General features: G+C 38.3%; 35 protein-coding genes and 1 pseudogene. 27 read left to right on the top strand and 9 right to left on the bottom strand.

Translation table 11 applies throughout. The features are described 5' to 3' along the window. Positions 1-441: transposase (locus FN831_RS26515; RefSeq protein ID WP_142526666.1), on the top strand; the 441-nt coding region annotated here is incomplete at its 5' end. 91 nt (positions 442-532) lie between these two features. On the opposite strand, the pseudogene FN831_RS26510 reads toward FN831_RS26515, so the two are convergent. Next, positions 533-1,003, bottom strand: a pseudogene (locus FN831_RS26510) (transposase); the annotation flags it as partial. A gap of 319 nt (positions 1,004-1,322) precedes the next feature. Here FN831_RS26510 and FN831_RS26505 point away from each other — a divergent pair. Together FN831_RS26505 and FN831_RS28210 are read left to right on the top strand one after the other, a co-directional pair. Beyond that, positions 1,323-2,342, top strand: a complete 1,020-nt coding sequence (locus FN831_RS26505; RefSeq protein ID WP_142531236.1) for an NADP-dependent oxidoreductase — start codon at positions 1,323-1,325, stop codon at positions 2,340-2,342. A gap of 839 nt (positions 2,343-3,181) precedes the next feature. Further along, positions 3,182-3,616, top strand: a complete 435-nt coding sequence (locus FN831_RS28210) for an IS66 family transposase (RefSeq protein ID WP_317132118.1) — start codon at positions 3,182-3,184, stop codon at positions 3,614-3,616. A 241-nt stretch (positions 3,617-3,857) separates the two neighbouring features. On the opposite strand, the gene FN831_RS26495 is transcribed toward FN831_RS28210, so the two are convergent. Further along, a complete protein-coding gene (locus FN831_RS26495; RefSeq protein WP_142531234.1) occupies positions 3,858-4,337 on the bottom strand; it encodes a hypothetical protein in 480 nt (159 codons plus the stop codon). Positions 4,338-5,108: 771 nt separating this feature from the next. Here FN831_RS26495 and FN831_RS26490 point away from each other — a divergent pair. The 6 genes from FN831_RS26490 (at position 5,109) to FN831_RS26465 (ending at position 10,659) form a co-directional block, all read left to right on the top strand. Further along, positions 5,109-6,014 carry an NmrA family NAD(P)-binding protein gene (locus tag FN831_RS26490; protein WP_142531233.1) on the top strand — a complete coding sequence of 302 codons (906 nt, stop codon included), beginning with the start codon at positions 5,109-5,111 and terminating at the stop codon, positions 6,012-6,014. 10 nt (positions 6,015-6,024) lie between these two features. Continuing rightward, positions 6,025-6,762: an SDR family oxidoreductase gene (locus FN831_RS26485; protein WP_142531232.1), complete on the top strand. Its 738-nt coding sequence runs from the start codon at positions 6,025-6,027 to the stop codon at positions 6,760-6,762. Positions 6,763-6,791: 29 nt separating this feature from the next. Further along, positions 6,792-7,703, top strand: coding sequence for a helix-turn-helix domain-containing protein (locus tag FN831_RS26480; RefSeq protein WP_142531231.1), 912 nt, complete (start codon positions 6,792-6,794; stop codon positions 7,701-7,703). 131 nt (positions 7,704-7,834) lie between these two features. Then, positions 7,835-8,170: a transposase gene (locus FN831_RS26475; protein WP_185960619.1), complete on the top strand. Its 336-nt coding sequence runs from the start codon at positions 7,835-7,837 to the stop codon at positions 8,168-8,170. 189 nt (positions 8,171-8,359) lie between these two features. Beyond that, the gene (locus tag FN831_RS26470; RefSeq protein ID WP_142531229.1) at positions 8,360-9,727 is read left to right on the top strand and encodes an IS110 family RNA-guided transposase; all 1,368 of its coding nucleotides are present in this window, start codon (positions 8,360-8,362) and stop codon (positions 9,725-9,727) included. Next, positions 9,658-10,659, top strand: a complete 1,002-nt coding sequence (locus FN831_RS26465) for an IS3 family transposase (protein WP_142531228.1) — start codon at positions 9,658-9,660, stop codon at positions 10,657-10,659. Before FN831_RS26470 ends, FN831_RS26465 begins: the two co-directional genes overlap by 70 nt. Positions 10,660-11,069: 410 nt before the next feature. On the opposite strand, the gene FN831_RS26460 is transcribed toward FN831_RS26465, so the two are convergent. After that, the gene (locus FN831_RS26460) at positions 11,070-11,702 is read right to left on the bottom strand and encodes an NAD(P)-dependent oxidoreductase (protein ID WP_142531227.1); all 633 of its coding nucleotides are present in this window, start codon (positions 11,700-11,702) and stop codon (positions 11,070-11,072) included. Positions 11,703-11,801: 99 nt separating this feature from the next. Between FN831_RS26460 and FN831_RS26455 the strand changes: the two genes are divergently transcribed. After that, a complete protein-coding gene (locus FN831_RS26455) occupies positions 11,802-12,164 on the top strand; it encodes a MerR family transcriptional regulator (RefSeq protein ID WP_142531226.1) in 363 nt (120 codons plus the stop codon). A 146-nt stretch (positions 12,165-12,310) separates the two neighbouring features. On the opposite strand, the gene FN831_RS26450 is transcribed toward FN831_RS26455, so the two are convergent. Next, on the bottom strand, positions 12,311-13,231 hold the full coding sequence (locus FN831_RS26450; RefSeq protein ID WP_142531225.1) for a helix-turn-helix domain-containing protein: 921 nt from the start codon (positions 13,229-13,231) through the stop codon (positions 12,311-12,313). A gap of 64 nt (positions 13,232-13,295) precedes the next feature. Then, entirely contained in the window at positions 13,296-14,072 is a 777-nt protein-coding gene (locus FN831_RS26445; protein WP_142531224.1) for an SDR family NAD(P)-dependent oxidoreductase, read from the bottom strand. A 245-nt stretch (positions 14,073-14,317) separates the two neighbouring features. Between FN831_RS26445 and FN831_RS26440 the strand changes: the two genes are divergently transcribed. The 3 genes from FN831_RS26440 (at position 14,318) to FN831_RS26430 (ending at position 19,169) form a co-directional block, all read left to right on the top strand. Next, positions 14,318-15,334, top strand: a complete 1,017-nt coding sequence (locus tag FN831_RS26440) for a transposase (protein WP_142531223.1) — start codon at positions 14,318-14,320, stop codon at positions 15,332-15,334. Positions 15,335-15,600: 266 nt separating this feature from the next. Beyond that, entirely contained in the window at positions 15,601-16,716 is a 1,116-nt protein-coding gene (locus FN831_RS26435; RefSeq protein ID WP_185960618.1) for a TlpA disulfide reductase family protein, read from the top strand. 26 nt (positions 16,717-16,742) lie between these two features. After that, positions 16,743-19,169 (top strand): hypothetical protein, encoded by a 2,427-nt coding sequence (locus tag FN831_RS26430; RefSeq protein WP_142531221.1) that lies wholly within the window; start codon positions 16,743-16,745, stop codon positions 19,167-19,169. A gap of 219 nt (positions 19,170-19,388) precedes the next feature. Here the strand turns inward: FN831_RS26430 and FN831_RS26425 are convergent, their stop codons facing one another. The 3 genes from FN831_RS26425 to FN831_RS26415 form a co-directional block, all read right to left on the bottom strand. Further along, positions 19,389-20,594, bottom strand: a complete 1,206-nt coding sequence (locus FN831_RS26425; RefSeq protein WP_185960617.1) for an alpha/beta hydrolase-fold protein — start codon at positions 20,592-20,594, stop codon at positions 19,389-19,391. 280 nt (positions 20,595-20,874) lie between these two features. Further along, a complete protein-coding gene (locus FN831_RS26420; protein WP_246101775.1) occupies positions 20,875-21,168 on the bottom strand; it encodes a TonB-dependent receptor in 294 nt (97 codons plus the stop codon). Positions 21,169-21,558: 390 nt separating this feature from the next. Beyond that, positions 21,559-22,764, bottom strand: a complete 1,206-nt coding sequence (locus FN831_RS26415; RefSeq protein WP_142531219.1) for a tetratricopeptide repeat protein — start codon at positions 22,762-22,764, stop codon at positions 21,559-21,561. Positions 22,765-23,071: 307 nt separating this feature from the next. Here FN831_RS26415 and FN831_RS27840 point away from each other — a divergent pair, with 307 nt between their 5' ends. The 12 genes from FN831_RS27840 (at position 23,072) to FN831_RS26360 (ending at position 37,695) form a co-directional block, all read left to right on the top strand. Next, positions 23,072-23,233 carry a hypothetical protein gene (locus FN831_RS27840; RefSeq protein WP_185960616.1) on the top strand — a complete coding sequence of 54 codons (162 nt, stop codon included), beginning with the start codon at positions 23,072-23,074 and terminating at the stop codon, positions 23,231-23,233. Between the two features lie 74 nt (positions 23,234-23,307). Continuing rightward, complete coding sequence (gene gwsG, locus FN831_RS26410; protein ID WP_142531218.1) at positions 23,308-24,285, top strand: grasp-with-spasm system ATP-grasp peptide maturase; 978 nt, start codon at positions 23,308-23,310, stop codon at positions 24,283-24,285. 185 nt (positions 24,286-24,470) lie between these two features. Further along, positions 24,471-25,487, top strand: a complete 1,017-nt coding sequence (gene gwsS, locus FN831_RS26405; RefSeq protein WP_142531217.1) for a grasp-with-spasm system SPASM domain peptide maturase — start codon at positions 24,471-24,473, stop codon at positions 25,485-25,487. A gap of 17 nt (positions 25,488-25,504) precedes the next feature. Further along, complete coding sequence (locus tag FN831_RS26400; protein WP_142531216.1) at positions 25,505-27,694, top strand: peptidase domain-containing ABC transporter; 2,190 nt, start codon at positions 25,505-25,507, stop codon at positions 27,692-27,694. A gap of 4 nt (positions 27,695-27,698) precedes the next feature. Beyond that, on the top strand, positions 27,699-28,994 hold the full coding sequence (locus tag FN831_RS26395) for an HlyD family secretion protein (RefSeq protein WP_142531215.1): 1,296 nt from the start codon (positions 27,699-27,701) through the stop codon (positions 28,992-28,994). A 40-nt stretch (positions 28,995-29,034) separates the two neighbouring features. Continuing rightward, positions 29,035-30,264, top strand: a complete 1,230-nt coding sequence (locus FN831_RS26390; protein WP_142531214.1) for a hypothetical protein — start codon at positions 29,035-29,037, stop codon at positions 30,262-30,264. A gap of 109 nt (positions 30,265-30,373) precedes the next feature. Then, a protein-coding gene (locus FN831_RS26385) for an IS3 family transposase (protein WP_142531213.1) occupies positions 30,374-31,470 on the top strand; the annotation gives its coding sequence in 2 pieces (ribosomal slippage) (positions 30,374-30,635 and positions 30,635-31,470; 1,098 coding nt in all). 81 nt (positions 31,471-31,551) lie between these two features. After that, complete coding sequence (locus FN831_RS26380; RefSeq protein WP_142531212.1) at positions 31,552-32,718, top strand: retropepsin-like aspartic protease; 1,167 nt, start codon at positions 31,552-31,554, stop codon at positions 32,716-32,718. 20 nt (positions 32,719-32,738) lie between these two features. Then, complete coding sequence (locus tag FN831_RS26375) at positions 32,739-34,538, top strand: S41 family peptidase (RefSeq protein ID WP_185960615.1); 1,800 nt, start codon at positions 32,739-32,741, stop codon at positions 34,536-34,538. A 261-nt stretch (positions 34,539-34,799) separates the two neighbouring features. Continuing rightward, the gene (locus FN831_RS26370; protein WP_142531210.1) at positions 34,800-35,420 is read left to right on the top strand and encodes a Vat family streptogramin A O-acetyltransferase; all 621 of its coding nucleotides are present in this window, start codon (positions 34,800-34,802) and stop codon (positions 35,418-35,420) included. 150 nt (positions 35,421-35,570) lie between these two features. Continuing rightward, positions 35,571-36,134: a Crp/Fnr family transcriptional regulator gene (locus FN831_RS26365; protein WP_142531209.1), complete on the top strand. Its 564-nt coding sequence runs from the start codon at positions 35,571-35,573 to the stop codon at positions 36,132-36,134. A gap of 67 nt (positions 36,135-36,201) precedes the next feature. After that, positions 36,202-37,695 (top strand): nitrilase-related carbon-nitrogen hydrolase, encoded by a 1,494-nt coding sequence (locus FN831_RS26360; protein WP_142531208.1) that lies wholly within the window; start codon positions 36,202-36,204, stop codon positions 37,693-37,695. Positions 37,696-38,634: 939 nt separating this feature from the next. On the opposite strand, the gene FN831_RS26355 is transcribed toward FN831_RS26360, so the two are convergent. Next, positions 38,635-41,691, bottom strand: coding sequence for a DEAD/DEAH box helicase (locus FN831_RS26355; RefSeq protein WP_142531207.1), 3,057 nt, complete (start codon positions 41,689-41,691; stop codon positions 38,635-38,637). A gap of 66 nt (positions 41,692-41,757) precedes the next feature. Between FN831_RS26355 and FN831_RS26350 the strand changes: the two genes are divergently transcribed. Next, positions 41,758-42,111, top strand: coding sequence for a hypothetical protein (locus tag FN831_RS26350; RefSeq protein WP_142531206.1), 354 nt, complete (start codon positions 41,758-41,760; stop codon positions 42,109-42,111). A 255-nt stretch (positions 42,112-42,366) separates the two neighbouring features. Continuing rightward, positions 42,367-42,921, top strand: coding sequence for a hypothetical protein (locus FN831_RS26345; RefSeq protein WP_142531205.1), 555 nt, complete (start codon positions 42,367-42,369; stop codon positions 42,919-42,921). The last annotated feature ends 42 nt before the right edge of the window (positions 42,922-42,963 follow it).

Here is a 42,963-nt window from a genome sequence, read left to right as displayed (position 1 = left end):
TATGTACCCGAGAAAGATAAAAAGGCCGTTGTTGAAGATCTCAAGCCAGTTTATAAGGCGAACAATCAAGAACAAGGCTATGAAAAACTATTGGAATTTGAAGATAAATGGGGTAAAAAATATCCGCTTTCGGTAAAAAGTTGGCTGGATAACTGGGTGAACCTTTCTACCTATTTTGAATATTCAGCAGAGATCAGAAAAGTGATTTACACTACTAATGCAATTGAAGGGATGCACCGGCAAATCAGAAAAGTGACCAAAACAAAAGGTGCTTTTACTTCTGATCAGGCACTACTAAAACTAGTATATCTAGCCTTCAGAGAGCTATCTAAGAAGTGGACGATGCCAATGCACAACTGGGGTTTGACAATGTCCCAATTGTATATTAAATTTGGGGAACGGCTTAAAGCCTTCGGCGACTTCTTCCTAGGTGGAGGCTGACCGCCTCCACCTAGGAAGAAGTGGTGTTGACACAGTTCGCTTTACACTCCCGGAATACAAATGGATAAACGCTTTCCAGAGGTCGGGTTCACCATTCATTCATAGCTGGAATGATTCTGTCTGTGATGTTAGATATCTCTGTCGCGGAAATTTCCATTGCATACATTTCTTTCACGTAATCACAAATATTCCTGGTACTCATCCCTCGTGCATACATCGCGATTACATTTTCCTCCAATTCATTGGTAATAATCAACTGACGTTTAGCGACAATCTTGGGTTCGAAAGTGCCATTGCGGTCACGAGTGCTTTCTAACTCAAATTCTCCAGATTGCAAGCTGCGAACATTTTTCTTAGTCTTACCAATACGTCGATTGGGATCGTTGGTGCTTTTGCTCTCCTGGAGATGATTGTCAAGCTCGCCCTCGAGCATTGACTCCAATAAATGCTTTAACATCGGGGCAAATACACCATCGGTACCACCCATCTTTTTGCCGTTGTAAAGGCCTTCCATTGCTTCCTCTTTGAAGCGCTCAAAATCAAATGGTTCTTTATTTTTCATTGTTTCCTAAGTATCACTAAATTACTTATTTTAACTCTAACTCGCTAGAGTTGACAGTTCACTTTACAGTCTCACATCGCAAACAAATTCTAGAATCATAAATTTTCGTGTTACAATTATAATTTCTCAAAACTCTTTTCAACTACATAAACACAAATTACTATCTATTAGATAACCTTCATTTTTGTCATATTAATGAATTACGGTGTTACCTCGGAGTTACTGAATAACCTCAAATAAACAGTAACTTTTAGACCTCAGTATAAATAGTAAACAATTATTTCCGAAGTTTGCACTGTAATAATTAATACTTAAAAAAATGAGCAATACAAAAAACAGGCAAATTGTTTTAAAACAGCGTCCAACTGGAAATGCCAAATTAGATGATTTTCAGTTTATTGAAAATGAAATACCTATACCCAAAGACGGTGAAGTACTTTTCCAAAACACCATGATCTCCGTTGAACCCTATCAACGAAATCTTATGGGGAATGGATCTTCCGAGTGGCCGACAATGGATATAGGAGAAACCATGCAAGGCCCCACCATTGCTAAAGTCATCAAGAGTAACCATGATGATTTTCAAGTTGGTGATTACGTACAAACTTGGTCCGGATGGCAGGATTACGCCCTATCCAACGGTTCGGATATCCGTAAACTTGATCCCGAAATTGCACCACTTTCTACAGCTCTTGGTCCACTAGGGCTAAATGGTTTTGCTGCGTGGTACGGTATGACAAAACTTCATGACTTTAAACCAGGCGGTACCTTAGTGGTTACGGGTGCTGCAGGTTCTGTAGGATCTCTAGTAGCCCAATTAGGCAAATTGAGAGGTTATCGTGTGGTTGGGGTAGCGGGTAGCGAGGATAAGGTCACATTCTTAAAAGAAGCATTAGGATTAGACGCTGCGATAGACTATAAAGCGAAAGATTTGGATGATCAAATCAGAAAGGCTCTACCTCATGGTATCGATTCTTTTTATGAAAATGTCGGCGGTCCCATCTTCCCAAGATTGATGGAATACTTCAACAAAGATGCGAAGATGACCATATCCGGAACAATAGCGGATTATAGCAATACTGAATTACCTCAAGGCACCAACTATCTTCCACGATTGATTACCATTATACATTACAGGTTTCTCAGTATCAAAGCTTTTGCTACGCCATTTGTAATGGATACCATAGATGAGTTCCTCGAGGAGGTAACTCCTTTGATTCAACATGACATAATTAAATACAGTGAGGAGTTCATCGATGGTTTTGGTAAACTTCCGGAAACTTTCCTTAGATTATTTGATGGTAGCCACAGTGGTAAAAAGCTTATTGTCAAATCTTAAAATGATTAATATCCAAACAGTTGTATTCTTTAAGGATAGCCCGTCTACATGCTAATCCTTAAAGAAAAGCACTTAAAATCATCAAAGAACTATGCAAATTGAGCAAAATAAACAGGTTGTCAAGAAATTTTGGAGCCTTTTCAAATACGCTGATGTCGACACCATCTTATCCATGATGAGCTATGATGCGGTTTGGATTGTGAAGGGTGATGAACAAATCCATTCGTCTGTCGGTCAAAAAAGCAAAGCTATACCGAACTCGCCTTGCTAAAGAACTTTTAGGATGAACATCATAAAGATTAGTGACTCCTCCCCAACATTTATTTGGCAGAGCGAACAAAAAATGAATTTAAAGCATAAAAATTAGAAAAATGAACGATTTAAAAAATAAACGCTTATTAATTACCGGAGCCTCACCTGGTATTGGTAGGGCTATCGGTCTTCATTTTGCAGAAAATGTCTTATACTAATACAGTTGGTATTATACGTATAATACCTTGTAAAACTTTACTCTATAAAGAGCACAAAGAACTGATCATGCAATTCTTTGCCGAAAATGATATGTTTACAGTTCTCGATAGTTTTTTATCCCGTGTTCCATCCACATATACAGTAATGGCGCTGGAGCAGACGACTTATACGTTCCTCCATTTTAGTGATTTGGAAGAACTTTGTCAGAGACACCATTGCATAGAAACTTTTTTCAGAAAAGTTTCTCTTGCTACAATATAAATGATGAAACGAATTAGAGAAATGCTGGGAGGTAACGCTTCTGAACAATATACAGACTTTTTAAACGACTACATCAACATTCTTCAAAGAATTAGCCTGGGGGATATATTGAGCGCGAGATCCAGGATAAAACTACCCAGGAGGGCAAAGAAACCAGACAAGAACTTTCTAAACCTATATGGATAAACTTTGGGCAATGGCTTGAAGAAAATGCCGGCTTACTGAACGAAAAAAGTGCTATTCATAAAGCCTTTGCCTATACTATGAAACGGTATAAACGGCTATCAGTGTATTTGGAAAACGGCGCCTTAAAAATTGATAACAAGCCAATTGAGGGCAGTATAAGAGGAATTGCCCTTGGAAGAAAGAACTTTCTGTTCTGCGGTTCCCATGATGGGGCACAAAGAAGTGCCATGCTATATTCTTTCATGGGAACATGCAAATTGCATGGCATTAATCCAATGGTCTGGATGGTAGATGTGTTGAAAAAAATCAATAAACATCCAGTGGAAAAAATAGACGATCTTTTACCACACCGATGAAAAAAGCTACAGGAAACCAAATCTGTGCTGTAGTGTTAGCTTACGTACAATCTACTGGCAAATAGCAGAAGTTTTACTAGTAAACATGGACCACATTTTAGCAACCATCGAATATGTTCGTAAAAATAGATAGAAGTCACTTAAATCTGATAAGCTATTTAAATTGATGATCCTCGACTGAGATAAATCAACTTTTTGATACTTTTTCAGGTTTAGAATTTGATTATTGTTGATGATGCTTTCACTTTCTGGAGGAGCCGGGCGGGGCGTCTTTAAACTGCAGCGAATGCACGGTTTTGAAAAAGCGCTGTTTGGCACTTTTAGCAGGTCGTAACGGTCGAAGGGTAAACTCGACTTCGAAGATGTGATCCGATAAGAGGATGTCCGCGCCATCCCAAATCAGCTGGGGATAGGCGCGCAGCCTTTCCTGTTCATCATTGATCTTTTCAAAGGCCGGAGTAGTATAGACAATGCACATGACCTGTCTGGCGTGCAGGGCATCGACCAGTGCTTTTCCTTTAGGCTGGCTCAGGTAGGCGAGGATGTTTTTCCAGGGCACACCGGTGGCTTCATAACCGCGCATCGCCTGTTCGGTTTTGATAAAAGCTTCGAACATGAGCTTTGGATTGCGCTCGTAATAAAATTTGGCTTCCTCGGGTGCATAGGAAGAGATCAGAATATGGTCCTCTGCTTTCAGTTTTTCGATGGTTTTGAGAAGCATGGGTGGATATTCCAGACGGCTTGACCAGGCGATTCCGTAGGATGGAGACCACCGATTTGTGTAATCAGTATAGAGAAATTCAAATTTATAATCAATGAATTATGATGGTCAAAGTGTTCCGGAACTGATTGTCTGCAATTCCGGAACGAGGTGATCCATCGCTGCGGAATGTCCAATTCATACTTTAAATTCATATTAGATAAACTGCAAAATACCGCGGACTAGTCTAAATTTAACGAGACGTAGTGGCCTCCTCCCAGTTATTCAGACTGTCAAAGGGTGAAGTTTTCTGTGTTTTTGACCTCCTCCCTGTTATTCAGTCTGTCAAAAGTAGAGTTTTGGGTGTTTGATACCCACCTACTTCACTCCTTTTTGAATTTCTTTTCGCTAGTTTCTGCAAAGAGAAAAACCTGGCTAATACCATATCTTTACCATTCTTAAATTTTATCATTTACTCATTATCAAAAACTGAATATTGCATTTGATTAATGGAATGGGTTTATGAGAATCTTGGGAAAAAGCGAAGTTAAGGCAGGATCAAACTAGGCGACTTTTGGCCAATTTAATATTTCTGGTCCGACATCAGTGAAGCTTATTAAATAATGAGGGTTTTCTGTAAAACTTACTCGGATTCGGTCGCCCGAGAAATGAAGAAAGTGAGATTTAAATAATTGATCAATAAGCACCTTGATTTCAGTTACTAAAATCTGGAATCTGGTTACTTGTGCTCAATTGTCGTGCTGCACCTTTGTAATAAATAAAAAAGGAAGCATGAACATCGTTATTACAGGTTCGATAGGACATATTGGAAAACCGCTCACACAAGAGCTAATTGAGAAAGGGCATACAGTAACAGTAATCAGCAGTAAAGCCGAAAGAAAAGTAGAAATAGAGCAACTTGGAGCACAGGCGGCAATAGGCACTTTTCAGGATGTTGATTTTTTAACACAGACTTTTAATGGTGCAGATATCGTTTATCTCATGGAAGCGTGGGAAGGCATTGGCAGCATCTTCGATAAAGAATTTGATTTTGTAGCAGCCTTTAACAAGATCGGCAATAATTATAAAACAGCGGTGGAACGGTCCGGCGTTAAACGTATTGTGCATTTGAGCAGTATCGGTGCGCATACCAACAAAGGTACAGGTAGCCTCTATTTGCATAACAGCATTGAAAACATTCTAAAACAGCTGCCTGACGAAGTCGCCATTAAATTTATAAGGCCTCCTAGCTTTTTCACAAACACATTCAGGTTGCTTCCGGCTATCAAAGCTAAAGGAGCAATTTTCAATACTTACGGTGGCGATAAAAAAGAGCCTTGGGTATCACCCTTGGACATCGCAGCTTTTATTTCCGAAGAAATGGAGAAGCCATTCAGTGGAAAAACGCCATACTATGTTGCAAGTGAAGAATTATCACCCAATGAAGTTGCGCGTATCATTGGGGAGGCGATTGGGAAGCCGGATTTAGAGTGGATTGTGGCTCCAGAGGAACAAATGCTCAATCAAATGTTGGAGGCCGGAATAAATGAATTTATTGCCAATGGCTTTATTACTATGCAGGCAGCTCAAGGCAGCGGAAGTTTATATGAGGACTTCAATCTAAACAGACCAAAATTTGGTAAAAGCAGATTAAAGGATCTCACCAATGAAATTGCGGAAATGTATCAAAAATTATAAATACAAGAAAATGAAAAAAGTTCTGATTACCGGTGCCAATAAGAGCATTGGATTTGAAACATCACGCCAGTTACTGCAAAATGGTTATTTTGTTTATCTCGGAGCGCGTGACCTGGAAAAAGGTACCGCTGCAGCTGAAAAACTTAAAGCGGAAGGTCTTACCAACGTGGAAGCTATACAGCTGGATGTTAGCAATAGTGAATCGGTTTTGGCGGCACGTAAACTGATAGGTGAAAAAACCGAAGTACTTGATGCGCTGATTAATAATGCAGGTATCAACGGCGGTTTTCCTCAGTCAGCACTCGAAGCAAGTATTGACCAGTTTAAACAAGTATTTGAAACTAATTTATATGGTGTTGTGAGGGTAACCCAGGCTTTCATTGACCTGCTGAAAAAGTCTCCTGCGCCCCGAATTGTTAATGTATCATCAAGTGGCTCTTCCCTGACTTTGCATAGTGATCCCAGTTGGAAATATTACACTCACAAGGCGGCCTTGTATCCTTCGTCAAAAGCTGCTTTAAACATGTATACAATTGATCTGGCTTATGAGCTAAGAGATACGCAGTTTAAAGTTAATGCGGTTTGTCCTGGTTTTGTTGCTACAGATTTTAATGGTCATCGGGGAACCGGTACAGTTCAGGAAGCCGGTTCAAGGATTTCCAAATATGTTGAAATCGGTGAAGAAGGTCCAACAGGCAAATTTATCGCTGAAGAGTATAATTCAGAGACAGGCGAAACTCCCTGGTAGTATAATTTTTAGCTTTATATTTGTTTGGTATGAAAGAAGTTAATTCTATGTATAAGTTTGATTCATTAACCGAATTTCACCGGGTGTTTGGGCTGGCTAAGCCCTTACACCCGTTGATCAGCTTTATTGATATTGCTGATATGAAATACAATGTAGGTGAGTTGCCCGCGTTAATTGTTATGGATTTTTACAAGATCGCTTATAAGCCGGGGCTCTGCGGTAATGCAAAATACGGGCAGAATTATTATGATTTTGGTGAAGGTGGTTTGGTATTTACATCGCCTAATCAAGTATTTGAATCACCAAATAGCACGTCCAAATCAGGCTGTTTGCTGCTTGTCCATCCCGATTTTTTGTTGTCTTATGTACTTGCAAAAAACATCAGTCATTATGGTTTTTTCTCTTACGCAGTAAATGAGGCCCTGCATCTGTCGGATCCGGAACGAACCACGATCATGTCTGTCTTTAAAATTATAAGTGAGGAACTGAGTAGCAGAATTGATGATTTCAGCCAGGATGTAATTGTCTCACAAGTTGAGCTGTTACTTAATTATTGTAATCGTTTTTATAAACGTCAGTTTATTACACGTAAAGCAGCCCATGTTGATGTACTTCAGAAACTGGAAAGCATACTTAACGATTATTTTAAAAATGAACAGTCATTAAAGCAGGGGTTACCAACAGTACAATTCCTTTCAGAACAATTGAATATTTCCGCAAGCTATTTGGGCGATATGATGCGATCATTAACAGGGCAAAACGCACAGCAGCATATCCATCATAAGCTAATCGAAAAAGCTAAAGAAATTCTGTCCACCTCAAATTTAACGATAGCAGAGGTTGCCTACCAGCTAGGATTCGAACACCCACAATCCTTCAGTCGCTTGTTCAAATCAAAAACTAACCTGTCTCCATTAGAGTTCAGGCATTTGTTTAATTGACAGGCCACAGATTAAATGCAATAATTTTGAAGTTGGTTATATTATCAATAACGATGGAATACTTATAGTGTCTGGAGTTGCTACCTTGAGTAGACATGAAGTTAAGTGAATTTGATAACTTAAGAGAAATTATGTCACGAGAAAGAAAAGCTTATCCGAAAGAGTTCAAGGTGATGAGCGTTGAACTGAGTAACACCCGCACAGACCTGAGTGCGCTGGCCAAAGAACTGGACATCAGTCCTGCATTGTTGTACCGCTGGCGGATGGAGTCTTCTATCAAACAAGGAAGTAGTTTTCCCGGAAATGGAAAGGTCATACTCAGCGCAGCTGAGCAGGAGCTGGCTTTAGTGAAGAAAGAACTGCGTGAAACGCAGATGGAGCGCGATATTCTAAAATCGTTCTACAGCGTCAGTACCTGTGGAATTGCCAATACAACCAAACCGGCAAAAATCCGTAAATTGAACTGACTTTCAGCGAGCCCCCCGCCTTTAATGGTACTTTACGAGTCCTTCCTAAAATCTGGGCCGGATGCTTTATGTGCACCATTCGGTGGACATTTGATGAATAAACTGGTGATCTCGGAAGAGAATCCCGTACAGAAAACTTTTAACTATCGATAGCATTCCCTGAGGTCATTAATTATTAATCCATGAATTATGGGAAAGCACGACAATTCATTTAAGGTTATCCATCCGAATGCAGCAGGCATTGATGTTGGATCCCGTAGCCACATGGTTGCGGTCAATCAATCAAGGGAAGATGTCCGGGAGTTTGGCATCTATACGAAAGATCATGAGGAGCTCATCACCTATTTGTACGCAGAGGGCATTATGACCATTGCGATGGAGAGTACCGGTAGCTACTGGCAGACATTATTCTCCTCCCTCCAGGCGGCAGGGTTTGAAGTCGTATTGGTTCCGGGAAGCCAGACCAAAAATGTTAAGGGACGTAAGACCGATGTGCTGGACTGTATGTGGATACAGAAGCTGCATTCGCTTGGATTACTTTCAGGTAGTTTACAGTTAACCGACACATTTCAGCAGTTGCGCACCTATTATTATCACCGTTCACATCTTGTGGAGCAATCTGCACGTTATACAAGCAAGATGCAAAAGGCCTTACGTCTGATGAATATCAAGCTGGATGTTGCGATAAATGATATCACTGGTCAATCAGGGATGGCGGTCATCGAGGCTATTATTTCAGGGGTACGTGACCCAGAAAGCCTCTCAGCCCTGGTTAGTAGCCGGGTGAAGAAGTCACGTGAGGAAATTACCAACTCACTTCACGGCTGGTGGAGGGACGAGCTGCTGTTTGAACTTGGGGCATGCCTGGAGTTTTACAGACTATACGAACATAAGATCAAGGAGTGTGATCAGGTAATACAGGAGCTGCTTATCAAGTTCGCGCCCGAAAGGGAAATAACGGAGGCTGAGCATAAAAACCTGAGAGCTAATAAGAAAAGGCGGGATAAACATGCACCATCATTTGACCTATCCCATCTGTCCTTCAGTTATTTCAACACTGACCTCTTTGCTATAAATGGGATAAGCTATAATGCGGTCCTCTGTCTTTTAACCAACATGGGGCACGACTTACATAAGTTCCCATCCGCCAAGAGCTTTGCATCCTGGTTAGGTCTTGTGCCCAATAATAAGATAAGTGGGGGGCGTATCATTAGCAATCGGACAGCTTCCGGAAAGAACTACATTGCAAAGGCACTTCGCCATGCAGCAAACTCAATAGGTAATCAAAAGGACCACGAACTGACTCCGTTTTTCAAGCGGATTGCATTTAGGAAAGGCCGCATAGCAGCCATTATAGCAACTGCAAGAAAATTAGCCGTTATCATATGGAACATGATCATCAAACAGGAGCCCTATAAAAGAGAGATGGTTGAGGTCACCAGCGCCCGGCAGAAATCACTTAAGATTAGGCAGATAGAGAAGAAAATATCTGCATTGGGACTAAGCAAGGAGGAACTAGGGAAAATGTTCACAAAGAGCTCTTTATCTGCTATATAGATATTGGTTGTACAGAAAAAGGCTATCAGCATTTTCTCCAGGGGCGACAACAAATATTCGGGTTCATAAAGGATCACAGCAGGATATTTTTAGTTGGGAAGATGTGTTCAGTATTTAGGGTGAGCAGGGCTGGGTTTTACAAATGGACAGTCAGCAGTCCGTCAAACAGAAGTATTGAAAACCAGATGCTTGAAGCCGAGGTATTACAAGCTTTTGAGAACAGCAAAAAGATATATGGCAGTCCCAGAATAACCCTGGAGCTCCGTAAAAAGGCGATTAAAGTATCCAGACCAAGAGTTGCCAGAATCATGAGAAAAGCAAAACTGAGAAGTATAGTGAAGAAACAGTTTAAAGTTACTACAGACTCCAGCCATAAATTTCCTGTACCGGAAAATGTACTGGAGCGTGATTTTAAGCCGGGGATATTGGGTGCTGTCTGGGTATCCGACATTACTTACATCAGAACCAGGCAAGGCTGGCTGTACCTGACAACGGTGATTGATCTGGGTGATAGAAAAATCATCGGCTGGGCACTAAGCACAACGATGAAAGCGATTGAAACAGTGATCCCCGCCTTCAAAATGGCGCAATCAAGACGACCGGTTATCCGGCAGCTCATTTTTCATTCTGACCGTGGGGTTCAATATGCCTGCAATGAATTCCGGTGGTTACTGGAAAAAACTCCATTGATCATCAGAAGCATGAGCAGAAAAGGTAATTGCTGGGATAACGCAGTGGCAGAGAGCTTCTTTAAGACGCTTAAAGCTAAATGTGTCTACCAGCATAAGTTCACCGACAAAGAGCAGGCAGCGCGCATCGTATTCGAGTACATTGAGACCTGGTATAACCATAAAAGGCTACATTCTGCACTGGGTTACTTATCCCCAGAGGAGTTTGGAAGAAATTTAAACAAACAAAATATTGCAGCTTAACCGAATGTCCACTTTATTGTTGCAATTCCAGTCTATAGTTTTGTCAGCAAGGTAAACGACAAGATCCCGCTAGACAACAAATGCAAAATATACTTAAAGTTCACAATGGAAGCGGTATATACTTAATAGAATAAAATGCTATCAAAAACTCATTTTCATTATCTACCAAAAACGGTGGAATAATAAGACACTTGTTTAACTACTACCAAATAAGGAGGGAATAATGAGAATATATAGCCGTTGTGTCCATAAGTTTATACTAATTTACTTATTCTTACTCTTGATTATCAAGAGTTGACACAGTTCGATTTACAGTCTCACCAACAGTTGACCGGCTTTATTCCATGCGTTCTCTTATTTAATCAAATGTACGACAGTTCAGTTTACAGTATCAAAGCTCGTTTATATGATTATTTTTTACCCACGTTTATAATCTGTTTCGCCCAACCTTTTTCGTCAATGGCATCAAGTAAGCATTGGGCACAGTCAGCAAAGGGCATCAAGCCGAAGTAAATCTCAGTCTTAATGCCTGCTTTGTATTTCCCGGTAGGCTGAGAATGATTTAATCCTGGAGCTCTTACAATTGTCCAATCTAGGTTACTATTTTGAATAGCAGATTCAGCAATATTTTTGTCATTGTAAGATTGATGATAAATCATCCGAAAGATAGGCGTAATTAGCCTCGTGACAATTGCCATTTCGCTATAATCTGCTTGTACAAACCCGCTCATAAATATAAATCTTTTTATGGCATTTTTTTCACAGGCTTTTACAATATTTGTTGTGCCCGTGGACATCAAAGTTCCAACTTTTCTATGATCAGACGGTCCAAAGCAACTAATTACTGCATCAATATTTTCAAATGCTTTCACTAGGCCGACTAAATCAGTCACATCGCCAGTTATAATAGACACTCCATTTTGAGATTTCATTTTTGAAGGATATCTTACTATCACAGTTACTTTATAATCGGCTTCTATGGCTAAACGAACTAATTCTTTTCCGGTCGAGCCTGTCGCCCCTACTATCGCAATATGCTTCATATTCTTTTTTGTTAATGCAAAATTATACTTTAAAGCTGTAACTTTAAAGTATAGAGTATAGTCTATACTATCATTATTTTCAGTAAATTATATAAGAGAATGTTAATCAAAGAGTTGTCAAATAGAACCGGAATCTCAATACATACATTGAGGTTTTATGAAAATTATAGTTTGTTTAGAGGAGTCTCAGATGAGAACATAAAAACAAATAATTATAAGGATTATGATGAAAGTGTTGTAGAAAAAATAAAAATGATTAAAGGCGCAAAGGAAGTAGGATTTACCTTATCTGAAATTAAAGCGTTGCTAGATAGTTGGTATAACGAGCACTTCTCTATAGATAAAAAAGTTGAAGTTGTGAACAATAAAGTAAGTGAAATTGATAGTAAAATTCTCAAGCTAAAACAGGTTAAAAACTTACTATTAAACGCGATTAAGGTTATCGAGAGTGAAGATTGTTAGGGTCATTGCATCACTAATTAAATTGCTAGACCGTCGCCATTTGACCGAACTCCCCTGAATTATCTCATTAACGGTGAATTCTACGGCGCGTCCAAATAATCAGGGGTTTTTGATAGAACATTCGGACTTTAAGGAGCAGTTTGTCTTTAGTTAAAAGAGCGTCTGAAAGCTAAAGGCGAATAATTAGTCCTCGCTTTGAATAAAGTACTAAACGATTGTGGATGTTCAAACCCCAATTCGTACGCAATTTCGCTAATTGTCAAACTGGTAGTTGAAAGCTTTTCCTTAGCCTTTTCTATAAGTTTATAGTGTATGTGCTGCTGTGCGTTCTTCCCGGTCAGGACACGCAGCATATCACTTAGGTAACTTGGTGATACGTTCAATTTTTCTGCAAGATATTGAACTGTGGGTATCCCACGGCTCAAAGACATGTTGCTATTGAAATGATCTCCCAGTATTTCCTCCATTTTTTGCAACAGATCGTGGCTAGCGGCTTTTCGGGTAAGGAACTGTCGCTTGTAGAAACGGTTAGCGTAATTTAGCAGCAATTCAATTTGGGAGATAACCACATCCTGGCTAAAGTCATCTATCCGGCTGTTCAACTCCTCCTCGATGATACCCGCGACGGTAAGAATGGTACCCTTCTCCTGATCCGAAAGATGGAGTACCTCTGTAAGGGCATACGAAAAAAAGCCGTATTGCCCGATCTTGTTTGCTAGGGGATAGTTCAATAAAAAATCCGGATGGATGAATAGATCGAATCCGGTGTAATCCAATGGTTTTTCAATGGTTCCGGCAACCTGATTGGGAGAGACAAAAAACAAACCGCTTTCATCAAAATCATAATAATGCTGACCATATTTATAATTTCCATGAAAGTTTGGTTTGTAGGAGATCTTATAAAATGGGGAGGTGAATTGATTTGGAAAACTGTCGGCCGGTATAATTTTGCCATCTAAATTATTAATCAGACTAAGTAGTGGATGCACAGGCTTTGGTAAGCCTGCAACCCGGTGAAATTCGGATAACGATTCAAATTTGTAGGTAACGTTTACTTCCTTCTTCATCTTAATACGAATATAAGCTATTAATAATTCTACTGGTTAAATTACAGTAATTCACCTGTTGCCGTTACCAGGGAATGATTGCGTTTTCCCAACGCGTAAAAGTTCCTGTCGGACCGTCCGGACCAAGCAAGGCTACACGTACGATTTCTCTGCAGCCATCCTGGACTGATTCAGTGCCCTGATGATTGGTTAGGTGTGTCTTTGTATATTCAGGCGATACCAGGTTTACCTTAATGCCGTCGCCTTCGTGCTCAATCATCATCGATAAGGTAATGCTATTAAGGGCACTCTTCGAGCCTGCATAGGCTGGATTGTACATATTTCGGAAAGGAAAAGAAGGATCCGAGTTCAGCGAAAGTGAACCAACAGCACTTGTCACATTCACAATTCGGGCGTCCAATGAATGCCGCAAAAGTGGCACCATCGCCTGGTAGACAGAGAGTACCCCAAACACGTTAGTCTCCCAAATTCCACGTACTTCATTTATAGATACGGTGCTTGCACTATACATTGCCGCATAGTCTTCCGCTGCTACATCGTTATTTTCTGCTCGAGAGATAGCAGCATTGTTAATTAGTAGATCGAGACGTCCAAATTCAGAACGAATACGATCTGCGGCGACCGTAATTGAAACTCGATCGGTCACGTCTAAGTGAATTGGGACAGCGCCCTGACCGATCTCTTGGGCTGCAGACTGACCCTTTTCAAAGTTTCTAGATCCAATTAATACAGTAACGCCATTGGCTACTAATTCCTTTGCAACCTGTAAACCTATCCCTTGATTGGCTCCTGTAACTAAGGCAATTCGTTTGTACGGGCTATTTTCATGCTGAAGTATCATGATTTTTATATTTTGATTAAAAACAATTCAAAGGTCAGCAAATACCTGCTGACAATTATAAGCTAACTGAGGTTTTTTGTATGCAAATTGAGGATGGCGGCAGGCCTTTACTTGAACTTTTTATTCTAACGATAGCGAGGGTTTAAGAATCCTGTTCTATCAAAAAACGGTGGTGGCTGTTGCAGAACTCCAATAAATTATAGTTTTTGCTTTTATAAAAGTGGGGAAATGCGTAAATTAAAGGCATGCAAGGCAGAAAGGACTATACCGAAAAGCTGTTCACCAGCTTTCAGCTATCAAGCCGGGTTCCCAAGGAAAACCTGTACCGCAGACTCCGCGAAACGCTTGATCTGAGCTTTTTATACAAAGACACAAAAGAACTTTACGGCAAGACCGGCAATCCATCGATCGATCCGGTAGTTTTTTTTAAGCTCCTATTAACTGGTTACCTGGAGAATATAACCTCTGACCGCAAACTTGTAGAGCATTGCTCTATGCGGATGGACGTATTGTACTTTCTTGGTTTTGATATTGATGAAGAGTTACCATGGCATTCAACTATCAGTAGAACAAGGCAGCTTTATCCGTCCTCCCTGTTTGAAACATTGTTCAACAAAGTATTTACCCTATGTGTAAACGGTGGTATGGTATCTGGCCACACGCAGGCAGTGGATTCTGCACCGATCAAAGCTAATGCATCTATGGAAAGTGTCGTGCTGAAAGTGCCGGCGACATCCATAGACAATCACTTGAAAAAAGTAGAGGATGAGAACCAGGAAGGTAAAAACAAGAACGATCCACCTAATTTAGTGCAAATTACTGCACCGGAGCATCAGTTAAGGCGAGTAAAAAAGCATCATCAAAAGTTACTTGATAATCCAGTTGGGGCACCAGGGGCATCACATGAAAAAGCACAACTACTTAGTAACAAAACACATTACAACCCGCATGATCCGGATGCCCGCATATCAGTAAAGCCAGGCAAAGCAAGAAAGCTAAATTACCACTGCAGCATGGCCGTGGATACAGCCGAAGGCGTTATTAGTCATATTCAGGCTGATTTTGCCGATGGTAGGGACAGTCAATACCTACCCACAGTGGCTATGCAGGTACAAAACCGATTAAAGAAAAACGAACTTGCACTGACGGACCTGCTAGCAGATGCAGGTTACTCTAATGGCTTTAACTACAAGTTTCTTGAACAAAGAAATGTTCAGGGATGGATTGGATATTCCGTACTTCTTGACCAGGCGATTCCGTAGGATGTAGACCACCGATTTGTGTAGTCAGCATATGGAAATTCAAATTTATAACCAATGAGTTATGATGGTCAAAGTGTTCCGGAACTGATTGTCTGAAATTCTGGAACGAGGTGATCAATCGCCGCGGAATTTCCACAAATGTCTTTGCTATCATTTGAACAGCTATAAAAAACTCATTACTTAGGCATTTATAGCAATAATAGTGTTAAATTTATGGTAATTGGCTCTAATTGATGATGATGAAAACACTCTCCTTTATACTGCTTATGTTAGTAATTCCATTTCTTTCTAAATCTCAGGATAGTTTCAAGATTGTAGGAGATATTAGTGGTTTAGGAAGCGGAAAACTGATTTATTTAATTTACGATTCAGGCGACAAACAGATAACAGATTCAACAATTATTCAAGAAGGCCGTTTTAGTTTTAAAGGCAGCATTGATTTTCCCGTATACGCGTCTCTTTTCTTGAATAAAAATCCATATGTAGCCAGGCCTTCTAAAAGTGAAGTCACAGATTCCTTTAAATTTTACTTGGAAAATAGCCCTATGGACATGTTAGCAACAGATTCATTAAAGAACATTGTCATCACAGGTTCTCTGGGCAATAAGCAAAACGTAGAACTACGGTCAATGTTCAAAGCCAATGATGTAAAATTTGCTTTGTTAAATAAAGCATTTAATGAATTGCCCGAAACAAGCAAAAAGGACAGCTTAACGTTGGCTCAACTTCGCAAGCGCGAGGAAGACATCTTAAATGAGTCCTACGATATTTATCTAGATTTTGCTAACATCCATCCAGACTCTTATTTGAGCGTACTTGTTTTGTCTTATGTTGCTTCGCAACCTGGAAAAGTTAAACAGGTTAAAACGGTTTATGATAAGCTTTCTTCATACCTTAAAAAAAGTCCATTGGGAAGCGGCATTCCGACCATTTTAGCCTCTCATCAAGTGATTAATGTTGGGAAACCTGCTCCAAACTTTGAACTTAAAAATGCAGGGGGTTCTCCTGTTCGGCTTTCAGACTTCAGAAATCAATTTGTATTACTTGATTTCTGGGCTAGTTGGTGTGGGCCTTGTAGAGCTGAAAACCCTAATTTGGTTAAGGCCTATGGAAAATACAAGGGTAAAGGATTTCAAATAGTTGGAGTTTCCTTAGATTTCCCCGGCCAAAGAACGGCATGGTTAAAAGCAATCGAGACAGATAAATTGAGCTGGCCTCAGATTTCCGATTTGAAAGGCTGGGATAATGCCGTTGCGAAGATATATGGCATTCGATTCATTCCCGCTAACGTTCTAATTGATCCAACAGGTAAAATTATTGCTGTGAATTTGAAGGGGGATGAATTGAAAACAAAATTGGAGGAACTACTCAAAGTCAATTAACCTGCAAACTAAAGCAAAACCCCATTATGTCAAAAGGAATTGTTATTATGCTCTTTCTATGCAGTATTATCAAGATTCAGGCACAATCATTAAACAATGCACTCCTCGAACAAAAGTTCAGGCAATATACTAAGGCCAACCCATCCACATCTTTATTTTTACATATCGATAAAGGCATATACACAAATAATGAAAGTATATGGTTTAGTGCTTATTTGTTAGGTTATCCGACTGAATTCAAGAGTCATACACTTCTGAATGTATTATTATTCAGTAACGAATCACGCAAAATAGCCATTCAGCACAAGTTAAAAATAGTTGATGGCCTGAGCGCTGGAAGCATCTCATTACCAGATACCATTCCACCGGGCGATTACCAATTGGTGGCGTACACAAATGTATTGGACGAACATGGCTCACCAGTGGTGATGTATTCTACCCCTGTAGTTGTAAAAAGTATTACGGAGCAGAGCTTTAGCAGCAATGTACAGCTGCTTGATACCGTTGTTACCAATGGCGCTGTCAGGGCAAGAATTGTCTTGAAAGGCATAACAGCTAAACCCAAATTGTGGCCCACTGTCAGTTATTCCGTAAACAATAATTTTGCAGATTCGATTTTGTTGAAGAAAGATACACTGACGATTACAATTCCTGAAAAAGACACGAGGGGCCAAAATCCTCGGTTATTGGTAGCGATACGTTACAATAAACAGTTACAACACCTGAGTATTGCCCTGCCTGAAATCGAACAAAATCGGATCAAGGTGAAATTCTTCCCTGAAGGCGGGAGTTTTCCGGCAAACTTAACTTCCACAATAGCCTGGGAAGCTAAAACGGATAAAGGTTTGACTCTTGCCATGACGGGGATCCTTTTGAAAGACAAGCAACCCATCGATACGCTAAAAACAAATGCTTATGGCGTCGGGAACTTCAAGCTTAGGCGCGATGGTAAAAGTGATTATGCACTAAAAATTGTGAAGGGAACCAATCTCAGCAAGGATACCGTTTTTAGCGTGCCCAGGTTTGCTAACAGCTCCGTAACACTGCATCTTGAGCAGGCAGTTGTTAAGGACACGCTTCAAGCCACCTTGTTTGCAAAGGAAAGCATACCAGTGAACCTACTACTGCATAATGATCATGGCGAATATGTAATGTTCCACACCCAGGCGTATGTTCCAAAAAGAATTTTGAAATTACCCTTGAATATGCTGCCAAAGGGTCTTACCTCAATTGCCATCATAGACAACAATGGTAAGCCTTTGGCCGAAAGATTATTTTTCGCACACTATGATGAGCAATTGAAATTGACGACTGTAATGGAGAAATCAATCTATAAAACCCGAGATTCGATAAAAATTAAAATAAAACTGGCTGATAAAAATGGTAAACCGCTAGTAGGCTTCTTTTCTGCAGCTGCTGTACAGGAAAATCGGCTCAATAGCAGTTTTGAAGACATAGAAAGTTATCATTATCTGAGCAAGGGTCTGGGACTCTTACCTAAAGATCCATTGGGGAACAACTTTCGAAATCAGGAATATATCGAGGACATATTGCTCATTAGAAGCTGGCGAAAATACACTTTACAGCATATTTTAAATGGTTATCCTCAGGATACACTTTCAACCAATAACATTCCAATTATTACAGGGATTGTAACAAGAAATAACAGGCCTTTAAAATCGGCGGTTACGCTTGCGGTCTTTGGAGGAATAAACTCTTCAATGATAACTACTCAAAACGATGGCAAATTCATTGTGACACCCGAACAGCTGCTCAAAAAACCGGAACAAAAGATCATTTTAAAAGTAGTTGGAGAAAAGAGTGGTTATAAAACCGAGATAAAAGACCCTTATGCAATTATTAGCAACACAATAGCACAACGATCCAACACAGACATTTCCGGCGCCCTGGCAAAACACTCAAACGTTGCTGACCAGAGTTTAAAGGGATTAACCAATAGCATCGGCTTGCAGACGGTCGAAATTAGAGGTAACCGACGCAATAATTCTGTTAGTGGCTTTAAAGGTGAACCTGGGACTAATGCCTGTGGTGATTATGTCGACGAATTTAACTATTTAAATTACCCATATGCCATGCGTAAGTTTAAGCCCGTCGTTGGTAAACAATATTTAATAAGAACAGACCTGGACGTCGAACGTAACATGTTTAAAGTAGATGCCGTGTATTATCATGGTTGTACCACTGAAGAAAATGCTTTGGGCTCAGCCGTTGAAGGTATATATAGCGGTCAGGAATATACTAGAAATTTGGAATTTGAAGGTAATCTTTATCAATCAACCCTGTATTGGCAATCGAGATTAGAAACTAACAAAGCAGGAGAAGCTGAGCTTGTATTTAAAGCAGGTGACCTGACAGGCAACTTCCGGCTCGTAATCCAGGGCGTTAGTGGTGATGATGTGTTTTTTGCGACAAGCACCTTTATTGTTAAGTAAATGAAGCTGCCTCATAAATTCCCTTACGCCAAGAAATCAATCTCTATAATGGAAAGTGAATATTCCACTAAACGGTGGAATAGTGACATATTAGGTTCCTAAATACCAAAAATGGAGGTAAAAATGAGAATTATCAAACAGCTATCAGGCCTAGTTGCAAGTCAGCTACTTCTTAAGGCCGAATGGCTTTAAGACCAACCGTGAATTATTTACATGTAGCTAATTTTTAATTGATTTTAATTTACTTTCAAAATAGGATAATTGTTCATTATATATTTTGGGTGCCAAATATGCTTTCTGCTCCTTTAGAAGATTTATTCCCTTAGTGTAGTAAGTCAATGCTAGACCTTTATTTCCTGTGTTTTCCTGCACTTCGCCCATACTGTCATAAAGATTAAGATTGCTTGGATAGATAGAAAGTGCCCATTCAAATATTTGAATCGCTTCTTTATTTTTGCCGGAATAGTAGCAATTATATCCCATCGTATTAAGATCATCCACAAATGGCAGTTTTAAGCTACTCCAGGTAGAAGCAGACTCGTAATAGTCTTTTACACTTTCAATAAAAGATTTAGATTTATAGAATAATTCTATTTGGCTTTGGGACAAAGTAAGTTGGCTATTTAATTCGTACAACCCTTTAAATATTCCCTCCATAGCTGTTGTTCCATGGTTATTATTGTCAAGATTTTTAAATTTCCACCTTAATCCGTGAAAGTTTCTTTTGTTAAGCAAGCTGTCAAACTTAGTAGTTGCAGATTTAAATTTTTCTTCAGTATAATCCCTATTTCCATGTGCTAAGTAAAGAAATTTGTGATTAAATATATCTTTGTCATTGCAACTGTCTAACTTATGAACAATCTGTTCATTATCATATTGGAAATTCGGACTGATGGCTATGACAGCATTAAATAATTCAGGGTGCTTAAGCAAGCTGTAACTAACAAACGTTGCGCCTAGTGAGTGGCCAACTCCTATATTGTAAGATATAGAACGATATTTGCTTTCAATTACAGGTAACACCTCATTTTTCATATGCATCGCTAGTTGATCCGCGCCACCGCTCTTCAGAAACGATTTAAGTCCCTCCTTAGTTTGAGCCTTCGGTGTGAATTCATATTGCCTATTGTCAGATGAAATACCTACCAATATTAATTGCTGCATATATCCCTGTTCCGCAAGATAGTTTGCTGTTGTCTTATAAAAATTAAAAAATCCATCAGATTGAGCATCGAACAAATAGGCAACAATATACTTCTTCTCTAAATTAGGGTAATCATTATAACCGACTGGTAATGCCACCTTTATTTTTCTGACTGCATTGAAAACTTTAGAGTTAATACTTAACGTGTCAAAAGATTGCGCATTAACCGAAAAAGAACTATAAATTAAAAATAAAAAAAGATAAAATCCTGATTTGTTCATTTCATGCATTGGTTTAAATGTAAGTGAATGACATTAGTTGAAAGATGAGTTGCCTATATAAATAAGACTTTGAACAATTGCTTTTGTTACTACATTAAATCTAAATAGGATCATAAATCTGATCGCTATTTGCATTTATATCTTTTAAGCATTTAGTGATTATAGCCTTATCAAATAACGTGGAATAATAAGAAACGATCTCTCGTATCATCTATATGAGAGTTAATAATCTCACATAAAATATAAACTTCAAGAAAAGCTAGAGCATTCCCTGGTCGCTCTAAAATCTAGCGATCAGGGTAGTTCCATACATTCTTGGGCTTCCTAAAAGAAAGGATCCAAATGAGCCGTAAGCAATATATTTTTTATCAGCTATATTTCGTGCCCAGAAATTCAATTCGAAGCTCTTACTGGTTACACCAGCTTTAGCATTAAATAAACTATAAGATGGCTGACTAAGGCCATTTACAAAGTCAAAATAATATTTGTCCAGGTAGCGGTACTCGCCTCTTGCAAAAAGGGCTAATTTCTGCTTACTTCCCGTTAAATCATAAGTATACTGAGCAGCAAGCATTGAGGTAATTGGAGGTGTATTGATGCGAACGCAATTGCTCTATGGCTTTTTGCTTCATTTGCTCATATTCGAGCTGCTCATCTTTTTTCATATTATAAACTGTGTCTCTAAGTTATTAAATAACTATCTGACACAATTTATTTTACACTCTCTATATTTTCCAAACCCAGAGATCAGTCGCGCAATAAAACTGTTATAATTGTCAGAAAAGCCACCAGTACTCCCGTAGAACAAGTCTTAAGAAAAACGCATTTCAACTCTTCAACATTGCCGGTTAACATTGCTGAACAGCGTTGATGGACTACAAGAAACATCTGCAGGACCTGAAAACAAAAATGGCATACAATCATGTGTCCCTTCTGGTGTGTTTTGTCCAGCCCAACTGCTTTTTTACCTTTGCCCCCGTTCAATCAATGCAATTCTTGACTTTACATAGGTAATCACTTCCTTGTGTTTGAATTGATCTGGATTCGTCTTTAAATAAAGCCTGTAGTATTTCAGAGCTAATTGTTTTTTGATGCTTTTGAAATCATTTAAGAGTGCTAAATTGTAATAGACACCTCCATCGTTTTTAAATTCAAGGCTTTTAATATAAGACTTTTTTGCCTGTTCAATCATTGAATCGCTCTCATAGATTTCCCCTAAGGTTTTGTAGTATTTTGAAGTGTAAGGAGAAATTCCAGCCTCAATGGCAAGTAGCATATTTTTAGCGGCGTTGTCATAATGTTTTAATTCTTTATAACATAAGGATGAATAATACAATGTAACTTCATTTTGCTGTTGCAACTTCTTAAGGTTTTCGAATATATCAACAGCTTTCTGAAAATCTTTCTTCAAGTAGTAAGCTTTGCCGATATTGTTTAGTACATAGCTGGAGCTGTCCCCCATACTTAGCAGTAGATTGCCAGTTTCTATTGATTCATCAATTTTTGACAAAGCAATACAAATTGGCATTTTTGCTTTTAACAAAATTATATTAGATGTGTCAGCTTTTAAAGCTTCGTCGATAACTTGGTAAGCAGAATCATTTTTATTAATTAAGTTTAAACTATAAGATAAATCGAATGCAACATCTGCATTCCTTGGTTGAATCGAGTTTGCCTTTTTGAGATACTGGATTTTTTCAATACTTGTTGGCGACAAGATTATTGAAGCTAGCTGCTTATAAACATTAAAATTTGTACTATCTATTTTAGAAATTTTGATATAGTATATTTTGGCCTGTGCGTCATTTCCCCGGCGATGACAGATATTTGCCAGGTTGAATAAAACAAATATATTTTGTGGTTGCAGACTGTTAATTTTAGAATAGAATGTTTCAGCAGCGGTCAGATTACCAGCCATCATATTTGAATATGCCAGTTGTAGGATTTCCTTCTCAACTACTGTACTGTCCGTGTAAATAGATCGAAGATAATCTGTTGCTTCTGCAAATCTTTGAGATTGGTATAGATCAATTAATTTTTCCCCATCCATCTTTGTTGAATCCTGGGCGCAAGACATAAGAGGAAATAGTGAGATCGCTAAGAGAAATACAAGTACAATTCTTTTGTAAATAAGTATCATATGTAGGATATTTGAATTGTTTTTTTGCATAAAAAATTGTTATGAAAGATTAAAAATAACAGGGTAATTCTGTCAATAATGCAACTAATATAGAGTTTGAGGCTATAATTAGCAAATCTGTTTCTTATTTAATAAACATTTGTGAGGTGATAAGAATTTTTAACATCATAAATGTTACATTATAATTTCCTCTTTTAATTATTTGTATCTATATTGCCAATGAGATCTATTTTAAAATTAAAATAATGTCACTTTAGTGCACTGGAGTTTCAGCTATTTTTTTTCCTAATCTAAAGATCTCAGCTATAATTGTTATTAACCTTTAAAGACCACGATCATGAAAAATCAAATTGAAAAATTCAATGCTGAAGCCCTCAGCCCAATGAACCACGAAGAAATGAAAAACGTTTTAGGTGGAACTAAAATTGCTCAAGAATACCCTACAGTAAATAAAGATCGTACCACTGGTGAGATCACTGTAGTTGGCGATACGGACTAATTAATTAAACTGGCTAATATGGATTCCATATTAGCCAGTTTAATTATGGTTTTCAAGTCTAACCTTCTCCGCTTATGATTCTTATTTTAACAACTCATGGAGATCATTCTACCGATCAAACGATAGATTGGTTAACTCACTATAAAGCGAAATACCAGAGAATAAATATTAATGATTTATTGGTGGACCAAACTATTTCCTATAAGATTGACTCGACCCAAGACGAGTTTACGATCAACAACAAAAGCTCTAAAGATTTCACGGTAATTTGGTTTAGAAAGTCTGGAGTATTTCGAAGTTCATATTTAATGTTGAAGTCAAAGAGTATTTTGAAAGATCAATTATCAAGTTTTCTTTCTTTTGAATATGCAGCATTTGTACAATCTTTAAAAATTTCATTTAAGAACGTCACGTGGTTATGTGATATTGAGTCGGTTGAAGCATTGGATAAAACGAAACAACTGATTTTGGCCTCAAAAGCGGGTTTGGATATTCCAAAGTCTTTAATTACAAATGATAAAAACTGTGCTGCCGAATTTGTAAAAAAATTGAATGGGAAGTCAATCATTAAACCACTTGCAGAATCTGAGATTTTTAATGCGGGAGATGCAAAATACAGTATATCACCAAAATTACTGACTCAGATTTTCTTTAAAGCTCTCAAGACTAAAAAATTTCTACCTTCTTTGATTCAAGAATATTTGGATAAAGACATAGAATTAAGGATCTTTTTTTTAGATGGGGACTGCTATGCGATGGCGATCTTTTCTCAATTAGATAACCAAACAAAGATCGACTATAGGAATTATAACTTTGACAAACCAAACAGGTATGTGCCATATGCCCTTCCTACAACTGTAATAGAAAATCTTAAGTGTTTTATGAGGGATGTTGGTTTGAATACGGGCTCTATCGATATGATAAAAACGAAATGTGGCCGTATGGTCTTTTTAGAAGTTAATCCCAAAGGCCAATACGATATGCTGTCAAATCCTTGCAACTACTTTCTGGAAGAGAAAATTGCGAAATCTCTCATCAACAAATTAAATTAATATGTCAATTTTGAATTTTGTACAAAAGCGTTTAATAAAGTTTCTACCCCTAAATGTAATTTCCGCAGATCAGACAGAGTCAAAACGCTTAGCAAAAATCCCAGTGAGCTATCAGAGCCATTATTATGAAAACGATGCCAGTTTAATAATTAATTTCGCTAAGCCTGTCTCAATGAATATCAATTATGGCAAATAGCTACATCAATCTATTTGCCTGCTGTTTAATTGTAAAAGGTAATCGAAGATCCACATTGGTAGATATCCAACGAGGAACATTCATTTTTCTGCCGCTGAACATTTCAGATTTACTACTAACAAGCAGATCAATTACTATTGGTCAAATTTTTTCTTCATACAGTGTAGAAGATGCTGATGAGATTAGTAAATACTTTGATTACTTAATTGAGAATGAATACGCATTTTACACGATGAATCCGGAATCTTTCCCACTCTTATCCTTAGATTGGAAGACTCCGCATCATATAACAAATGCTATAATTGATTATGACAGCGGCTCCAGGTACAATATTGTAGATGCAATCTCCCAACTAGAACATTTAGGGTGCGCAGTTGTGCAGATTCGCTTTTACAGTCGCGTTGGTCTCGAATTTCTTCTTCAGACTCTTAACGGTATTTCAAAAGGCAGCGGAAGAATTCGCAGTCTTGAGTTGATTCTTTGCTTTAACGAGGAGATATCTAAGGAACAATATCGCAAACTAATAAAAAAGTTCCCTAGAGTAATCAAAATCACGGTTCATAACTCTCCCTTTCAATATAAATATCAGTTCCCTGATAGTATAAATGAAATTGAATATATCAACCAGCATATTAAGGATGAGACACATTGTGGGTTTGTAAGTCCAGAATATTTTAGAGCTAATAAATATTTTTTTACAGAATCACAAACGTTTAACTCTTGTCTCAACAGAAAAATTTCAATAGATAAGTTCGGTGAAATAAAAAATTGTCCTGCTATGCAAATAGGCTATGGTAATATTGCAACCATGAGTCTTATGGAAGTAAGCCAGCAATCTCATTTTCAAGACGTGTGGAATATTAATAAAGATAAAATTGATATATGCAGTGATTGTGAATTTCGTTATCTGTGTACAGATTGCAGAGCTTTCACGCAAGATCCGCATAATCGATATAGTAAACCTCTCAAGTGCAAATATGACCCGTATACTATGGTTTGGTCCTGAATCTCAAATAAATTAACGTGAAAAAATTTCCCATATATAAACAACTCGACCGAATGGACTGCGGGCCAACATGTCTACGTATGGTCGCGAAATTTTATGGTAAAAATATAAGCTTACAGAAGTTAAGAGCATTAACTAGCATAAATAGGGACGGGGTATCATTACTTGGAATAAGTGAAGCAGCAGAAAAGATAGGACTTAGAACTCGTGCTTCCAAAATCAAATATGCTACTTTACTACAGATTGATTTGCCATGTATCATTCATTGGGATCAAAACCATTTTGTAATCTTGCATAGAATAAAAGGCAACAAGCACTATATTGCAGATCCCGCTCGAGGGTCAATAGTCTATAGTAAAGCAGAATTTCTCATGCACTGGTCTGGACATGAAAAACAAAGTTACAATGAAGGAATTGTAATGCTATTATCTCCTTCGCCGCTGTTCTTTGAGGTGGAAGAGGATAAAGTCAATGAACTGAGTCTAACTTCATTACTTTTGGAATACACTGCAAGATATAAAAAACTTTTCTGGCAATTGTTATTAGGTTTGTTGGTAGGCAGCGTGATTCAATTGATCATACCTTTTCTCACCCAGTCTGTAGTTGATATAGGAATAAATTCGAGAAATCTCAATTTCGTTTATGTAATTCTTATAGCACAAACTGCACTCTTGCTAGGTAGGATGAGTGTAGAATTCATAAGGTCGTGGATATTATTACATATCAGTACGAGGATAAGTATATCTATTTTAACTGACTTCCTAATTAAGCTAATGAAGCTTCCCATGAGTTTTTTCGATACGAAAATGACTGGAGATATCATGCAAAGAATAAAGGATCAAAAGAGAATTGAAGATTTTCTGACCAGTTCGACCTTAAATACAATATTTTCATTATTTAACCTAATTGTATTTTCTATACTCCTCGGTTATTATAATTCATTGATCTTTGTGATTTTTTTGATTAGTACCATTCTATACACAGTGTGGGTAGTCTGGTTCCTCAAAAAGCGTAGAGACTTGGATTATAAAAGATTTGAAATGAATTCAAGAGAACAGGCCAATCTCATCGAATTAGTGGAAGGAATGCAGGAAATAAAACTCAATAACTGTGAAAAACAAAAACGTTGGAAGTGGGAAGGTATTCAAGCAAGCATTTTTGATTTCAATCTCAAAAGCCTTGCTATTGGACAAGTTCAACAAGCTGGAGCATTTTTTATAAACGAAGGCAAAAATATTGTTATCACATTTATAGTTGCAAAAACTGTCATCGAAGGTGATTTGACTCTAGGGGGCATGGTAGCTATTCAATATATCATTGGACAATTAAACAGTCCAATAGAGCAACTTTTGAATTTTATTCAGCATATGCAAGATGCGAAAATGAGCCTTGAACGTATGATTGAAGTTCACGCTATCAAGGATGAGGAACCTATTAGTAAAACATTTAGAACAATTTTGCCAGATAATAAAACCATTGAAATAAACAATTTGAGCTTTACTTATCCTGGATCCGAAAACAACCCAGTATTAAGAAACATAAATTTTAATATTCCAGAGGGAAAAACAACGGCTATTGTAGGATTAAGTGGAAGTGGGAAAACAACCATTTTGAAAATGTTATTGCGATTCTACGTTCCTGAAGGTGGCGAGATAAGAGTTGGGGCTACTAAATTAGAGCAAATTAGTCCTAAGTACTGGCGGAGTAGGTGTGGTATAGTCATGCAAGAGGGATTTATATTTTCCGATTCCATTGTAAACAATATAGCAGTAGGCGACGAATATCCAGACGAAGAAAAGCTTGAAAAGGCGATTTCAATTGCTAACATTGGCGATTTAATTGACGGATTGCCATTGGGAATACACACAAAGGTTGGAGCAGAAGGAAATGGCTTGAGCCAGGGACAAAAACAAAGATTGCTGATTGCTAGAGCGGTTTATAAAGATCCGGATTATATTTTTTTTGACGAAGCTACCAATTCTTTGGATGCTAATAATGAACGTACAATTATGCAAAACCTGGAAGAGTTTTTCAAAGCGAGAACCGTAGTGATTGTAGCGCATCGGTTGAGCACCATAAAAAATGCTGATCATATTATCGTGCTGAAATACGGAATGATTGTCGAGAATGGCAATCATTACAGTCTTCTGGAAGAACGTGGGGATTATTTTGAGTTAGTCAAAAATCAATTAGACGTAGCGTTGTAAGTATATGCCAGAACAACTATTTATAGAAGATGAACAACTACATAGTGATGATATTTCTACCATCATAACTGCAGTTCCAAAAAAGATTTTGCGTATCGGTACAACTGTAGTGGTTGCTGTGCTTTCGATTATGGTGATAATGGCAGCTAATATTCAATACCCGGATATTATACGGACCTCTCTTAAAGTGAACTCCTTGAATTCGCCAAAATCAGTATTATCAAGGCAAAATGCAAAGCTTGTTCGTATTTTGGTTGCTAACAATCAAACCGTTGCAATAAATCAGGCACTTGCGTATCTAGAAAGCACTGCCAATCACCAGGATATTTTATCTTTACTTCACAGTTTAAAATCTTTGAGATTAGCATTAAACTCAGGTGATAAAGTCTCAATGAAGCTTCCCGGCAACAATTTGAATCTGGGTGAAATCCAGTCGTCTTATCAATTATTTTACCAATCATACTTAGAATTCATTAGCACAACACAAGGTGGCCATTATGTTAGGCAAAAGCAATTTCTAATCAATGATCTTAAAGAAATAGAAAAACTTAAAAAAAATATCAATCAACAAAGATCTCTTCAGGAAAAAGAGATATTGAATGCCGATGAACAATACAAAGCTTATTCAAAACTCATGGAGAAAGGTGTTATCTCAAGAGGGGAATTTAAAAATGAACAAAACAAGTATTTTTCGAGTAAATATCCTCTTCACCAATCTGATGCAGCATTGATCAATAACACTAGCTCCTATTACGCTAAACAAAAAGAAATCCTAGATCTTGATAATATCATTATTCAAGAAAAAGCTAAATTTTTACAATCCTTAAATGCATTGATAACAGAAATCGACGCATGGACACTTAAGTATATATTAATAGCACCTATCGCCGGAAAAGTTGCATTCGCGGGCATTATTCAAGAGAATCAGAACTTGAATACAAATGATGCTATTTTCATCATCAATCCAGGGAATACAGATTTTTTTGGCGAAATCCAAGTACCGCAGTACAATATGGGAAAAATACATGCTGGTCAAAGGGTTGTAATAAAGATGCAAAGTTATCCGTATGAACAATATGGGTTAGTCAGGGGAAGAGTATCTGATATTTCGGATGTTGCAGTGAAAGACAGTGTATTTATTGCCAAAATAAGTCTGGATCGATATGAAAATAAAACTCAGGATAGGAAGATTATTCTAAAAAATGGGATGTTGGGAGAGGCTGATGTTATTACTGAAGAATCATCTATTCTAAGTAGGTTGGTAAATAGTTTTTCCAGAAACCTTACCCAATATGAATAGCTTGGGTCTGTAAAAGATTAAATATTATTTGAAAAACATTATGAAAAAAACAGCGCTATTAACATTATTAATATTTTTTGGTGGGAAAATTTTCTGTCAAACTGTTAATGTCTACAATTTAGGCTTGAACTATATAAAACAGAATCAATATCTTAAGGCAATTGATACTGTCAAGGCGTTGAGAAAACTGTATTACGATGCACATAGATCAAATCCGGGAAATTTATCGACATACAGCTACGATCAGGCAATAAATTTATTTTCGTCATTTGTGGGCGAGGATTATCCGTATAAATTCGAAGGAAAAGATTCAATCGTTAGAAATCATAAACTGAACTTCACGCCAGCTATACCCTATATTATAGAATTGGCAAAGAAACATAAAGTAGTGATGATTAATGAAAATCATTACATTCCAAAACACCGAATTTTAACGTATAATTTACTGCAAGAGTTCTATGATGTTGGATACAGATATCTGGCACTTGAAGCTCTGATACCGGAAACTAATATCATCCTTAAAAGAGATAAAGCAGCTGTATATGCTAACGAGCCGAATATGGGAAACTTAATTAGAGAGGCACAGCGACTGGGATTCCATTTAGTTTCATATGAAAGCGAGGACACTACACCAGATAATCCGAACTTCCCCGCTCACAGAAGAAACATGAGAGAATTACTTGAGGCAAGAAATCTATACCAGATTTTAGTAAAAGATCCCGAAGCAAAGATTCTTGTTCATGCAGGTGTATCTCATATTTGGGAGCAAGCTACTACAAGTAAAGGCATGTATATGGCTGAATATTTTAAGGTTATATCAGGTATTGACCCTTTAACCATTAATCAAAGTGTGTTAGACGATGATGAATTCACTTCAAGGATAGGGAGCTCTGCAGGCAGTGATTTTAATGGAGCGCCAGTAGTAGTATTAGACAGTCTAAATGTACCCACTGTCTCAGCTGAAGCTAGAAAAGGAGACTATGATATAACTGTTGCGTGGCCCAAAGTCAGAATGAAATTGGGACGTAATGACTATATGTTACAGAAAGCAGGTATCAAAATCAGCCAGATATTAGTCAAAAACAGCGATGTTGGAAATCTAATCCAAATTTTTGAGGAAGATGATCTTGATGGAATTCCGGTCGATCAATTTATAGTCAAGAAAGGGATAAGAAATTATGGGGTAGCAATCGCTCATGGCAGATATCAGATACAATCGGTAAGTGACACAGGTCACGTCCAATGGAGAAAACCACTTAAAATAGATTAAATATTTGATTTAAATAGATCGTTTCAGTTGACCTCCCCCCGAAAAACCAGACCGCTGAAAAGTCGAAAAAATCCGGGCAATTACTTAACTTAAACATACAGTAATTGAGATGGAAAAGAGCAAGTTTACAGAAGCGCAGATTGCATTTGCACTGCAACAGGCAGAAACGGGAGTTTCTGTAGAAGAGGTTTGTCGCAAAATGGGTATTCACCAGGCGACCTATTATAACTGGAAGAAGAAATTCGGTGGTCTTGGTGTCACTGAACTCAGACGTCTACGACAGCTAGAGGATGAGAATGCCAAACTCAAACAACTCGTAGCAGATTTAAGTCTGGACAAACATATGCTGCAAGATGTACTTAAAAAAAAGCTTTAAGGCCAGCCCAGTTGAAGGGGCTGGCCGAAGCTTTAGTAGTCAGTTACAAAGTTTCTGTGCATAGGGCTTGTGCGGTCACTAAATTTTGCCGCTCGATGTGGTATTATAAAAAGATAGGTCGTGATGACAAGGTAATCAGAATGCGCATGAAGGAGATTGCAGAAACTCGGGTGAGATATGGCAGTGAAAGAATCTTTACATTGCTTCGCCGAGAAGGCTTTAAAGATAGTTATAACAGAGTTTACAGACTTTATAAACTGGAAGGATTGAACCTGCGTAGTAAAAGACCTAGAAGAAACCGAGCCGGTGCGCACCGCTTAGAACGCGTACCGCCCTCGCATTTACATGAGTGCTGGAGTATGGATTTTGTGTCCGATCAGCTGTTTGACGGCAGGAAGTTCAGGTCCTTAACTATAGTGGATAATTATACAAGATTTTGTCTTGATATTTACCCAGAGCAAGGTATAAAAGGGGAACAGGTGGTGACTGTACTGGAAAGGTTAAAAGAGGAATGCAATGCCATTCCAAAAAAAATTAGAGTAGATAACGGAAGTGAATTTATATCCAAAGTATTGGATAAATGGGCATATGAAAATCAGGTCATACTTGATTTCTCCCGCCCGGGGAAACCCACAGATAATGCATATATTGAGTCTTTTAATGGAAGCTTCCGTGATGAATGCCTAAACACCAACTGGTTTTTGTCAATGGAAGATGCAATAGAAAAAATTGAAGCATGGAGAGCAGAATATAATACCTTTAGACCACATAGTTCCTTAGGAGGTTTAACGCCTCAGGAGATGTGGCAAAAAAACCAGTTAATGCCCTGATTTTCGAATTTAACGTGTCTTAAAATTGGGGGGAGGTCACCGCTTCGCTAATTTTAATTAGTTTCGGATTAAAATAGGATCATGTATAGAATTTTATTTATCGCTTTTTTTTTGCTCATAACCGAGTATAGTTTTTCGCAGAGCCTTTCCTATAATAGAGGCGGAACAAAATCAACTAATTATTTTGAGGAAATACCCTATCAGGATATAAATGGCAAAATGATAGTCAAAGTCAAAATCAATGGGATCGATTATAACTTCCTGTTTGATACAGGGGCTCCGATGTGCCTAAGTTCAAAAATTTTAACGGCAGTAAATGCGGACAAACTTCAGAATAATCAGGTAAATGATGTAAATGGAAACAAGGCTTCTAGCCCGACAGTCATCATTAAGGATATTGCCTTAGGTAACCTTAACTTCGGTGGTATACCAGCGGTTGTCGGAGTTCCCGACTTTTTTAAATGCTGGAATGTTGACGGTATTTTAGGAAGCAACTTACTTAGGAATTCGATCATCCAAATAAACAGCCAGAAAAAGACTATAGTCATAACCGATCTGACTGAGAAACTTCAACTAGCCGACAAGAAGGGGATTAGTCTCTTTTTAGACACCATTCAGAGCTATCCTGTATTTAAAGTGCAGTTCTCAGGGAATCCAACAATGCGGGTAAATTTTGATACAGGTGACAATGGCCTGCTCTCACTTTCTGAAACTTCGATGGACCAGCTTAAAAAAGCGAATGTTTACGAAACAGTCACAAAGGGTTATGGAGCCAATCAGATAGGAGCATTTGGCTTGGAAAAGGATAATGAGAAGTTCTTATTGAAATTCCCAACTTTTAACATTGCTGACGTACATTTGAAAAATGTAATGACTGTAACAAGTAAAGGGTCAGGAGCAAGATTGGGATCTAAAATGCTTAACTATGGTATCGTTACCATTGACTTCATACACCAGAAGTTTTATTTTGAAGGCAATGCTAGAGAGATAGACCTGGCTGAAAAGCAGTGGCCGTTTCAACCAACCTTTAACAACAACAAAATGGTTGTGGGCTTAGTTTGGGATGAAGCAGGTAGTAGCGTTGCTTTGGGTGAACAGATCGTCGAAGTTGATGGAACTTCTTTTGAAACCGTAGATCTTTGTGATCTGCTCAATAAAAAGTCAATCCTTGAAGGGAAAGAAAGGTCTACTATAACCATACGGTCTAGGGACGGCAAATTGCGAAAATTAGAAATTGAAAAGAAATGAGATGTGTCCTGATAATTCTCATGACACTATTTTATAGTCTGTCAGCTTTTCCACAATCGACAGAAAGACAGCAAAGAAACTTAAAAGCATTTGCGAGGTTATACGGCTGTGTTCAATACTTCCACCCTTCTAGTGAAGCACCCAAAGACTGGGCTGTGCTGGCGGTATATGGCAGCAAGAAGATGCTTTCGACAAGCAATGATACAGAACTGATTGCCGAACTCAACAGTATTTTTAATCGAGTTGCACCATCTGTTCAAATTTTTTCGACCTCCGCACCACAGCGATTTGATTTTAAAAAAATTAAGCCTTCGAACATAGATGGTTATAGCATTGTATCATGGCAACACCTGGGGCTCGGTCTTCCTTTGTATGCTGGTATTTATAAGAGCATCAAGCTAAATATCCCTTATGGGACCAAGGATAAAAAACCCGTGGAACAGCTTTTTAAAACAAGAACGAAGATTGGAGAGTATTTGAAGACCGATATCGTTGAGGGGATTTCCTGTATTGTTCCATATGCATTGTACTCCAAACAAGGGAATACCTATCCCGCAGCTGCTCCTCTTGCTACACAAGAACTGATGCGAGAAATGGGAAATGCTCTACCGAAAGATTCGTCAGGAAAGCTATCACTTACCGGAAGTTCTCCTGAGATCAGATTAGCGGACGTTATTATTGCCTGGAATATTCTGAAACATTCATATCCTTACTGGAATGATGCATCCTTACCAGCAGAAACTATTCTCACTAAGGCAATTAAAAAATCCATTTCAGATAAGAATCCGGAGGACTTCTTAAATACATTACGGCTGATGTGTGCGGAAATGAACGACGGACATATGTTTGTCGATCTCACACAACCCAAAGAGAAAAGCAATGAGGCTACTGCATCTTTAACGCTCACTGAAGCAGAGGGAAAGATTGTTGTTAAAAAGATTAACAACCAAAAGCTTGGTGGTGTCGAATTAGGGGATACAGTGGATTCCATTGAGCATCAGGACATCATGAAATATCTATTGTCCAGGGAAGAATATCTCTCGGGATCGCCACAGTGGAAAAGATCAAAATCCTTAGTTATGGCACTAAATGGCCCCAAAAACACGAGTGCACCTATTTCTATCTCTGGGAAAAATGGTAAGAGGACTTTTCTTGCAGAAAGAAATATGGTAGGTCTAGGTTATAGAAGTGGCTCTGAAAATGAGCCTTATACAAAAGAAGGTTGGCTTAGACCAGAAATATATTACATAAACCTTTCTCGTGACTCCGTGACCAAGAAGTTAATTGTGGAACAACTTTTCAGTGCAAAAGCCATTATATTCGATCTTCGAGGATATCCTCTGAATGATGAAGTTTTTAATATCCTCCCTCATTTAATAAATAAGCCGTTGAAAAAAAGACAATTTTTCTTTATTCCACAGATTATATATCCAGATTTTGAAAGGGTAGGATATCAACGGGATAGATCAAGGACAAATGCCGAAACACCTTTTATAAAAGCTAAAATATATGTTCTTACTGATGCCAGTGCTCAAAGTGCATCTGAAACATTTTTGGCACAAGTTAAAGGACTTCCAAATGTGACGATTATAGGAACACCTAGCTCAGGTACAAACGGGAATATTAACGTGATTTATCTGCCTGGGAAATATACAATTGCTTATACGGGAATGATTACAAAAAATGCTGACGGAAGCAAACATCACTTGAAGGGCATTATACCCGACATTATTTTGACGCCCACAATTGATGGTATTAAGAATGGGCTAGATGAGCCTCTAAATTTAGCTATTAAGATAGCGAAAGAACAAAGTCGGTAATTGGATGAAGGTCATTATCATTAAAGGGTGGAATAATGGAGAATACAAGATTGGGGCAAGCCTGATTTGTCGCACAAAACTGAAATTTCTTTTTGTCGTACAGCTTTAATTAAGGTGGCTCGCCAGGACCGTCTTTTTAAAGGAGGGAATAATGATAGGCTATTTTTATGTATCTAATAAATTCCGTTGTTTTTATACATTTGAAATGAATTGACTTAATGCACCTTCTTGAGGTAACATAAACCAAGATATTGAATACTTATGAATGAAAACACACATTTTCCAGATAAGGATGAAAAATTTCCACTAGAGAACTATAATAGACTTTGCTTTTTAAAGAATATCATTAGTAATCCTAATATAATAGTGGGTGACTACACTTATTATGATGATTTTGAGAATGTAGACAATTTTGAAAAAAATGTAAAATATCATTTTGACTTCATTGGAGACAAACTTATAATAGGTAAATTCTGCATGATTGCTTCCGATGTCAAATTTATAATGAATGGAGCAAACCATAAAATGGATGGCATAACTGCCTATCCTTTCTATATTTTCGGCAAAGATTGGACAAAGGCGACTCCCAAAGATGGAGAATTGCCTTTTAAAGGAAATACAATTATTGGTAACGATGTTTGGATAGGTAATCATGTAACCATAATGCCAGGTGTTAAAATTGGTAATGGTGCGATAATCGCATCAAACTCCACCGTTACAAAGGATGTCGAGGATTATAGTATCATCGGAGGGAATCCTGCTAAAGAAATCAGAAAACGATTTTCACAAGAAAAAATAAAAGAACTTTTAGAAATGGAATGGTGGAATTGGGATCTCGAAAAGATAACAGAGAACGTTAATTTTCTGACAAAAAAAATTTAATGAAAAGCTTGTTTCATTTCTAATGCAGTTTTATACCGCTATATCAACTATAAACTTATCTGTTCCTATCCGAGTAAAAAAATAGTAAAGCAGTCTTTGTTAAAAGCCTATCTTTAATACTTCTACTTCAAATCACATCATACATTATCAATGGACTTTCTCCTGCAACATTTTTCAGATATTACCTCTGTTCCGGAAAACTTAAAGCAGGAACTCTTAAAACGTGTGCAATTACATACTTTTAAAAGAAATGAGGTTATCCAGCGTGCTGACAGAGTTTGCAAGCGTACTTATCTGGTAAAACAAGGACTTCTTCGGATTTATTTCAACAAGGATGATAAAATTATTACTGATGGATTTGCAGCCGAGAATGAATGGATGACCTCGGCTTATAGCTTTATGCGTGTTGTTCCCGACCAGTACGAGATTGCCGCGATTGAATTAACACAAGCCTATTCACTTTCCTTAGAAGACTTGATGTATCTGTTTGAGCATTTTCATGAAATGGAGCGGTTTGGCCGTATAGTGATGAGTATGCAATTCATTAAGCAATCGGAACGGTTAAATTCTATACGGTTTACCACACCGAAAGAAAAGTATGAGCATTTTTGCAATACCTATAAGTACATCCTGGGGAGGGTACCTCTCGGGATGATTGCCTCATACCTTGGTATTACCCAAGAAACCTTAAGTAGGGTGCGGGCTGGTTCCTAATTATTTGATTTGAATCAAATGTGGGGAATTAACAGATACTTAGATTTGCTAAATAAGCTAATACTCCGTGAAATACATCCCGTTTAACTACTTTCAGTTAGTTATTGTCCCTGTCTGCTTTTTAGAATATCTAATTGGAGGCTATCCTAATCTTAACATCATTGCATGGATAACTCCGGTTCTCTGGCTGGTTTTCTTTCATTTCACAAAGCCATTTTATGCCATGCTTACTGGGCTAGTGTGTCTAACCTTGATTTACTCCACGCAGCACCAGGTGAACATTCTAGATGGGGTTAGCTTTCATCTGACTAATCTGTTTTTTTCGTTGACCTATCTGCTCCCCTTTTTGATTAATCGCCTGCTTTATAATCAGATTCCGGTAACATTCAAGTGGCTTTTATTGCCTTTATGCGGTGTAACTGTGGAATACCTTATGTCTCTAAGTTCAAACGGAACATGGGGTTCAGTAGGCTATAGCCAAACCAATATTTACCTGTTGCAGGTTCTTTCCGTAACGGGTATCTACGGAATCGTCTTTATTATTTACCTAAATGCTGCCTTGCTTTTTGAGATTATTATTTCAGCTTTTCACAAAAGGGCAAGGTTTAGGTTTGCGGGTTTTGCTTCTAGCCTACTAGTCCTTGCTTTCGGGTTTGGCTTTGTTAGACTTCAAATGGATAATCCGGTTAAGCAAAAAGTAAAAGTAATGGGCTTAACATTTCAGGGAAAAGAAGCCTGGCCCTGGTTTCAGGAGATGGTATGGCAGGGGAATGTCTCCATACAACAGCGGAAAAAAGAAATCAGCCTCAAATCTATTCGTACGAACCTTTTCTACTTGCGGGAAACCAAAGAAGCAATTAGGGTCTACCATCCGAAGTGGGTTATTTGGAATGAAGCAAGCCTACTTGTACTGCAAACAGATTATCTAAACTTTGTACAGGTAAATAGTCGCTTCGCGAAAGAGAACGCTGTCTTTCTTGGGTTGCCCTACTATCTAGCGAGTGATGGATTTCCCCGGCAAAAAGCGGAAAATCATTTTATAATATTTAACCCAGATGGAAAGATCATTTACGATTACCAGAAAAATAAGCCAGTTGACCAGATGGAACCTGCGCTTGCTTCAACGGTGAAACCCAGGGTATTTGCAACAGGCGGCATTATGTATTCAGGTGCGATATGTGCGGACTTTGATTACCCCCAACTCATCCGGCATATGCGTCAGGCCGACCTGGTTTTTGCGCCCTCTGCAGACTGGCCGGGCATCAAAGATTTGCATGCCACAATGGCTAATGCTCGTGCTATAGAAAATGGCTTCGCGTTATTTAGAATAACGGGTAATGGCAAATCCTCAGTTTCTGACAGTAGAGGACAGATTTTGGAAAGCCAGTATCACTTAAAACGAGCTACACAACTATTAATAAGCGATGTGCCAATTGGTAAAAGAAAAACGGTTTATGCCGTTGTAAGTGATTTATTTTCTTGGCTGTGCATAGCAGGGGTGGCAATTATCTTTGTTTATGCAATCATAACACACGCAAATAAAAGATATGGAAAGAATTGAAAGGCTTTAGAAGATTAATTCTGTGTTTCAAAGTTAATATAAACAAATCAATGTCTGTGGGTACCTATATTTATGGGGCATTACAAAAAGCAGTGGAATAATGATAATGCCTTTAAGTTTGCTCGCAAAATACACGGCAAGATACCGCTGAAGAAAAAAGGCAAAACATCAATAAAGTTCACAAAATAGTCTCTCGAATACTCATCTCATTTTGCTATAAAAAAACGGTGAAATAATGATAATGACTTAACGAATACCTTCGTTTTCGTGTATCACTTCCGCCAGGCTTACAGTATCAAGACTTATACTATCCAGTCACATTATTTAGAACCAGTTTTGATGTCCGTTAATGAACTCAGTTGTTCGTTTGAAGGACCTAAAGTCCTGCCTTTGAACTAAAAAAACCTTTGAATATATCCCAAGGTCTTAACATAATTTTTAAAAATCTTTCCCACATGGGAAAAATTTTTGTACCCGAGATATTAGTGGGTACAAACCAATTCCTTAGTGATTTAACTGTCACTGCGAATATAGGAACGTTTATTGAAGATCTGAAAAATACGCATCTAGGACTGATAGGATAGGTTTCCGGTAACCAAGTATTTCTAAATGTACCAATTAATGTCCTTCCCATGTGGTAATTTCATATTGGTGGCACTTCCCATATGGGAGGTGCCATAAAAAGCTTCGTATGGTAGGTAATTTCGCCTTCATAAAAACTAGTATCGACAGTTGATATTAGCAAATAGTCATGCAGATAGCATGCATTCAGAAGAATACCGAATTCCCATGGCATTGTTACGTCCTTTTTAATTATGATTTGACAGATATATAATTACTTTCCTCAGCCTTCTTCGCTTTCGCTGCACTAAAAATGCAGAATTTCTTTCATCTTTAATGCCGAAAGGCGGATCAACTTTGTCAATACGATTTCCCCTCTTATGAGCACATTATGGACAAACTGCATCCGCTCACATCTTTAAGAAACGATTCAGCTCCTGATAGCACTACTTTAATCCTGTCAAAGGCCTGGCGCTGTTTGGTAGACAACGACTGAGTTTTTAACCCGGGCTGAACAATTGTTATTTCAACAGGAATTACAGGGTTGTCAAAAGAATCTAATATCGCTTTCAAATCGATGAGATTTCCTTTTTTGATCTTTGAGTTACTTTTATTTCGGTCGGCCCGGTCATAAAGTTGTTTAATCAGCAAATTCCGATTTGCCCAATTGACAGATTTAACTGCCTGACCACAAACGTCATAAATATCGTCTACATTGCAGTTTGGCTCATCACCAGCCTGCTTCTTACAGTGCCAAAACTGAACTTTTCCTTTTTTCAAACCAATTACATCTGCAATTTCTAGTGAGCCATGATCATAAAATACAACATCATAATCTTGTTTTGCTAACTCAATGATATATTCATGTATAGATATTTTCGTGTTCCCAGTTAATTTATTGTTCGCTATATCTGAATCTGAAAAATACTCCTTTTTAACCTCAACATGAACTGGCCAGTTGTGCCCTATAATCTGATCATCACTAATGGTCCGGTTACCCTCATCTCTAAATTCAAAATATACTTTTCCAACTAACTTCGATAGGTCTTCAAAGAAAATATTAACTGGACTATCGTTTAAAATGGCAAGGAAAGCCTCCGGACTACCAAAACTATTACCCCGACTGACGGCTATAGTATTTAAAGTAGTAGCGGAAAATACGAACGCAGCTTTAGGATTCAATGAATATTCGATTGTGGATACGTAATCCGCTTTAGAGATTTCTAAGGTAAGCAGGGAAGTGCCTTGATTGACTACCTTGATGTCGCACGAACAAAGCAGGGCTTCACAAACAGCTTCTTCATCCACATCCAAAAAAACTATAGTTGTATTTTTGCTGTATTGAGAATGATCCCAGTCAGCAAAGAACACAGGAATTGCTGGAAATTCATCGATAACTTTCCCGGTATCTAGATCTGATAAAGGCGACTCTAGCTTATCCATTTCGGGATCTCCTACCTTCCTGGCAATTCCAGCACACCATTCCACGAAATACTTGATTTTCTTATCTTCCAAAGCCCAAACTTTAGAGCTGGACGTAACTCCCAACAGTAAATCTTTTTTTAATACGGTATCATAAGCTCCGCCAAATGAATGACCACGTGTGTAACTAAACTTATCCGTAGCTGAAACAGAATTCTGCGCTAGGGATCCTAAAAACTGCTTATACGACTCACTATTGCCTTTATTCTTCCTGCTTCTCAGGCCAACGTTGTAAAATTTCGGCTCTCTCCATCCTGCCATAGCACGTTTTAACAATGGCAAATGAACGATGTCATGTAGAACCTCATCTTCGAGGTATTGAGTCACTATGTGCTCATACAGTTCCGGATCTTTTAGTGTTGCTCCAATAAAAAACAAAGAGTTGTCCTTATCGTGATAAACTATGAAAAATTCATTTTTTACATCTTTCAATTTATCATCTTTAATATACCAGGAGGGAGTTTTCAGCTCTGCCACCACGTGAATAGCCACATCATGGGTTTTGCTCACATGGTGGTGACGCACCATTGCATTTTTTAGCGCCTCAGTACCTGAAAAATCGATCAGTCTTGTAATGTCAATTGAGGCCGCCTCATCATCAGGATCTAGTAATATTTTAGGTGGAATAATTTTGTAAACCTTTGCATGAAAAAATGGTCTTAGGTCATCATCTGCCAGAGACAATGGCTCTTCATATTCAAGGGCGATGGGTTCCTGGTCTTCAGTAACATCTTCAAAAGAATCAAAGAAATCCTGCTCGTCTTCTGTTTTTTGTATCCTATGCTTATGGAGATCTGGTAAAATAACAGACCAGTCTTTGGTATCTTCTTTATATAACTGATGGGTACCAAGTTTAAACTCGTGTTCTCCAGCAATTACGGTAGCCAGACTCCCCTCGGCTGTGTTTGTCCTTGAAATTCTTCCTACAAACTGTAAAGTAATAGCTAAAGATTTATGCGGGATGTGTACTGCCGCAATCTTGAGAGCTGGAAAATCATACCCCTCCCCCATAATATTAACACAAATTACACCATCAATTTCACCTTTAGTCAATTGATCAATGCGTGATTTGATGGTGGACGTACTTAACTCACTATGAACAACCGCTAATTTTAATTTCGTATGTTCTCCGTAAATTTTATGAAGTTCATCCGCATCTTTTCTCCTATCAGTTCGGATGATGATTCGATGGTCATTGTGTAAGCGCACTTTGTATATTTCTTCTGCTTTTTTTGCTATTGCGATATTCTTATCCAAATCTGAAGTTCCGTTCGCCGTTACTACTGGAATAAATTGAATTTTACTAAACAGTCCATCCTCATATGCTTGTTTAAGAGAATAATTATATACCAGCCTTGCCTTTAAATCCCGATTGTCACGACGGAAAGGCGTAGCTGTCAACAATACTTGCTTTGCTTGGTCAAACGCTTCTAAAATATTTATCCAGGATTTTGCGCGGCTATGATGGGCCTCATCTACAAAAACAAGGTCGAAAGCTTTTTCCCCAATCGTTTCAGTTAGGTCTTCGACTTTATTAAGTGTACCAGGTATCGCTACAACAACATCATTCGATTTTAAAATTTTCGCCCATTCTTTCTTGTCATTAATAACACTTGTCAATTCATATACCCTTGGTAACAATCTTCCACCAGGAATAATACCCTTCTCCAAAAGTACTTTAGGATCCCTAAAATTCTTGGTAATTTGTTCACGAACTAATTGGCTCGGAGTGATCACCAAGATTTTTTGCCCCTGCAGCGCATAGCTTAAGACAACCATGACAGCCGTTTTTCCGGTTCCTGTCGGCATCGTAATTAATGCCGGCCCACTTCGGGTGCTAAAATGTGACAAAACAGATCCAATAGCTCCGATTTGATTTTTATACAATCCAGCTTTATTATTTTTTTGCTGAAAAAGTTGCAGCTTATTGTATCCTTTTGTAAAACAGTTCATAGGAGCGCGTTAAGACTTGAAAGTTAAAGAAAATCACTCGTATACTCAATTGATTAACTAAACTAAATGAGAGGATTAAATGTGAATAATTCCCTGAAGCAGCTGCATTTTAAATATGGAAAATCAAATCTCAGCCACACATGCACCAGGTGCAATGCACGATGCAGATCAAGTACTCACGCCAATTTAATCCCTCTGGCTGCTTGTGGAACCGATAAGATGATCAGCCAGACGGCGCTCTCTAACTTGAAAGAACATTGTACTACCAGTATTGAGCAGGATGTGTTTAAGGCAATGGAGGCTTTTGTAAAGGCAAGCAATGCGCTGAATTCGCTTAAGCCTAACACACTAAGCATTGAATGCAGCTACTTGTCCCAAGATTTCGACGGGACCTTGGCGGTAAACTACTACAAACTGTAAAATCATTCCCCTGGCCACCGAAGCGACCAGGGGAATAATACATTGAATTACGTTACCAATTTTTCATTTAGAGAGCTTAATGGATATTCCGGATGGCATGACCAGGCGATTCCGTAGGATGGAGACCACCGATTTTGTTAATCAGTATAGAGAAATTCAAATTTATAATCAATGAATTATGATGGTCAAAGTCTTCCGGAACGGGCTGTCTGCAATTCCGGAACGAGGTGATCAATCGCCGCGGAATGTCCATTAATGTTCCATGAAGATGCGGTGGAATTGGTACTTGATGACCTGGAACTCGATTCTGACGTTGTTACTTTAAAATATCTAGCGATGTACCGTCGTATATTAAAATGGATAATGGAAACCGGTTGTGAGGTGGAGATGAAAATTGTGGACATGAAACCAGATTCCAGGCAGAAGGTTGAACGTTGGTTAGACCAGTTGTTGTTTTTAGGCGATATGATGATGACCTGCGTAACAGTGTACGCCGAACAAGGGATGATTGAAGATGTTGGAGAACTGTATTTTGATGAAAATGATCTTTATGTTTTTTCCCGCCGTCATCATTACAACATGATATTTAATCACATTATCCAGGAATCCGGGAATCAGTATGAAAAGCAAGTTTATGATGAGAACGGCATCGAAGATTTGCAGAGTGCGATAGAAAAACATCTGGGTGTTACTTATGAAAGCCAGGTGCGTATTTCAGCGAAAGTGCCCCCTCTGTTTCGGGTCAAACTGACCCCCCCACTGGCTGCCGAGCGTAGTAGCGGATGCTCCACTAAGTACTACCAAAGATAATAAATTCCCGCCGCCCCCATCTGGCACTGAGCAAAAGCAGCT

The sequence above is a fragment of the Pedobacter westerhofensis genome, assembly GCF_900182595.1.
GTDB lineage: Bacteria > Bacteroidota > Bacteroidia > Sphingobacteriales > Sphingobacteriaceae > Pedobacter > Pedobacter westerhofensis.
Note: the sequence above shows the minus strand (reverse complement) of the source record. Positions and strands in the feature narration are given on the sequence as shown.

Coding starts and splice junctions, on each gene's coding strand:
- FN831_RS26505 (WP_142531236.1), top strand. CDS start 1,323: ATGAGCAATACAAAAAACAGGCAAATTGTTTTAAAACAGCGTCCAACT.
- FN831_RS26365 (WP_142531209.1), top strand. CDS start 35,571: ATGGACTTTCTCCTGCAACATTTTTCAGATATTACCTCTGTTCCGGAA.
- FN831_RS26450 (WP_142531225.1), bottom strand. CDS start 13,231: ATGAAGAAGGAAGTAAACGTTACCTACAAATTTGAATCGTTATCCGAA.
- FN831_RS26460 (WP_142531227.1), bottom strand. CDS start 11,702: ATGAAGCATATTGCGATAGTAGGGGCGACAGGCTCGACCGGAAAAGAA.
- FN831_RS26455 (WP_142531226.1), top strand. CDS start 11,802: ATGTTAATCAAAGAGTTGTCAAATAGAACCGGAATCTCAATACATACA.
- FN831_RS26435 (WP_185960618.1), top strand. CDS start 15,601: ATGTTAGTAATTCCATTTCTTTCTAAATCTCAGGATAGTTTCAAGATT.
- FN831_RS26350 (WP_142531206.1), top strand. CDS start 41,758: ATGAGAGGATTAAATGTGAATAATTCCCTGAAGCAGCTGCATTTTAAA.
- gwsG (WP_142531218.1), top strand. CDS start 23,308: ATGATTCTTATTTTAACAACTCATGGAGATCATTCTACCGATCAAACG.
- FN831_RS26470 (WP_142531229.1), top strand. CDS start 8,360: ATGGGAAAGCACGACAATTCATTTAAGGTTATCCATCCGAATGCAGCA.
- FN831_RS26430 (WP_142531221.1), top strand. CDS start 16,743: ATGTCAAAAGGAATTGTTATTATGCTCTTTCTATGCAGTATTATCAAG.
- FN831_RS26480 (WP_142531231.1), top strand. CDS start 6,792: ATGAAAGAAGTTAATTCTATGTATAAGTTTGATTCATTAACCGAATTT.
- FN831_RS26375 (WP_185960615.1), top strand. CDS start 32,739: ATGACACTATTTTATAGTCTGTCAGCTTTTCCACAATCGACAGAAAGA.
- FN831_RS26390 (WP_142531214.1), top strand. CDS start 29,035: ATGAAAAAAACAGCGCTATTAACATTATTAATATTTTTTGGTGGGAAA.
- FN831_RS26425 (WP_185960617.1), bottom strand. CDS start 20,594: ATGAACAAATCAGGATTTTATCTTTTTTTATTTTTAATTTATAGTTCT.
- FN831_RS26485 (WP_142531232.1), top strand. CDS start 6,025: ATGAAAAAAGTTCTGATTACCGGTGCCAATAAGAGCATTGGATTTGAA.
- FN831_RS26355 (WP_142531207.1), bottom strand. CDS start 41,691: ATGAACTGTTTTACAAAAGGATACAATAAGCTGCAACTTTTTCAGCAA.
- FN831_RS26490 (WP_142531233.1), top strand. CDS start 5,109: ATGAACATCGTTATTACAGGTTCGATAGGACATATTGGAAAACCGCTC.
- FN831_RS26395 (WP_142531215.1), top strand. CDS start 27,699: ATGCCAGAACAACTATTTATAGAAGATGAACAACTACATAGTGATGAT.
- FN831_RS26475 (WP_185960619.1), top strand. CDS start 7,835: ATGTCACGAGAAAGAAAAGCTTATCCGAAAGAGTTCAAGGTGATGAGC.
- gwsS (WP_142531217.1), top strand. CDS start 24,471: ATGGCAAATAGCTACATCAATCTATTTGCCTGCTGTTTAATTGTAAAA.
- FN831_RS26440 (WP_142531223.1), top strand. CDS start 14,318: ATGCAAGGCAGAAAGGACTATACCGAAAAGCTGTTCACCAGCTTTCAG.
- FN831_RS26345 (WP_142531205.1), top strand. CDS start 42,367: ATGTTCCATGAAGATGCGGTGGAATTGGTACTTGATGACCTGGAACTC.
- FN831_RS26370 (WP_142531210.1), top strand. CDS start 34,800: ATGAATGAAAACACACATTTTCCAGATAAGGATGAAAAATTTCCACTA.
- FN831_RS26380 (WP_142531212.1), top strand. CDS start 31,552: ATGTATAGAATTTTATTTATCGCTTTTTTTTTGCTCATAACCGAGTAT.
- FN831_RS26415 (WP_142531219.1), bottom strand. CDS start 22,764: ATGCAAAAAAACAATTCAAATATCCTACATATGATACTTATTTACAAA.
- FN831_RS27840 (WP_185960616.1), top strand. CDS start 23,072: ATGAAAAATCAAATTGAAAAATTCAATGCTGAAGCCCTCAGCCCAATG.
- FN831_RS26420 (WP_246101775.1), bottom strand. CDS start 21,168: ATGCTTGCTGCTCAGTATACTTATGATTTAACGGGAAGTAAGCAGAAA.
- FN831_RS26495 (WP_142531234.1), bottom strand. CDS start 4,337: ATGCTTCTCAAAACCATCGAAAAACTGAAAGCAGAGGACCATATTCTG.
- FN831_RS26445 (WP_142531224.1), bottom strand. CDS start 14,072: ATGATACTTCAGCATGAAAATAGCCCGTACAAACGAATTGCCTTAGTT.